Here is a 56,580-nt window from a genome sequence, read left to right on the forward strand (position 1 = left end):
TTCCGAAAGGACGGCCGGAGACAGTCCCTCGGAATCCCCGGATCCCAGCGTGGCGTTCGCGACGACGGACAGCATGTCGTCGGTGGGCTGTGCCCGTTTCGCCGCGATCAACTGCTGGCCGTAGGTGTACATCCTCGTACCGGCCTCTTCCGGCGTCATCTGCGCCAGCGAGGCCTTGCGTGAGTCACCGAAGTCGAACTGCGGCTCGATTGCCTCGAACAGCCAATGCCGTTCGGAATCGGGCACTCCCAACAGGATGCAGATCATCTGCATCGGAAGCTCCGCGGCCACGTCGACGAGAAAGTCGAACGACGATCCCGGCTCAACGGCGTCGAGCAGGCGGCGTGCGCGGGCACGCAGGTCGTCCTCGACGCGGTGGATCATCCGCGGCGTCAGGCCGGAGCTCACCAGTCGCCGGATCTGCGAATGCCGCGGGTCGTCCATCATGTTCAGTACCTGACCCGCGACAGCGAGATCCTGCAGGAGCGTGCCGCCGTATGGCCGGTCGCCACCGGTCACCGACGAGTACGTCTCCGGATCACGCAGCACCGCAAGCGTTTCGGCATAGGTGGCGACCGACCAGAAGCCCTCGCCGTCGGGGGTGTTTTCCGTCGGCTCGTGCCAGTACACCGGCGCCTCGCGGCGGTGTACCTCGAACAGGTCGTGGGGAAAGCCGGCGGCGAAGTTGTCCAGATCGGTGAAGTCGATCACCGACAACGAAGCCGCCGGTGTCACAGGATCGCGCCCGAGGTGTACTTGGCCGCCTCGGGGTAGCGGCTGATGAGTTCGTCGACGGCGGCGGCGACGGTGTCGACCTGACTGTCCGCCGCGCCGGTGAACGCCTGCTTGTCCGCCAATGCCGCATCCAGCGCGGCGCGGTCCAGCGGCAGCCGACGGTCGGCGGCGAGCCGGTCCAACAAGTCGGGCTCCGAACCCTTTTCGCGCATCGCCAACGCGACGGCGACCGCGTTCTCCTTGATCACCTCGTGTGCAGCCTCGCGGCCCATTCCCGCGCGCACTGCCGCGATGAGGATCCGCGTGGTGGCAAGGAATGGCAAATAGCGGTCGAGCTCGCGCTGGATCACCGCGGGGTATGCACCGAACTCGTCGAGCACGGTCAGAAACGTCTCGGTCTGCCCGTCGATCGCGAAGAATGCGTCGGGCAGCGCGACCCTGCGGACCACCGAGCAGAACACGTCGCCCTCATTCCATTGCGCGCCAGCTAGTTCAGCGGCCATCGACGCATACCCGCGCAGCACCACCTGCAGTCCGTTGACGCGCTCGCATGATCGCGTGTTCATCTTGTGCGGCATCGCCGACGAACCGACCTGGCCCGGCGCGAAACCCTCGGTCACCAGCTCGTGGCCCGCCATCAGCCGGATCGTGTGGGCCAGCGACGACGGCCCGGCGCCGACCTGCACCAGCGCGGATACGACGTCGTGGTCGAGCGACCGCGGGTAGACCTGCCCGACGCTGGTGAAGATTTCGGTGAAGCCGAGGAACTCCGCGGTCCGGCGTTCCAACTCGGCCAGCCTCGAGATGTCCCCGTCGAACAGGTCCAGCATGTCCTGAGCGGTGCCCATCGGGCCCTTGATGCCTCGCAGCGGATACCGGTCGATCAGCTCGCGCAGCCGGGACAGCGCGACGAGCATCTCCTCGGCGGCCGACGCGAACCGCTTCCCCAAGGTGGTCGCCTGCGCGGCGACGTTGTGACTGCGGCCGGCCATCACGAGGTCGCGGTAGCTGACGGCGCGCTCGGCCAGCCGCGCCACCACCGCGATGCCGTGTGAGAACACCAGCTCCAGCGAACGGCGGATCTGCAGCTGCTCAACGTTTTCGGTGAGATCGCGGCTTGTCATGCCCTTGTGCACGTGCTCGTGACCGGCCAGCGCGTTGAACTCTTCGATGCGCGCCTTGACGTCGTGGCGCAGCTGCCGCTCCCGCGATGCGATCGACGCCAGGTCCACCTGCTCGATGACCCGCTCATAGTCGTCGACGACACCGTCGGGGACATTGACCCCCATCTCGGCCTGCGCGCGCAGCACCGCAAGCCACAGCCGGCGTTCGCCGACGATCTTGGCCTCCGGTGACCAGATCGCCACCATCTCGTCGCTGGCGTACCTACTGGCCAGCACGTTGGGGATCGTCACAGTCTCACAGCTTACGGCCCGGATGGGGCAGGGTAGCTGCATGCACTTCGTTGGATTGGACCTCGCATGGGGCGAGAAGAAGCAGACCGGGGTCGCGGCCATCGACTCCGGCGGCCGCCTGCTCGACGTGGGAATCGCCGGAGACGACGCGAGCATCATCGACGCCATCGCCGCGTATGTCGGCGACGACTGCATCGTCGCCATCGATGGGCCCCTGATCGTCAAGAACCAAAGCGGTTATCGAACCGCGGAAACGATGTTCAACCGCGACTTCCAGAAGTTCGACGCGGGGGCCTATCCCGCGAACACCGGCAACCCGCTGTTCAATCGGCCGCGCGCCGCCGTGCTTGCCGAAGCGCTCGGCCTCAACATGGACCCCGCATCGGGCGCCCAGCGACGCGCCATCGAGGTCTATCCGCATCCGGCGAGCGTCGTGCTGTTCGAGCTCGAGAAGACCTTGAAGTACAAGAACAAGCAGGGCCGGACGTTCGACGAGCGGCAGCGCGAGCTGCTGAAGCTGATGACGCTGATCGAGGGGCTCGACCATGCGTCACCGCGACTTCGCGTCAACCACAACATGAACTGGGTGGCCTTGCGCAAGCGGGTCGAGGCCGCGACGCGGCCCGCACAGCTCGACCGCGACGAGGATCCGGTCGACGCGGTGCTGTGCGCCTATGTCGCGCTGTACTGGTATCACCGGCCCGACGACATCACCATCTACGGCGATTTCGACACCGGCTACATCGTCACCCCGAGCCTGCCGCCCGACCTCTCCCCTGCGCCGCGCAGGCGTGCGGTCCCGCCTCCGAATGACGAACTGCATGAACGGCTTTCACACCTCGAGGAGCTGCTCGCGCAGGCGCAGCTCGAGGCCAGGACCATTCGCGAGCAGCTGTACCGGATGTAGTCATCGCGGCGGTTCGCCCAGATGCGTCGGATCGGTGATACCCGCGTCGCGCACTCCGAGCTGACGGTTGATCAGCATGGTGACGAAGAACAGCACGATACCGATCACGATCAGGATCCCCGCGAGCACGTACTGCTGTCCGGGTCTGCCCGACAGCGGGGTCACCAGATACAGCGACGTGAGGAAGCCGACAATGGGTAGCACGGTCGGCGTCTTGAAGTTGCCGCCCGTCGCCTTCACGTCTCGACGCAGCACCAGGACCGCGACGTTGACGACCGCGAACACGGCGAGCAGCAGCAGCGATGTCGTCCCGCCGAGCAGCGAGATCGCCTTGCTGTTGGCGAATGCGGTGACGTAGAGAATCAGACCGAATGCGATCAGCGTGGTGAAGACGATCGCGATGTAGGGCGTGAGCCGACGGGGATGCACCCGGCCGAGCACCGGCGGCAGCACGTGCTGGCGCGCCATCCCGTAGATCAGGCGGCTGGCCATCAGCATGTTGATCAGCGCGGTGTTCGACACCGCGAACATCGAGATGAACGGCAGGATGTCCTCGATCGGCAGCCCGGGCGCGCCCGCCTTGACGACCTCGACGAGCGGCGTCTCGCTTTCTTCCAATACGCCGACGGGCACCAGCGCGACCGCGACGATGGCCACGATGACGTACACGATGCCCGCGATCGTCAGGCCGCTCAGCAGCACCTTGGGAAAGGTCTTGACCGGATCCTTCGTCTCCTCGGCCATGTTCACCGAGTCTTCGAAGCCGACCATCGCGAAGAACGCCAGCGAGGTCGCCGTGGTCACCGCCATGAACCAGTGCTTGTCGCTGGCGGTGTCGAACGCGACAACACGCGAGAAGTCGACGTCTCCCCCGCCGGTGAACGCATACAGGCCGACCGCGATGACGAGCATCAGCCCGGTGATCTCGATGATGGTCAGGACGACATTGAGCTTGACACTCTCACCGACCCCGCGCAGGTTGACCAGTCCCAGCAGAAACATGAAAAGCAATGCGACGACGACGATCCCGGCGGTGCCCCAGCTGATATGGAACGCCTCGAAGAAGTTCGCCGCGAAGAACCGGGACGCCGTTGATGCGGACGTTATGCCCGAACACATGACCACGAATGCGATCAGGAACGTCACGAACTGAACACCGAAAGCCTTGTGTGCGTATAGCGCTGCGCCCGCCGCCTGGGGATATTTGGTGACCAGTTCGAGGTAGCTGAAGGCGGTGATGGTCGCGATGAGGAAGGCGACGAGGAACGGAACCCATGCCGCACCACCGACTTCGGCGGCGACGTCGCCCGTGAGGGCATACACGCCGGTGCCCAGGATGTCACCGACGACGAACAACAACAGCAGTCCCGGGCCCATCACCCGGTTGAGTTCAGGCTGCTGCTCGACGGTATCCGCCTGCTGGCTCATGTGGTCTCCCTGTCGGCTTGCTGTGAGATTCCCATCATCGATCAGCATCAACCGCCCTGCACCCGCAATGGGGCAAAGCGCATGCGAACCGGGACTCGGAGTCAGCCTGCGGACGCGGTGAGCACGGGTGGCGAGATCGGCGCCGTGATCGGTGCCAGCACGTCGATTACGTCGATCAACGTGGCGCGCGCGGCGCTGCGGGGCCCGTTCCCGTCGTCGACGAGCGCCGCCACCACAGCTCCGTCGACAGCGCACACAAGCGCAGGCACGAGCTCCGCACGCACGGAGCGGCCGGACCGCTCGACGGCCTTGACGACCGCATCTGTGCGCTGCTGCAGGATTCGCCGCTGCACCTCTCGCAGCGCCGGCTGGCGCGCGCACGCGATGTAGCGCTCGTACCGCGAGATCAACTGCTCGTTCACCTGTGTATCGGGTTCGTGTCCGACCACGGAATCGTCGCCGACGAGCAGGTCGACCAACACGTCGACGGTCGCTTCCGCCGCGCGGCGCCGGTGGGACAAGCCGGCCACCCGCTCGCGCAACTGTTGCGCTTCGAGCGCACCGATGTGTTCGACGGCCTTGACGATCAGATCGTCGAGCGAGGAAAAGTAGTACGTCGTCGCCGCCAGTGGCAGTCCGGCACGACGCGCGACGGCCCGATGACGCACGGCATCGAAGCCGCCCTCACACAGCAGCTCCGCCGCGGCGGCGACGAGCACGTACTGCCTGCGTACGCCCTTCGGAGTCACCGCTGCCGTCATGGCATGCATGCTGCCAGCCGACCGGAGTCGAAATGGGTCTTTCGGCTAAAGCAAGGCCTTTACACAGGAACTCGGTCCGCCGACGCAATTGGATGCATTGCCGAAACACCGCCCGACCGCACGCCTACGGCCGATGGCATGATGGCCCGGATGCGAGGTAATCAGCTGAGCCGTCGGGCGATGATGCGCCTTGGTGTCAGCGCGGCGGCCGGTGCCGCAGGCGCCTTCACGCTCGGCACGCTGCGCGACACCGGTCCCTCGACTGCCGGTCCGCCCGTGCAGATGACGAGCGCCGGAACCCCACTGGCACCGTTGGCACCGCCCGCTCCGCTGGAACCCGCGCCCACTGCGGCGCCGACGTACACGGGAGGGTCGTTCGTGTCGGCCGCGCGCGGCGGCATCGACACTAATTGGGCGATCGCGCGGCCGCCGGGGCAGACGCAGCCGTTGCGACCGGTCATCGCCCTTCACGGCAAGGGCGCCGACGCGGCCCAGGTGATGGCCGGCGGCGTCGAGCAGGGCCTCGCGCAAGCGGTCGATGCGGGCCTGCCGCCCTTCGCGGTGGTGGCCGTGGACGGCGGCGGCGGTTACTGGCACAAGCGCGCTTCGGGTGACGACTCCGGTGCGATGGTGCTCGACGAGCTGATCCCGATGCTGGCCGCCCAGGGGCTCGACACCTCCCGCGTGGCGTTCCTCGGCTGGTCGATGGGCGGTTACGGGGCGCTGCTGCTCGGCGCCCGGCTCGGGCCTGCGCGCACGGCCGCGATCTGCGCGGTCAGCCCGGCGTTGTGGACGTCGTCGGGTGCGGCCGCACCCGGCGCCTTCGACGGCGCCGACGACTACGCGGCCAGCAGCGTGTGGGGGCTGCCCGCCCTCGGGTCGATTCCGATCAGAATCGACTGCGGCAACAGCGATCCCTTCTATTCGGCGACGCAGCAGTTCATCGCGCAGCTGCCGAGCCCGCCCGCGGGCGGCTTCTCCCCGGGTGGGCATGACGGCGGGTTCTGGAGCTCGCAGCTGCCCGCCGAGCTGGCGTGGATCGCGCCGCTGTTGACGACGTAGGGCTGACAACTAGACGCTGATCCGGCCCTCGGCCGCGGCGAGCCCGATATCACTGCGAAAGTGACTGCCGGGCAGCTTGATCGACTTGAGCAGGCGGTATGCGTCCTCGCGGGCGGCGGCCAGGTCGGATCCGGTGCCGACCACCGAGAGCACGCGCCCGCCAGAGGAGACGACGGCTCCGTCGTCGCGGCGCGCCGTACCCGCGTGGAGAACTCCCTCGACTTCGGCGCCGGTGATCACGTCACCGACCCTCGGCCTGCCCGGATAGTTCTCGGCGGCCAGTACGACGGTGACCGCAGCGCCGTCGCGCCAGCGCAGCGGCGGCTGCTCGGCAAGTCGTCCGGTCGCCGCCGCGCGCAGCAACTGGCCGAGCGGTGACCTGAGCAGGGCGAGCACCGACTGCGTCTCGGGATCGCCGAAACGGCAGTTGAATTCGACGACCGCGGGGCCCTGCGAGGTGATGGCCAGACCGGCGTAAAGCAGCCCGGAGAACGAGCTGTCACGCCTGACAAGCTCTGCGGCAACAGGTTTCACGATCTCGTCGACCATCTGCCTGGCCACTTCCTCGGGCAGCCACGCCAGCGGCGCATAAGCCCCCATGCCGCCGGTGTTCGGCCCGGTGTCGCCGTCACCGACCCGCTTGAAGTCCTGCGCCGCGAGTAGTGGTACCACGGTCTCGCCGTCGACAACGCAGAACAGCGACACCTCCGGCCCATCGAGGAACGACTCGAGCAGCACCGGATGGCCCGCGTCCAGCAGGCTGGCCGCGTGCGCCCTCGCGGCCTCCCTGTCGGTCGTCACGACCACGCCCTTGCCCGCTGCGAGTCCGTCGTCCTTCACCACCCATGCCGCCTGTCCGCTGCCCGGCCCGAACCGGTCCAGCGCCGCATCGAGGCGTGCGGGGTTGTCGACGATCTCGCTGGTGGCGGTTCGGACGCCGGCCGCCGACATCACGTCCTTGGCGAATGATTTCGAGCCCTCGATCCGAGCGGCCCCCTTGGTCGGCCCGAAGCAGGCGATGCCCGCGGCGCGAACGGCGTCCGCAACGCCGACAACCAACGGCACCTCAGGACCGACGATGACGAGGTCGGCGCCGATCTTCTGCGCGAGGGCCGTCACGGCGTCGCCGGAGGTGATGTCAACCTCGTAGGTGTCGGCGATCGCCGCGGTGCCGGCATTGCCCGGTGCGATGGCCAGCCCGTTCACCTCGGGATCGCTGCGCAGCGCAAGCAGCAACGCATGTTCACGGGCACCGGATCCGATCACCAGGACTCGCACAGTTGCCAACCCTAGTGCCTGGCAGGCCAAATCCTCGGCCATACACTTGACAGATTAATGTATGGTCAAGGCATGGCAACGACGCAGGCCTGCCCCTTCGGACAGGGATTCGATTTCACCAACCCCGACATCCTCGAACGGGGCATACCGGTCACCGAGTTCGCCGAGCTGCGCAAGACCGCGCCGGTGTGGTGGAACGAGCAGCCCGAGTCGATCTTCGACGACGGCGGCTACTGGGTCATCAGCCGCCACGAGGACATCAAGGCGATCTCCCGCGACGGCGACCTGTGGTCGACGAACCGCAAGGGCGTCGTGATGCGCATGCCCGAAGGAACCACGCCAGATCAGCTGGAGCTGACCAAGGCGATGCTCATCAACCACGACGCCCCAGAGCACACCCGGTTGCGCAAGCTGGTGTCGAGACTGTTCACTCCGCGCGCCGTCGCCGGGCTCGAGGAGAAGCTGGCTGACGCCGCCCGCGAGATCGTGGCCGACGCGAAGCAGAAGCGAAGCGGCAACTTCGTCGACGACATCGCGATGCGCCTGCCGCTCCTGGCGATCGCGGACATGCTCGGCGTGCCAGAGGGCGACCGCGAGAAGCTGTTCGGGTGGACGAACTCGATCATGAACACCGACGACCCCGACTTCGAGTCGGACTATGTCGCGGCCAACGCCGAGCTGATGGGTTACGCCTACACGATGGCCGAGGAACGCCGACGCTGTCCCGCCGATGACATCGTCACCAAGCTGGTGCAGGCCGACGTCGACGGCGAATGGATGGAAGACGCCGAATTCGCCTTCTTCGTCATCCTTCTCGCGGTGGCGGGCAACGAGACGACCCGCAACGCGATGACTCATGGGATGAACGCGTTCTTCGAGAACCCGCAGCAGTGGGAGCTATTCAAAAGTGAGCGCCCCGACACCGCCGCCGACGAGATCGTGCGCTGGGCCACGCCTGTGCACTGCTTCCAGCGCACGGCGATGGCGGACACCGAACTGGGCGGCGTGGCCATCAAGGAAGGCCAGCGCGTCGGCCTGTTCTACAGCTCGGCGAACTACGACGAGGCGGTCTTCGACCGGCCCTTCGAGTTCAACGTCCTGCGCGACCCCAACCCGCATCTCGGATTCGGCGGCAACGGCGCTCACTTCTGCATCGGGGCGAACCTTGCCAGGATGGAGATCAAACTGATCTTCAACGAGATCGCCGATCAGATTCCCGACCTTTCGAAACTCGCTGAGCCGCAACGGCTCCGGTCGGGTTGGCTGAACGGCGTCAAGGACCTGCAGGTTTCCTACCAGGGCTAGCAAGTAGTATTCGGCGCGTGCGAACCCACGGTTGGTCTGGCGCCGCGCCCGCCAGTGACGACGAGGCCGTCGCGCGCATCCTCGATGCGGCGAGCAAGGCCATCGACGCCCGCGGTGCGGAGTTCTCGATCGCCGACGTCGCCCGCACGCTCGGCGTGACGCGCCAGACGGTCTACCGGTACTTCCCCAGCACCGACGCACTGCTGGTGGCCGCCGCCGTGCACGCCGCGGACGACTTCGCCAACCGTGTCGAGGCGCACCTGCGTGGCATCACCGACCCCGTCGAAGCCGTCACCGAGGGCATCGCGACCGCACTCGAGTGGCTGCCCAAGGACAAGCATCTCGGCCTGCTCATCGTGCCCGGCAGGCCGAACCCACACACCGGGTCGGTCACCGGTGATGTCGCGCTCGACTTCGGCCACGCGATGGTGCGCCGGTTCGACGTCGACTGGGCGAGCCTCGGCTACACCGACAAGGACCTCGACGAGCTGGCCGAGCACCTGCTGCGCATCATCCAGTCGTTCGTCACCGATCCCGGTCGGCCGCCCCGCACCGGCGTGGAACTACGGGAATACCTCCGCCGCTGGGTCGGCTCAGCGGTTGCCGCGGGGCGCTAACACTTCGACGCCGGACGCGCGGTCGGGTGGGTCTAGACCACCGTCAGCGGGAGCGACTTGCGCGGGGCGAACACCCACGAGGCGCCGCCGCTGACACGTACGACCGACACCTCGACCAATTCCTCTGCGGCCGTGTCGGTCTCGATCACCCGAGCCGTCCACTCCGTATCGCTGCCGGCGATCTCCACGTCGAGGTGCGGGTCGACGGCGGCGACGGCAGCCTGCAGTGGCCGTGTCGATGACGGTCCCACAAGCGATATCCAGGCACCGTCCTCATGCGCGGAGGACCTGTGCACCTCGACGGCATCGGGCCCGAAATCCGCGGTTACGTACGCCGCCGGGTTGAACAGCGGGTGCAGTTGAAGGGTGCGTATCGCCCCCTCGATTCCGCCGGGAAGGCCGAGCGCACGGTGAATGCGTTCGGCGGCGATGCCCGCGATACCGGTCAGCTGATTGGTGCAGATCTTGTTGGCCAGTTCGGTGTCGGTGCCCGCGCGCTTGCCCACCGCGATGATGAACGACAGGTTCAGCAGGTGCATCTGCAGGCAGACTTCGTCGGCGATCCGCACCAGGGCCGAATGGGAGAACTTGCCGAAGTCGACATCGGACACCAAGTCACCCGAGTAGTCGGACTGCCCTTCGTCATCGGTGTCGATCGGATCGAGCTCTGTTGTGGCGGCACGGGTTCGACGCATGACGTCGGTCACCGGGTGGTCGTCGATCTCGGGATGCGACTCGTCGATGATCACCGTCCACGCGCAGTGCGGATGCCGGTCCGCAGGCGCCCGCGGCGGGCGGTGAATCGGGCGGATCTGCGCCCTGCGGTTGGTCGCGACCGCGGTGGCGTCGAACGTGGGGTCCTCGATGTCGTGGCACATGCCGCGGACGTAGTCCTCACCCATCGGTTCGACGTCCATCAAAGCGCCGCAGTGGTCGAGGTGGAACTCTCCGTGCCAGCGATCGTGCACCGTGTACCGGAAGTCCATGAACTGCGGCGGCGCACCGATGTCGAGCTGCAGGCCCTTGAAGATCGTGATGACGTCGACGCCTTCGTACTTGAGGGCCTTCTGCATGCGCCTGGTGTAGATCGGGCTTGCGCCCATCCACTCCTCGATGGCGATCTCGAGCATGCCGGGATGACCGAACGGCTTGATGCACCAGCCCATACCGGAGCGGTCGATCAGCTGACCGATGAGCAACAGCTCCGGCACCAGCGTGGCGAGCTGCTGACGTGACAGGCTCGCATATCGGCTAGTCATCGAGCTTCTTCCCGGTGTGCATGCGGACAGCGTCGTTGACGTTGGCCTTCTTGTCCACGCCCTCGCCGCGCTCGGCCGCCTTCTTGTGCTTGGCGACCACGCGGCCGACCACCCCGTTCAGGCCCGAACCCCTTGGGAAGCCGACGTACTGGGTGAGGAAGACGGCGACCTCTTTCAGCTCGTCCGCGGTGAACTCGCCGTTCTGCAGCGCGGCGTTCACCTGGATCTCGGCGAGGTCCTGCTCGCCGAGGGCGGTGACGATCGACAAGGTCATGAGGCGCTTCTCGCGCATGGAAAGCGCGGGCCGACTCCAGATGTCGCCGAAGAGGTGGTCGACGGTCAGGTCGAAGAAGGGATCGCCCTCGATGTCGGGCATCTCCCAGCCGTAGACCTCGTTCATCTTCTCGAGGCCACGCTTCCGCTGCTCGTCCATCACTACTCCTTCGCACTCTCTGCCGTATGCGGCACTCCGAGGCCTGCTGCCAGGTTCTTCCGCGCGATCTCCGCCAGCGGTAGGTCAACACCGACGGATTCGCCCAGCGCGAGCGCCAAGTTCAGATCCTTCTCGCCGAGGTTGCGGGCATGCGCGAGCGGGCCGTACAGAAAATCATCGGGTTGCAACGCATCCGAGTTCTCACGGACGACGACCGCACCCGGACCACCGCTCTGCAGGTCGGTGTGACGGATGACGCGGCCCAGTTGCTGGACGCTGATACCCGCCTTGTCGGCAAGGTTCATCGCCTCGCCCGCAGCCGCATAGGAGATGAAGGTCAACATATTGCGGGCCAGCTTCATCCGCGTCCCAGCGCCTGGTTCGCCGGCGTGTACGACGAGCGACGCGAACAGTTTGAAAGCGGGCTTGATGCGCTCATAGACCTCACGCTCGGCGCCGACCATCACGGCGAGCTCGCCCTTTTCGGCCGCGCCCTTCCCGCCGCTGATCGGTGCGTCGACGATGTGAATGCCTTCCGGCGTGAGCTGACGGGCGAGTTCCTCGGCGGTGGTTTCGCTGATCGTCGAATGGATGGCGATCACCGTGCCCGGTTTGACGAACCTGGCCAGCCCGTTCGCGCCCGCGATGACGGCGCGCACCTGCTCGTCGTTGAGGACGGTGACGCTGATGATGTCGGCCTTGGCTACGTCTTCGAGGCTGTCGGCCGGTGACGCGCCGGCCTCCGCCAGCGGGGTCATGGCGTCCCGGCGCAGGTCGTAGACCGTCAAACCGCCGGGCCAGTCGACGAGTCGCTTGGCCATCGGCGCACCCATGTCCCCGAGGCCGATGTAGCCGAGCTTCAGTTGCTCAGTCATGATCGCATGATCTGGCCGCCGTCGACATTGAAGATCTGACCGGTGATCCACTTTGCCTGATCCGAAAGCAGAAACAGACACATGCCCGCCAGATCGTCAGTCTCGCCCATGCGCGACAACGGAATTCGCTTCACGATGTCGTCGACGATTTCCTTCGGCGTGCTCGTGCGGTTGGCCTCGGTGTCGATCGGTCCCGGCGCGATCGCGTTGACCCGGATGTTCTGGCCGCCGAGCTCGGTCGCCAACTGCTGGGTCAGACCGTTCACGCCGACCTTGGCCAACCCGTAGAAGTTGGAGTACAGCCACGCCGCGGTGGATGACTGATTGATGATGGCGCCGCCGCCGCGCTTGGCCATCTTGCGATACACCGCCCTGGTGCACACCAGTGCGCCGTCCATGTTCACGCTCATGAACTTCTTGTAGTAGTCCCAGTCAACCGTGATCAAGAAGTCCAGCTTCATGCCGCCGAAGATTGCGGCGTTGTTGACCAGGTAGTCGATGCCGCCGAATTCGGACAGCGTCGTCGCGGCCATCTCCTTGGCGGAGTCCGGGTCGGCCACATCGACACGAACGGCGAGCGCATTGCCGCCTTCGCCCTTGATGCCATCGGCGACCTTCTGGGCGCCTTCGGTGTTGATGTCGGCGACGACGACTGCAGCGCCCTCGCGGGCCAGCGCCTCCGCGTACGCCTGGCCGATACCGCCGCCTGCGCCGGTGACGATGGCCACCTTCTCCTTGAACTGATCTCCGTAGAGGCCCACCTGTTCTCCTTAATTGACCGCTGTGGCAATCGCTTTGGTCTCGAGGTACTCCTCGAATCCAGCGAGCCCCATCTCCCGGCCGATGCCGGACTGCTTGTAGCCGCCGAAGGGCATGTCGGCGGAGTACCAGACGCCGCCGTTGACGTTGACGGTGCCGACGCGCATCCGCGCGGCGACGCCGGCGGCCCGGTCGGGGTCGGCACTGAACACGGTGCCCGAAAGGCCGTAGGGCGAGTCGTTGGCGATCGCCACGGCGTCGTCGTCGCCGTCGTGGGCGATCACCGTCAGCACCGGTCCGAAGATCTCCTCCCGCGCGACCTTGGCGTGGTTGTCGAGTCCGGCGATGACCGTCGGCTCGATGAAGAATCCGGTGTCCCGGTCGGCGGGACGCCCTCCGCCGCAGGCGAATGTGCCGCCCTCGGCCGTCGCGGAATCGAGGTACCCCTGGATGCGATCGCGCTGCCGAGCCGAAATCACCGGCCCGCAGATGGTGCCCGCGTCCGTCGGATCCCCTGGCTTGAGGCCGGCCATCGTCGCGGCCGCAGCCTCGACAGCCTCGTCATAGCGCGCTCGCGGGACCACGAGTCGGGTGGTGATGGCACAGCCCTGCCCGGCGTGCATCGAGGCGGTGAATGCCGACATCGAGCAGGCGCCCGCGAGAGCGGCGTCATCGAGCACGAGGAAGGCCGACTTGCCGCCGAGTTCCAGGAACACCTTCTTCAGCGTCGCAGCTCCGTCGGACATCACGGCACGACCTGTATTGGTTGACCCGGTGAACGAAACCATGTCCACGCGTGGGTCTTTGGACAGCAGCGCGCCGACCGCGTGGTCGCTGGAGGTGACGATGTTGATCACGCCAGGCGGAATGTCGGTGTGTTCGGCGATCAACTGGCCGACGACAGCGGCGCACCAGGGAGTGTCAGGTGCCGGCTTGAGCACCACGGTGTTGCCCGCCGCCAGCGCAGGCCCGATCTTGGCGAGGTTGATCTGGTGCGGGAAATTCCACGGCGTGATGGCGCCGACGACCCCGACCGCCTCCTTGGCAATGGTGCGGTGGGTCTTGATGCCCATCGGGGACGCGACGCCGGCATCGATGCTCCACTGGTACGACTCGGCGGTGTCGGCGCAGAAGCTGAGATCGGCGATCGGCCCCTCCAGTTGCGCGGCGGCCGTCAGCATCCGCGGTGCTCCGACTTCGGCGATGGTGATCTCACGCAGGTCCTCGACGTGCTGGGTCAGCACCTCCTGCAGCTGCCTGATGCTGCGCACGCGCAGTTCGGTGTTCGTGGACCAGTCGGTGTCGTCGAACGCACGGCGGGCGGCCTCGATGGCGCGGCCCATATCGTCGGGCGTTGCGTCGGCGGCGACGCCGAGCACCTCCTCTGTGGCGGGATTCACCGTGGGGAAGGTGCCGCCGCCACCCGCCTCGAGCTTCCCGTCGATGAGCAATTGGCTCTGGCGATCGGCCAGCAGACTCATACCGACTCCCTGTTTTTATTGCTGGACAACTGTCCGACTGAGTTCACTCAAACGATAGCCGCAGACCCACGCGAGAAGCAAGGACGGCTGCGCCCGCCAACCCGTCGATGTCACGAATCCGGCTTTGTACAGCATATTTGCAGTCCGCACTTGCTTGCCGCCGTCTGATTCCGATAACTTGGACATGTGTCCAGCGATGCCGTGGTCACGGTGACAGACCAGAGCGGCGAAACACCGCGCAACCGGCGGCAGGAAGAGACGTTCCGCAAGGTCCTCACCGCGGGTGTGGAGATGCTTCGGGAGTCCTCCTATGCCGATCTGACGGTGCGTGCGGTCGCCGCTCGCGCCAAGGTCGCGCCGGCGACCGCCTACACCTACTTCTCGTCGAAGAATCATCTGATCGCCGAGGTGTACCTGGACCTGATGCGTCAGGTGCCCTACTTCACAGATGTCAACGACAGCACGCCGACACGCGTCGAGGGGGCGCTGCGCGCCATGACGCTGATGATCGCCGACGAGCCGGAGGTCGCGGCTGCCTGCACGACGGCGTTGCTGTCCAGCAACGACCAGGCGGCGACCACCGTGCGCGACCGCATCGGCGCTGAGATCCACCGCCGCATCCGGTCGGCGATGGGCCCCGACGCCGACCCCCGCACCGTCTCAGCGCTCGAGATGACGTACTTCGGCGCACTCGTTCACGCGGGCAGCGGCTATGTCAGCTATCGCGAGATCGCCGACCGGCTGTCTTACGTCGTCGGCCTCGTCCTCGGAGAGGACAAATGAGCAGAAGCCTCGGAGATGACCGATGAGCCAAAACCTTGGAGACCCTCAGTGACTGCTTCGACCAGCGACGTGATCCTCGATCCGTACGACTACCACTTCCACGAGGATCCGTACCCGTACTACAAGCGGCTGCGCGAAGAAGCGCCGCTGTACCACAACGAAGAGCTCGGTTTCTGGGCGCTGTCGCGACACCAGGATGTGCGCGAGGGCTTTCGCAACAGCACCACGCTCTCCAATCGCGACGGTGTGTCACTCGACCCGATCTCGCGCGGCCCGCACGCCAGCAAGACCATGTCGTTCCTGGCGATGGACGACCCAGGGCATCTGCGCCTGCGCACTTTGGTGTCGAAAGGCTTCACTCCGCGACGCATCAGGGAACTCGAGCCGCGTGTCACCGAACTGGCCGTTGGTCATCTCGACACGATGTTGGAGCGGGCACGCTCCGGCGAAACAGTGGACTTCGTGGCGGAATTCGCGGGCAGGCTGCCGATGGACGTCATCTCCGAGCTGATGGGTGTGCCGCTGGAGGATCGCGACCGCATACGTGCCATGGCCGACGGCGTCATGCACCGCGAGGACGGTGTGAACGACGTGCCTGCGTCCGCGATCGAGGCGTCGATCAACCTGATGGTCTACTACCAGCAGATGATCGCTGACCGCCGAAAGCAGGCGGCCGACGACCTCACCACCGCACTGCTGGAGGCCGAGATCGACGGCGACCGGCTGACCGACGACGAGGTGCTGGGATTCCTGTTCCTTATGGTGATCGCCGGCAATGAGACGACCACCAAACTGCTTGCCAATGCCGCGTTCTGGGGGCACCGCAATCCGGACCAGTTGGCGCCGCTGTACGACGACCTCGACAGAATCCCGCTGTGGGTCGAGGAGACGTTGCGCTACGACACGTCCAGTCAGCTGCTGGCACGTGTGGTCGCAGGCGACCTGAACCTCTATGACACCGCGATTCCCGACGGCGACATCCTGCTGTTGCTGCCGGGTTCCGCGCATCGCGACGAGCGGGTTTTCGACAAACCCGACGACTACGTCATCGGCCGCGAGATCGGTTCCAATCTCCTGAGTTTCGGCAGCGGGGCCCACTTCTGCCTCGGCGCACACCTTGCACGCATGGAAGCGCGGGTCGCACTCGCCGAGATGTTCTCCCGAGTCCGCGGGTTCGAGGTGGACGAGGCCAACGCCGTCCGCGTTCACTCGAGCAGCGTCCGCGGGTTCGCCCATCTACCCATGACCGTGGAGGTCCGTTAAATGCCGCGCTTCGAACCCCTACCCGAACGGAGGCCCGCTCTCGTGGCGGGCGCATCGTCGGGCATCGGTGAAGCAACCGCAATCGAACTCGCCGCCCGCGGCTTCCCCGTCGCGCTCGGCGCACGTCGCGTGGAGAAGCTCACCGAACTCGTCGGCAAGATCCAGGCCGACGGTGGTGAAGCCGTCGGATTCCACCTTGACGTCACCGATCCCAATTCGGTGAAATCGTTTGTCTCACAGTCCATCGAGGCGCTCGGTGATATCGAGGTACTGGTGGCCGGGGCAGGCGACACGTTCTTCGGCAAGCTCGACGAGATCACCCCCGACGAGTTCAACTCGCAATTGCAGATCCATCTGGTCGGCGCCAACCGGCTGGCCGCGGCGGTGCTGCCGGGAATGATGGATCGTCAGCGCGGCGATCTCATCTTCGTCGGCTCCGACGTGTCGCTACGCCAACGCCCGCACATGGGCGCCTACGGCGCCGCCAAGGCCGGTCTCATCGCGATGGTGACCAACTATCAGATGGAACTCGAAGGCACCGGTGTTCGGGCGTCGATCGTGCATCCCGGTCCGACCAAGACCGGGATGGGCTGGAGCCTGCCCGCCGAGAAGATCGGTCCCGCCCTCGAGGACTGGGCCAAGTGGGGTCAGGCCCGCCACGACTACTTCCTGCGCCCATCAGATCTCGCACGCGCCATCGCGTTCGTGGCCGAGACGCCGCGCGGCGGCTACATCGCGAACATGGAGCTTCAGCCCGAAGCGCCGCTGACCACTGCACCCGCCGAACGCCAACAGCTGAGGCTGAACGAGGAGAATCTGAAATGACGACCGCCGTCGTGCCCCGCGTCTCGGGTGGCGAAGAGGAACACGGCCACCTCGAGGAGTTCCGCACCGACCCCATCGGCCTGATGAAGCGGGTTCGCGACGAATGCGGCGACGTCGGCTGGTTCCAGCTCGTCGACAAGCACGTGATACTGCTGTCGGGCGCCGAAGCCAACGAGTTCTTCTTCCGGTCCGCCGACGAGGATCTCGACCAGGCCGAGGCCTACCCCTTCATGACGCCGATCTTCGGCCAGGGCGTGGTGTTCGACGCCAGCCCCGAGCGTCGCAAGGAGATGCTGCACAACTCGGCGCTGCGCGGCGAGCAGATGAAGGGCCACGCCGCCACCATCGAGGCCGAGGTCAAGAAGATGATCGCCGACTGGGGTGACGAAGGCGAGATCGAGCTGCTCGACTTCTTCGCCGAGCTGACCATCTATACGTCGACCGCATGCCTGATCGGGCTGAAGTTCCGCAATGAACTCGACCACCGCTTCGCGGAGTACTACCACGACCTGGAGCGCGGCACCGATCCGCTGTGCTACGTGGACCCGTACCTGCCGATCGAGAGCTTCAAGCGCCGCGACGAGGCGCGCGTGAAACTCGTTGCGCTGGTGCAGGAGATCATGGACCAGCGGCTGGCCAATCCGCCGAAGGACAAGTCCGACCGCGACATGCTCGACGTGTTGGTGTCGATCCGTGACGAGGACGGCAAACCGCGGTTTTCGGCCGACGAGGTCACCGGCATGTTCATCTCGCTGATGTTCGCCGGGCACCACACCAGCTCCGGCACCTCGGCCTGGACACTGATCGAGCTGATCCGCCACCCGGAGATCTACGCCGAGGTGCGCAGTGAGCTCGACGAACTGTACGCCGACGGCCAGGAGGTGAGTTTCCATGCGCTACGTCAGATTCCGAAGCTCGACAACGTCGTCAAGGAAACCCTGCGGCTGCATCCACCACTGATCATCCTGATGCGGGTGGCTCAAGGTGAGTTTGAGGTCGAAGGCTTTCCGATCCACAAGGGCGACTTCGTCGCCGCCTCCCCCGCGATCAGCAACCGGATACCCGAGGACTTCCCCGACCCGGATGCGTTCAACCCGGATCGCTACAACAAACCCGAACAGGCCGACATCGTCAACCGGTGGACGTGGATCCCGTTCGGCGCGGGCAGGCACCGCTGCGTCGGCGCGGCCTTCGCCCAGATGCAGATCAAGGCGATCTTCTCGGTCCTTCTGCGCGAGTACGAGTTCGAAATGGCGCAGCCCGCCGATTCATACCGCAACGACCACACCAAGATGGTGGTTCAGCTGGCCCGTCCGGCCAAGGCGCGCTACCGCAGGCGGGTTTAGGAGCGACGGCATGGGCATCAGGATCCAGGTCGACACCGACCTCTGCCAGGGCCACGCCATGTGCGAGTTGGAGGCCCCCGATTACTTCAAGGTGCCCAAACGCGGGCAGGTCGAGATTCGCAAAGCCACGGCGCCGGAAGAGGACCGGACCGAGGTCGAACAAGCCGTGTGGGCGTGTCCCACACAAGCACTGTCCATCAAAGACGAGGACGAGAAAGGTCAAGCCGATGGCGACACGTGAACAGCTCGACAAGTGGGTCGAGGAATGGCTGGAAGCCAACCGCGTCTGTGAGCGCAACGGCGACTGGAAGCCGCTGGCCGAGTTCTACACCGACGACGCCACCTACGGCTGGAACATCGGGCCCAAGGAAGACGTCATGTGTGTCGGCAAGGCCGAAATCCGCGACGTCGCATTGGGCCTAGAGATGGAGGGCCTGGAGAACTGGAACTACGAGTACCAGAAGGTGCTCGTCGACGAGAAGCAGAGTGAGATCGTCGGTTTCTGGAAGCAGGTCGTCAACAAGTCCGACGGCACCCGCGACGAAATCTACGGCATCGGCGGAAGCTGGTTCCGATTGAATGACAACCTGTTGATCGAATGGCAGCGCGACTTCTTCGACTTCGGTCACGTGTCCCACATGTTCGGCAAGCTCATCGGCTCCGGCGACCTGTCCGCGGGCATGCAGAAGCGGATCGAACGCTCGATGGCAGGGGAGAAACTGCCTGGTTACTACCCATTGGGCGAGGCGCCGGCACCGATCTGGTGACCTCCCGGCCAAGCGGTTGCTTGGGGGTGCGCGTGACCCACTTAACTACTGGTTCTAGTCTGGCCTGAATGGCTCTAGCGGAAGGCACGTACGGATGAAGACAAAGGGCGCTCTCATCTGGGAGTTCAACCAGCCGTGGTCGATCGAGGAGATCGAGATCGGCGACCCCGTCAAGGACGAGGTCAAGATCCAGATGGAAGCGTCGGGCATGTGCCACTCCGACCACCACCTGGTCACCGGCGACATCCCGATGGCCGGCTTCCCGGTGCTCGGCGGCCACGAGGGCGCGGGCATCGTCACCGAGGTCGGCCCAGGGGTCGAGGACATCGCACCCGGCGACCATGTTGTGCTGTCCTTCATCCCGTCCTGCGGCAGGTGTCCATCCTGTCAGGCGGGGCTGCGCAACCTGTGCGACCTCGGCGCCGGCCTGCTCGGTGGCCAGGCCGTCTCCGACAACACGCACCGCATTCACGCCAAGGGCCAGCCGGTGTTCCCGATGACGCTGCTCGGAACCTTCAGCCCGTACATGGTGGTACACAAGAGTTCGGTCGTGAAGATCGATCCGTCGATCCCATTCGAGGTGGCGTGCCTCGTCGGCTGCGGCGTGACGACGGGCTACGGCTCGGCCGTCAAAGCGGGTGATATCCGCCCCGGTGACGACGTCCTGGTGATTGGTGTCGGTGGCGTCGGCATGTCGGCGGTGCAAGGTGCCGTGAACGCAGGTGCCCGCAACCTCTTCGTCATCGAGCCCGTCGAGTGGAAGCGCGACGCGGCACTCAAATTCGGAGCGACGCACGCCTATCCGGACACCGACGCCGCCTTCGCAGGTATCGCCGAGGTCACCCACGGCCTGATGGCGCAGCAGGTCATCGTGACAGTCGGCGCGCTCAAGGGTGCCGACGTCGACACCTACGTGAACCTCACCGCCAAGGGCGGCACCACCGTCCTCACCGCCATCGGCAGCCTGCTGGACACCAACGTCAACCTGAATCTGGCGATGCTCACGCTGATGCAGAAGCGTGTGCAGGGCACCATCTTCGGCGGCGGCAACCCACATTTCGACATCCCGCAGCTGCTGTCGATGTACAAGGCGGGCAAGCTCAACCTCGACGACATGGTCACCACCCAGTACAAGCTCGAGCAGATCAACGACGGCTACAAGGACATGCTCGAGGGCCGCAACATCCGTGGCGTCATCCGCTACACCGACGCCGACCGGTAACCGCGCATGACGCAGGAAACCGTGGAGCAGAGCCCCGCGTTGGCCGCGTCGCAGGCCTCATGGGCCGCCGTCCACGCCAAGGACAAGGCTGCCTGGCTCTCCCTGATGACCGACGATGTCGTCATCGAGGACCCGATCGGCCCCGCCTACACCAATCCCGACGGCACCGGTGTGCGCGGTAAGGACGGCGTCTCCTCGTTCTGGGACAACAGCATCGGGCTCGCTACGATCACGATCACATGTGAAGAGACCTTCCCGTCGAGTTCTCCCAACGAGATCGCTCACATCCTGAACCTGCGCTTCGCGTTCGACAACGGTTCGGCGAGCGCGGTGCGCGGAGTCTTCACCTACAAGGTCAACGACGCGGGCCTGCTGACCAACCTGCGCGGCTACTGGAACATGGGCATGATGAAGCCCGTGACGGACGGCGGCGATTAGCGCTTCTCTCTCCGGGCGCGGCGCCGTCGTCGTCGGCGGCTCGCGCGGTATCGGGTTTCAGGTCGCCGCACACCTCGCCGCCCAGGGCGCAGGCGTCGTCGTCAACGGTCGCGACGCCGATACCGCCGCCGAGGCGGCGGCACATATCGACCGTGCGGTCGCTCATCCCGGTTCGCCGGCCGATCCGGCGGTGGCCGACGCGCTGATCGACAGGTGCACAAGCGAATTCGGCCGCATCGACATCCTGGTGAACTGCGCGGGCACCGCCGGGTTGGCCAGTGAGTCGATCCTCGACGTCACCAGCGCGCAATTCCACGAGCTACTCGACGGCCATCTCGTCACCACGTTCGAGACGTGTCGGGCCGCGGCGCCGAAGATGGTCGAACAGGGCGGCGGCGCCATCATCAACACCAGTTCGTTCGCCTACCTCGGCGATTACGGCGGCACCGGCTACCCGGCGGGCAAGGGCGGCGTCAACGGCCTGACGATGGCGCTCGCGACCGAACTCAGGGAGCATGGCGTGCGCGCCAACGTGGTGTGCCCTGGCGCGAAGACGCGGCTGTCCACCGGGCCCGAGTACGAGGCGCATATCGCGGAGCTGAACCGCAGGGGCATGCTCGACGACGTCAGCACGCAGACCGCGCTCGAAGCCCCGCCTCCCGAGTACGCGGCGCCGATCTACGGCTACCTCGCAAGCGATCTAGCCGTGAACGTCACGGGCCGGATCTTCATTGCCGCAGGCGGTTTCGTCGGCGAGTTCGCACGACAGACGCCGGCGATCATCGGCTACCGAGACCATAACGACTCGCCGCCGTGGTCGGTCGACGAACTGGCGGAGCTGATCAAGTAGTCCGCCGGTGTCGGCAGGCCCATTCAACTGCCAGCTCATCGGCATAGAGAGTCCCCAGAATTGATCCGACACGGCCGGAACATCGCGCTCGATTGAATTCACGTCAGCACAAGCCCGGACCAACATGCTTCAATCGGAAAGCTCCCGACCAACCTTTACGGGTGATACAGGTTTTGTCACGGTGGAGATGGCAATCCTCTGTATGACTTGCGCAGCGGCCTCTAGGGAGGGCGGTCGCGCGTAAGTCGGGGATGGTCCTGGTCGGGGGCGGGCTTTAGGCGGCTTGATCCGGTGGGGCCATCCCCTCCCAGGACTGCCCGGGGGCGGTGACCGACAGCCATACGCCATACCTGCCGGCCACCAGACGCGGCATTTGTGCAACGCTCGCGCTTGATAGATGTACCCGGCGGGGCCGTGTCGCAACCCAATGATGGGACGTTTTTCCCAATTGTGGGAACGCTAGGGGTTGATGCCTCGTTGTTGACGTTCGCCCTTCGCGGGTCTGGAATGCTCGCGGGTATGGCTACCGTCTTCACCAAGATCATCAACGGGGAGATTCCCGGGCGCTTCGTCTACGAAGACGACGACATCGTCGCGTTCCTGACTATCGCGCCGATCACGCAGGGCCACACGTTGGTGGTGCCGCGCGCCGAGATCGACAATTGGCAGGATGTCGAACCGGCCTTTTTCAGCCGCGTCATGGAGGTCTGCCAGCTGATCGGCAAGGCGGTGTCGAGAGCCTTCGACGTCGAGCGGGCAGGGGTGATCATCGCCGGCCTCGAAGTGCCGCACCTGCACGTGCATGTCTTCCCGGCGCGCGAACTGTCGGACTTCGGCTTCGCCAATGCCGACCCCGATCCGTCTGCGGAGTCGCTGGACGAGGCGCAGACCAAAATCAAGGCTGCACTGGCAGCGCTGGCCTGACCACGGTGTGCTGGGTGTCGGCCCGCAGCCGCCGCAACACGCCGAAGCCGTCCATGCCGGGCATCATCACGTCGAGGATGACCGCGTCGGGACGTATCTCGCGGGCCTTGTCCAGCGCGGCCGGACCGTTGGAGGCGGTGTGGACTTCGAAGCCCTGAAACTTGAGGCTCACCGAGAGGAGTTCGACGATGTTGGTCTCATCGTCGACGACGAGTACTCGGGCCTCTGGGACAGATTCTGGGAGTGCAGCCATGGCCATCGCCCAAATGTCTCCCAATTTCCTGGCAATGAAGCCGTAGGGCAGCTGTCAACTTCCTCTGAGTCCTAGTGTGCTTCCTCAACTGGCACGGTGGTGCCGGATTGCTGCACCCATACACTGAGGTGATGAACCTGGCCAAGAACCTGGTCGACCTGGCCGTCGCGCCCGCCCGAATCGGGCTCGCTGCCGCGGAGGCCGGCCTTGACGTCGCCGCTGGCGCGGTTGGGCTCGCCCAGCGGGCCGTCGGTCAGGCGAACGCGGGAGCGAGAGCAGGATCGGGTTCGGTCGCGCACATGCTCGGCATCGACGAGGCCGTCGAGCGGGCGAACCGGCTGGCCAGGCTGATGGACGAGGACCAGCCGCTGGGCCGGGCGCTGACGCCGGGCGGCCCGATCGACCGGCTGCTGGCGCCCGGCGGCGTGGTCGACAAGGTGACGATGCCGGGCGGCGTACTGGACCGGCTGACGCAGGACGACGGCGGGCTGATGCGGGCCATCGAGCCCGGCGGCCTGGTCGACCAGCTGCTCGACGAGGACGGTCTGGTCGAGCGGTTGCTCGCCGAGGACGGTCTGGCCGACCGGCTGCTCGCCCCCGGCGGACTGGTCGACAAGCTGACCGCGAGGAACGGGCCGCTGGAGCAGTTGGCCGACGTCGCCGACACCCTCAACCGGCTCGCGCCGGGGCTCGAGGCGCTCGAGCCGACGATCGAGGCGTTGCGTGAAGCCGTCATCGTGCTGAGCCAGGTGGTCAACCCGCTGAGCAACATCGCCGACCGGATTCCCTTCCCCGGCCGGCGGCCGCGTCGGTCGTCGTCGACGCCGGTGCGCTCACAGCGGGTCATCGAAGCCGACGAGTAAACCGTTGGGCCGTCTTCGATAAGGTGGTGCCCGCAGGCCTCCTTAGCTCAGTGGTAGAGCGTTCGCCTTGTAAGCGGAATGTCATCGGTTCAATCCCGATAGGAGGCTCCGATTCGGGGGCGGCCACTTGTCAGTGGCCGATCGTAACGTCGGCGCATGAGGCAATGTCGCGGCTGTGGCACCGAACTCTCGAAGCGCAGCCAGAAAATCTACTGCGGCAACGCATGCCAGGCATCGGTCCGTCGCGACAACTCCATCAAACGCTGGCTCGAAACCGGCGACGCGTGGATCGGGACTCGCCAGGTTCATTACATCCGGCAGTACCTCTTCGACGCGCAATCGGGCTGCTGCGCGGTGTGCGGCGGAGCAAGCACATGGCTCGGCCTACCACTGGCCTTGGTGTTGGACCACATCGACGGCGACCCGACGAACAACCGACGGGAGAACCTGCGGCTGGTGTGTCCGAACTGCGACTCTCAGCTTCCGACGTTCAAGAGCCGTAACCGTGGGAATGGACGCCACTACCGTCGGCAGCGCTACGCCGGCGGCCAGTCGTACTGACGGCGTGGCTTCCCTGTCGGACAGGAAACCCTTCCCTTTCACGCCTGGAATATGGCTTCTCAGCGATTACAGAACCCCCACGTGATCACGATGATTTCCCTCATGGTCACGTACTCGGAGCTACCGCAACCCAACCGATTCCCGTTGGTGCGCGTATCCGATTCTGGCCCATGGCTTTTGGACCGCAGCCGTCGGGATAAGGAGTAGCCGAAATGGACGCGGAGCTGATGCAACAGTATCGAAGGCGCCGGCAACGGAGCGGCCGCGGAAGCGGATGGCAGCCCGGGCGCTACCGGGATGACCGCAGGACCACACAGGAAGGAAATGAGGACGTCATGATGCCACTCACACCGGGCGGACAGATCGATGAACTGCGCCGTCTACTAAAAGAGTCGGAGCAGCGTCGCCAGGCCGCCGAACTCAAGCTCGCCGATCGCGAACGCCAACTCGGCACCGCACGCCAATCGATCGCGACCCAGGATCACCGCATCGAGCGAATGACCGCCGAACTCGCGCGGCTGCGGGGTGCGGTAACGGCAACCGTGATCGACTCCTACGCGCTCGACTTCCCGAACTTCTTCAAGAGCACCAGCGAGCGCTGACGCCCGACGGCTTACCAAACCGACAGGAATATCTTCCCCCTCCGGAGTGGACTCTGGCTTCCCGGCGATTACGGAACCACTCCCCGATCACAACGATGGTGCTCATGACTACGTACTGCGAAGAGACGATCAGCCTTCGCCCCGGCCTGGCCGAAGAAACGGTCCGATTCGGCGCCATGCCACTCGCGCAGAGCGCCCGCACGGTGCGTACCCGCGTACTCGATCGCCCCGTGCACCGGCCAGACCCGCGGCACCACGCCCATCGGGCAGACCCGCGTCGACACGACCGCACCAAGGTGCTGCACGAGCCCACGAAGCGGCTGGCGCTACACGAGCACGTCACGAAGCGGCTGGCGCTACACGAGCCCACGGAGCGGCTGGAGCACAGCGATCGGACGGCGCCGGGCACCCCGAAGCCCGCCGAACAGGCCGCCGAAGCGCAAGGTCTGTTCTCCCCGCCGAGCGACAACGAGGTCTACTCCTACTTCGGGGCGCAGATGCGATGGGTGCAGCTCCTGCTGATGGGCGCTTACGTTCTCGCGGGATGGAGTCTGCTGCATTTTGCACTCGCGTCGATCGCCATTTTGTGGCCCATGCTGATCGTGCTGGGGCTCAATGCGATTGGCACCGTACTGTCATCGCTGACCAGCTTCAACACCAGGCGGTTATCGGCGAAGACACACCGCGCGCTTGTCGAGGGCTGGGCTCCGTCGGGCCCGGCACCGAGCATCGATGTCTTTCTTCCCACCTACGGAGAGGACGTGGCGGTCCTGCGCAACACGTACACCCATGTCAAGGCGATGGAGTGGGCGGGCAGGGTCGCAGTTCACGTCCTCGACGACGGCGATCGCAGCGAGGTCCGGGACCTGGCAGCACAGTTCGGATTCGACTACATCGTCCGCCCGAATCGTGGGCACCTGAAGAAGGCAGGCAACCTTCAGTACGCCTTCAGCCGCACGTCGGGCGACCACATCGTGATTCTGGACGCCGATTTCTGCCCGCGTCCCGATTTCCTGCGGCACTTGGTGCCGTACATGGATGACCCGACCGTCGGCATCGTGCAGAGCCCGCAATACTTCGACAGCGGCGAGAAAATGAACTGGATTCAGCGCACGGCCGGCTCGACTCAAGAGTTGTTCTACCGCTGGATCCTGCCGTCGCGGGACCGGTTCAACGCTGCGATCTGCGTCGGCACCTGCGCGCTGTATCGCCGCAAGGCCCTCGAGACCACCGGCGGATTCGCGCAGATCGAGCACAGCGAAGACATTCACACCGGGCTGCATTTGATGCAGGCCGGCTTCCAGACCCGCTACGTGCCCATCGTGGTCTCCCGCGGCCTGTGCCCGGAGGACATGGCGGGCTTCCTGAACCAGCAGTACCGGTGGTGCAACGGGTCGCTGGTGAAGCTGCACAACGCGAAGCTTGACGGCTCGCGCGTGAAAATGACCCTCCGGCAACGACTCTGCTTCTGGTCCGGCCTGTTTTACTACATCACCACCGCTGTCAACGTCGTCGCGCTCTACCTTCCGGGCATGATCATGGCCGCGTTTTTCCCGACCGAGGTCCAGCCCTCGCAGTTCGTGCCCTTCCTCGCCGGACTTTGGGTGTATCTGGTGGTGATTCCGGTGGTGTCCAAGAGCCGCTGGCGGTTTGAGGTCCTGCGCCTGCAGATGGCCTACAGCTACGCCCACCTCATCGCCATCGTGCACAAACTGCGGGGCCGCTCGGCGGGATGGGTTCCCACCGGCGCGATGAATCGCTCCAACCCCCTGGCCCGCAGCATCAGCCGCGTTGGCGCCGTTGCGATCATCCTGTCGCTCGTGCCGTTCTGGGGTGTGGTCGCCTACGACATCCACGTATATGGGGTGCGCCAATTCTGGCTGATGGCGATGTTCGTCGGCCTCTACACCTATCTCGCCCTGCCGTTGCTCGTCGAGTTCGTCAAGGTTCTCGTGCCATCACTCGGCAAGCGCCGCAAGTCCCGGACTGACGACGCCGCAGCACCGCCAGCCCAAGACGGCCCTGCGCCGAAGCGGCGCAATCCACATCGGATCTCCGCCTATGAGGCGGTGTGCTACACGCTAGCGCTGGGAATGGCCGCAGCCGTCGCGTCCGGGTGGTTCGATCTGATGATCCCGTGGAGCTCCTGAGTCCGACGGTCAGGGTATCCGCTGAACCGAACCTGTTGTAAAACAACAGGTTCGGTTGGCTGTCGAGGACCCGTTGGGGACCGGGCCTTACCCCGGGGATACGAAATCCTTCCCTTTCAGCAGTGGGATCTGGCTTGCCGGCGATTACGCCCGACCTGGGCGAAACGCGACGATGTCCTCATGACGAAGTACTGGGAAGAACCGACCGTGAGGTATCGCCCTGCGCCGAACAACGCGACGGCCGTCACCGAGAGGATGCGGCCGCTTCCGCGCATGTACCGTCCCGCCCCTGCCCCAGTACCGCCGCAACAGCGCATGGACGAACAACCGACCACCGTCGTCCCGACCCAACCGGACAAGTCGACGACTGAGATCAAGAAATCGGGAAACCAGTTCTTCAACGACGTCGAGGGCCTGCGAGGCATTGCGGTCGCGCTGGTCGTGCTGTTTCACGCCGGGGTGCCGCACATGGCCGGCGGCTTCGTGGGCGTCGACGTGTTCTTCGTCATCTCGGGGTTCCTGATCACCGGGCTGCTCCTGCGCGAGTTCGAGCGCAACGGCCGGGTGTCGTTCAGGGGCTTCTACGCGCGCCGCGCACGCCGCATCATTCCTCCGGCGGCCGTGACCATCATGGCGACAGCGATCGCCGTGTGGTTCCTGATGCCGATGCTCTCGGTCTTCCGCCAGGCACTCGATCTGCTGGCCGCAACGATGAACATCGCCAACTGGCGCTTCATTGCTGCGGGCAAGGACTACCTCGCCGGGGCGTCAGACGACAGCGTTGCCACGCACTTCTGGTCGCTTTCCATCGAGGAACAGTTCTACTTCATCTGGCCCGTACTCTTGGTCGCGCTGGCCGTGCTGGCCAAGCGCATGCGATGGTCCACCCGCATGGTCGTCGGCTGGGGAATCGCCGTGATCATCGCCGCCTCCATGCTGGCGTCGCTGCATTACACGGCCAGCGACCCCACCCTGTCCTACATGGCTACCCACACGCGCGCATGGCAATTCGGCGTCGGCGGAATCATCTCAGTCGTCGGCCCGCTGCTGACCGGCTTGATCACAAAATTGTGGGTACGAGTTGCGATGTGGGTGCTCGGTTGGGCCGGACTGGCGGCAGTGCTGTTATCGACGGTGGCCTACGACCACACCACGCCCTATCCGGGCGTCGCCGCGCTAGTGCCGACGGTCGGAGCCGCCGCGATCATTGTGGCCGGACAGGTGGCGTCCTCCAGCCGGCCGGCGATCGGATGGTTCCTCTCGGCGCGCCCCTTGCGGTGGCTCGGCAAGGTCTCCTACGGCTGGTATCTGTGGCACTGGCCCGCCCTGGTGCTGTTCAAGAGCTACACCCACAACAACAGCTGGCCGACGTTGGCGGGCGTGACCATGGTGGCGCTGGTGCTGGCATGGGCCTCCACCGCACTTCTGGAACGCCCGATCATGTCGTCGGGCGAACTGAAGCGAAACCTGCAGGCGTCGCTGTCGGTCGGTTTCACCGGCACCATCGCGGCAGCCGCGGTGACGATGACCCTCGGTGTCCTGGCGGTCAACCTCGCCAGCGGCGCGGCTTCATCCAATGCGTCGGTGAGCTTCGAATCGGTCTTCGGCGCCGACACCGGCGCGAAATCGGGACCTGTCACACCCAACCCGTTCAAGGCGTTCGACGATCGGCCCGAACGCGACGAGTGCCTGGTTCCGCTGGGCGAGCGCGCACAACCGAGCACCTGCGTGGATGGCCCAGCCGACGGTGTGCCTGCGGTGCTGTTCGGCGACAGCCATGCACAGCAGTGGCTGCCGGTGGTTCAGGTCATTGCCAAGGAAAACAATTGGCGGCTCAACCAATTCACCAAGGCGGCATGCCCGGTAGCCGCGCTGCAGCCCAGGGACGGCCGCACCGACCCGTTCACGAAGTCAGACTGCCTCGGCTGGCGCGATGACAGCATCAAGGCGATCATCGCGCTGAAACCCAAGTACATCGTGATCAGCTCACTGTCCACGTATGTGCCCGACTACCAGGAGTTCAAGACCGCCTGGGATCAGACGTTGAACCAATTGCGGTCCACGGGCGCGAAGTTGATCTACTTGCGGGACACGCCGTACCCGAACAAGAACATGCCTGAATGCATCTCGGGCGCCACCGACAACTGGTCCGCGTGCGACTTCGAGCTGAACAACACCCCGCGAACGGAACCCATTGTCACCGACCAGGTTCGAGGCCAGAACCTCGACATCCCGGTGCTCGACCTCAACGCATACCTGTGCGAGAGCAACAAATGCCGCGCGGTTCGCAACGGCACATTGCTCTACCGCGACGACTCCCACCTGACAGCAACCGCCGTCAAGGCACTGCTGCCCGCGGTCCAAGCGCAGATCCGTGATAAGGGAATCGACCTCAGCGGTCGCTGACTTCGGCGGGGTAAGCGCTCAGCCGTCCCGTAGGGTGTCTCTGCCGGAAAAACTTTGACGGTCGGAGGCGTCGTTGCCCAGCGAACAGGCGGCGAAGGTGTCGCGGCGCGGCCTGCTCGCATCGATCCCCCTGGCGGCACTCACCATGATGGGCGCGGGCGGATGCCAAGAATCCGAACCGAGCCAGCCAAGCCAACCTCGGCCGTCACGCCAGTTCGGGCTGGCGGCAACCGACCTTGACGACGGGTCGGTGCAGCGGTCCCAGGCCGCCGCGCAGCAATTGGGCAAGCACTTGGACACCCTGACCGTCTATGAGGCGTTCGTCTGGGAGAGGTCGCTGCCCACCCAGTTTCTGGACGCCGCCGCCGCCGCAGGCTGCATTCCGGAATTGACGTGGGAACCGTGGGATCCCCGCGCGGGCAAGCACCAGGCGGCCTATACGGCGGGACAGATCGCAGGTGGTCGATACGACACTTACGTGCAGGACTGGGCCGAGCAGGCGGCCGCCTACGACAAGCCGTTCCGGCTTCGGTTCGCCCACGAGATGAACGGAGACTGGTACCCCTGGGCGGTGGGATCACCGGGCGGATCGCCGCAGGACTACGTCGCGGCGTACCGCAGAGTCCGCGGCATATTCGACGACGCGGGCGCCGAGCACGTGGAGTGGGTGTGGTGCCCGAACGTCATCGTCAACGGCAATGCCGAGGCGATCTCATCGTGCTTTCCCGGCGTCGACTTCGTCGACATCGTCGGCGTCGACGGCTACAACTTCGGCGATCGGCCGGGCCACCAATGGACCGAGCCCGCTGAGCTTTTCGGCTCTACCTTGACCCTTGTCGCCCAACTCGGCCAGGGCAAACCGGTGTGGATCAACGAGGTCGGCTGCGGCGACCAAGGCGGCGACAAGGCCCGCTGGATCTCTGATTTCATCAGCTGGCTTGCCGGCACCGACCTCCACGGGCTGATCTGGTTCGAGGTCGACGGCAACCCCGATGCGCCCGACTGGCGGCTGACGAGTTCGGCCGCAACCACCGCTGCCGCAAAGGCCGCACTGGCATCCTGGTAGCGCGGGCCGCCGACGGCAATCGCACCAGCGAAAACCGCAGTGCTGCCGGCTAATTCGCCATATATCAACAGTTGCCGACAGCAGGGACGCCAGCGAAGCGGTCTGCGATCCATTGGCCCAACAGCGCGCCCGGATCCAGTTTGTGGCCCTGCCCTTCCATGCGGACCCGCAGAATGGTGTCGCCGCGGGCGCAGGCCCGGCCCATCGCGACCTCGGTCCATTCCGGGGGAACGGTCTGGTCGGATCCGCCATAGATCGCCAGCAGTGGAATTTTGGTTGGCTGCTGGGGCAGCGCATATGAGGTGAGCCGCTCCCGCAACCGGTCGGCCGCTGCCTGCGACGACGGCTTGGCGTCCGAGCCGGTGAACTTGCCGGCCAGGGCCTCCTTGCCTTGGGAAGCCGGCGGTCGGCAGGCGAGCAATGTCGACTTTTCGTCGCTGAGCACGCCGTGCAGGTAGTCCTTCGGATCGATCGTCTTGTCGACCGATGCCAGACCCTCGATCACATTCGGGTACAGGAACATCTGGTCATTGGTCAACGTCGAGGTTTCGGCACGCTGCACCAGCCCGGACATGTCCGCCGTGGGAACCAGCGCCGCGGCGCCGAGCAGATCGGTGCCCTGCCCGTAAGCCTCGAAATATTCGGCGGCCGCCCAGGAGGTCTCGCCGCCCTGCGACGATCCCAATGCCACCCAGCGCGACGACAGCTGCGGCACCACCGTGCGGGCGGCTCGCACCCCGTCGATGAGGTTGAACGCGGCCGACTTTGGCTCCAGGTACGCATGAGATGTCGCCGCATCCTCGCTTGACGCGGCGGACTCGCCCAGACCCGCATAGTCGGTGTATGCCACCGCGTAGCCGAGGTTGACCTGGATCGCCACCGCAGTGGTGTCGCCGAGCAGGCGGGAATCCGCGGTTGGCCCGCAGTCGGGGGTGACCCCAACGGTTCCATGGGCGTAGCCGATGACAGGCCATCCTCCGGGCGGCGGCTCGCCGGGTGGGGTGAACACCGCGCCGGACACCACGGTGGGCGAACCAGTGATACCGGATATCGAGCGGTAAACCATCGTGTGTGCCGTTGAGCCGGCAGGTAGCGCGCTCAAATCGAACGTCGTCTGGGCCGATGAGCTCACCACGGTGCCACGAGCAGCCAAATCACCGGCGGCGATGGTTGGCGTCTGCCGCGTGTAGTTCAGTTCCTCGGGCCCCGTGCTGGAAGGGGTGGCGGGTTGCGACGCGCCGCACGCGGCAACCACGGCACATGCGAGCACGCTGCCGAGCCGCTGCACGAACCTCAAGACCATGTGTGACCCCTCATCCTTGAGCACGAGGATGGCATAGGCGGCAGCCTTCAGAGGCTTTTCACGCGCTTGCATCTGCACGGGTCGGCCGGTGTTCGCCCTTGGTAGCCGCACCGCGACCGGTCGGCATTGCAGTAGCGGCGCTACTGCGCCGGTCGGGCCTCCGGCGAGTGACGATCACCAGCATGACACCGGTGCTGCGGTTCCGGGGGTCAGTAGGACGTACCGCAGGGGCGACGAACAGCTACCCGCGCTCGTCGACTTCGGTTTCACCCTTGACGCGGGTGATTTCGTCGTCGTCACCGGCCCCTCCGGGGCAGGTAAGTCGACCATGCTGCATGCGGACGCTCCGTTCCCCAACCCCTACGAGCGCATCGACTCGATGTTCGAGGATCTCGTGCGCGCGGTCGAACTGCCCGATCCGACAGCCCAAGCGAAAGCTCGGCGCCGACGGGATTCCACGCGGGCCGTTTCGAACATGCGCGAGGCAGGCAATACTGCCTGACACACGATCGACGGCACAGCCTCGCGAAGGGAAGACATGTCTCAGGCGGCGGAGTCAGGGCCCGAGGACCAGGCCAACGAGCCGGCTGAGCTCACGTTCGACGAACACCTGCACCCCGCGCGACCCGGCGCGCTGCGGTTTCGTCCGCGGGTCCGCACGCCGTTCACGCGCCGCTCCTTGAGCCAGGACGGAACTCCGACGGGCGACAACCCCGCCTACGTCTCATGGCTGCTGAGCCAGTCGATGCTCGCGGACGCGAACGAGATCAGCCAGCAGTTCTCCGGCCAGGGGTCGATGTGGCAGAACCCCTACGCCACGCCGAGCCCGCGCGGCGCGGTGGAGACCGCCTCGGTGTGGTTCACCGCGTATCCGCTGTCGTTGATCACCCGCGCAGATGAGTCGTTCCTGAAAGCGATGGCCGACGAAGACATGTGGAAGGCGTTCGCCGAAATCGGCATCGAGGCCATCCACACCGGACCCGTGAAGCGGGCGGGCGGGCTTTCCGGTTGGGAGCAGACACCGAGTGTCGACGGCCACTTCGATCGCATAAGCACACAGATCGACCCGGCGTTCGGGACCGAGGAGGAGTTCCGCAGCATGTGCGGCACCGCCGGTTGGTACGGCGGGACGATCATCGACGACATCGTGCCCGGACACACCGGCAAGGGTGCGGACTTCCGCCTCGCCGAGCTGAAGTACGCCGACTACCCCGGCATCTATCACATGATCGAGATCGATCCCCGCGACTGGGAACACCTGCCCGACGTGTCGCCTGGCGAGGATTCGGTGAACATCGACGCGGCGACCGAGGAGTGGCTCGACAAGGCCGGCTACATCATCGGCAAGCTGCAGCGCGTGATTTTCTACGCCGAAGGGGTCAAGGAGACCAACTGGAGTGTCACAAGGCCGGTCGTCGGCGTCGACGGGGTCGAACGCCGCTGGGTGTACCTGCACTACTTCAAGGACGGGCAACCGTCCATCAACTGGCTGGACCCGTCCTTCGCGGGCATGCGCCTCGTCATCGGCGACGCCCTGCACTCGCTGACCGACCTGGGCACCGGTGGACTTCGCTTGGACGCCAACGGTTTCCTCGGGGCGGAGAAGACAGCCGCAGAGGACAGTGCCGCGTGGTCGGAGGGCCATCCCTTGTCTGAGGCGGCCAACCATCTGATCGCCAGCATGGTGCGGAAAGTCGGCGGCTTCACCTTCCAGGAGCTCAATCTCACCATCGACGACATCCGCGAGATCGGCGAGGCCGGCGCGGACCTCTCCTACGACTTCATCAACCGCCCGGCGTACCACCATGCCCTGGCGACCGCGGATACCGAATTCCTGCGCCTGACGCTGCGCACCACACTCGAGCTCGGTGTCGACCCGGCCTCGCTGGTGCACGCACTGCAGAACCATGATGAGCTGACCTACGAGCTCGTGCACTGGTCCGCGGGCCATCGCGACGACGTCTACACCTACAAAGGCGAGGAACTCACCGGCGACGCCCTCGGTGACGTCATCCGCTCCGACCTGACGGAGCAGTTGACCGGTGAGAATGCCCCCTACAACCTCGTTTTCACGACGAACGGGATTGCGTGTACGACGGCGACGGTGATCGCCGCGACGCTCGGTGTCACCGATCTCGACGAGATCGGCGATGTCGACAGGATCCGGAGGGCTCACCTTCTCCTGGTGATGTTCAATGCGTTGCAACCGGGCGTCTTCGCATTGTCGGGCTGGGATCTGTGCGGGATGCTCACCCTGGATCCCTCAGATGTCGACGCACTGCTCCGAGGTGGCGACACCCGATGGATACACCGCGCCGCGCACGACCTCATGGGCGTGAACCCCTCAGCAACACAATCGTTGGCCGGAATGCCAAGGGGCCGAAGTCTCTACGGCTCCATTCCCGGACAGCTCTCCGATGACACGAGCTTTCTGCGTCAGCTCGGGGCGATTCTGAAGGTGCGCTCGCACTACGGGATCGCCACCAGCCGCCAGATCGACATTCCCGAGGTCTCGCATCGCGGGATGCTCGTGCTCGTCCATGAGTTGGCGGGCGAGGGCCGCTATCAGCTCACTGTGCTGAACTTCGCCGACGACGACGTCGCCGGAACAGTGCGCAGCAAGAAGCTTCCGCCGGGAAGCAGGGTCTCAGACATGTTCACCGGCAGGGAGTTCACGCATGTCGACGATCTGCACAGCTTTTCGGTTGAGATGCCCGCACACCACGGCATGTCGCTGTTGGTCGAAGCCAGTACGGAAGAAGACTCCGACGACGCCTGACGGGGGCGTTTACCGCCGCTCGTCAGAGATTGTGCGACACCATCGGGTGGTGCGCCTCGCAGGTGTCGTCTTCGCACAGCCAGATCGTGAGCTGTTCGGCCCCGCCGCGCCAGGTGTCGATCCACACCTCGGACTCTTTCGCCGGCCCGCCACATACTGGACATGCACACGCCGAACCATTGGTCGAATGCAGCATCAGGCTCTCCCCCTCTGAGCGGCATTTCAACGGGCGCACATTTTTTGACGCCTGAGTTATTCGAGCACCGCTTGTCGAGAAACCCGTTCGTAGCGGTGAACGCGCCGCTCGACATGTTTGCCCGCTCTCGAATATCGCAAACAAGAACCCGGCTGTCGTCACAATTGGCAAAGTCGACACGAAATTCTTTCAAGGCGGGCTGACGCGCTACAGACCAAAGAGTTTCAGCCGCGGCGTCACTTCACCTCTGACTCGAACTCCCCGTTGCGACATCGCGGTCTTATGCCATGACCACAGCTGCTCTACCGGCAGGGACCCCGCTCACCATCTCGCGGGCGACCCGCATGGTGCCACGGGTGGCCGTTCAAACGGAGTCATCATGAGTGATCGAATAGCGGCATTATTCCCATCCGCGCGCCGACGTCGACGGCGTCAGTATTGACGCCCAAGAGATGAACGTCGCATTCCAGCGTCCTTTTGCTGCCTGGTCCGCTTTTCACGGCCTCCCAACTCCATTCCCTACTGGAGTTCTCCATTCCGTCGGTCGTGATCAGGCATCTGACGCGGCAGGGCGGCGGCGAGGGAGCCAAGTGCAGTAGGTCGCTACTGCGCCCTCCGCGGGATAGGCGGGTGACGATCGATCGGTGACAATCTCGATGAGCAGGCCGAGCGTGGAGCCGGTGTTGCAGCTCGCGGAAGTCAACAAGACATACCTTCTGGGCGATGCGCAGACGAACGTGCTCGCCGACTTCGATTTCGCTCTGGCCGCAGGGGAATTCGTCGTCGTCACGGGGCCGTCGGGGGCGGGCAAGTCGACCCTGCTGCACATCGCAGGCGGATTGGATGCACCGGACAGCGGCACTGTGTCGGTGAACGGTCGGAACGTGTGGTCGATGAGCGCCGGTGCCCGAGCCGCGTTCCGGCGGCGGAACCTCGGGTTCGTGTTCCAGTTCTTCAACCTGGTGCCGATGCTGACCGCGGTGCAGAACGTATCGTTGCCGCTCGTCCTGGACGGCATGGCCGCACGGGCGGCGGACGCGCGCGCCCATGAGCTGCTCGGGCGGGTCGGGCTGGGCAACCGCGCGGGGCACCGGCCCGCCGAACTGTCGGGCGGGCAGATGCAGCGCGTGGCGGTGGCGCGCGCGTTGGTGGCGCGGCCCTCGCTCATCCTCGCCGACGAACCGACCGGGAACCTTGACAGCCATTCGTCGGCCGAGGTCTTGGGCCTTCTGCGGTCGTTGTCGGACGAGGACGGCGCTGCCGTCGTCATGGTGACCCACGACCGGACCGCGGCGCGCTACGGCTCCCGCGAATTGCATCTCGTCGACGGGCACGCATTCACAGGCGACGTCGCCGCGCCCGCAGGTGAGCGGTGAAGCGCAGAGGGCGCGCCGGATTCACAACCTTCTGGCGCATTCACCTCGCCGCGTTGATCGCCGACTGGCGCCGCACGCTGCTCACCGTCATCGGTGTCGCGCTCGGAGTGACGGTTGTCCTCGGAGTACTCGTTCTCAAATCCGAGCTGACCCGCCCGTTCGACTCATTCGGTCCGTCGCTCGCGCACGCCGCCGATGCCGGAGTCATCGAAGTCACTCCGAACATCAGCGGCCGATTGCCGACCGGGACCGTCGACCGACTGCGCGCCGAGGTGCCGGGAGCCGAGGCGGTCATTCCGGTGGTGGCCGGTTTGACGCCCGTGGACGTCGCGGGCGGGTCTCACGGGTTCTTCCTGCTCGGCGGTTCGTGCCAGATCGAGCTGCTGGTCGGCTCATTCGACTGCGAGCAGCGCGCCCGCGCCGTCACGCCCGCCGACGGGCCCGGTGTACCGCTGCAGATACCGGCGGCCATCGCCGCGAAGCACGGCTTGGCACTCGGCGACGAGTTGAGTATCCCGGGGCTGCCCGAGGGCTCGGCCCACCTCGGCTGGACGTTCGAGGAGTTCGACCGCGTCGAGGGCATCAACGACGGCTATGTGCTGTTGGCCCCATCCATCGATGTCGCCGCAAACATGCTCGGCTCTCCCGGCTACGCAACGGCTGCGTTCGTCCTGCCTCGTCACGGAGCTGACATCGTCGCAGCGGTCGACCGCGTTATCGCGAGCGTCGCAACAGCTGGGCCGCCTCGCCCACGTCAACCCGCCGTGTTCGAGAACGCAACGCAGAGCTTCAACCTGAATTTGTTGTCCGGCATTCTGATCGGCTTCCTCATCTCTCTGAACACCGTGCTGTTGGCCGTCGAGGACCGTCGTGCGGTGATGGGAACCATCGGTGCCATCGGTGCCAGGCCGATCGGGCTGCTCGGCGGGATGCTCGGCGAGGGCGCGGCGGTGGGTGTACTCGGCGGACTATTAGGGGTGCCGAGCGGATTCCTCCTCGGTAAGTACCTGGTGGAACGCTTCGGACAAGCCATGCTGGCAGGCTCCGGCGGCAGCGTCGCCACGCATTTCTCACCGAGTCTGATAGTGGTCGGGGCGGCGGCGGGCATGGTCGCTGGGGTCCTCGCGATGACCGGACCTGCCTTTCGATTGTTCCGTGAGGGACCGCTCGCGTCGATGGGGAGCGTCGGCGGAGTGCGGCGTGCGAGGAGGATCCCGGCGTGGCCGTTGTTCGTTGGGGTGGCTGCGCTGGTGGGAGCTGTCATCTTGTTGCGAGTCTTCGAGCACGGGTCGCTGCCGCTTAACGCAGGGATCAACGGAATGGCGTTGGGGTTGTGCGGGGTTGTGTTGGTGACTGCATGGGCCGCTCCGCGGGCGGCCGCGCTCGCGACCGCGTTGCTGACCGCCGTGCGCCCTGCGATCGGTCGCCCCCTTGGGGCCGACGTCCGGCGCTATGCGCTGCTGTTCGCACTTTCAGCCGCACTGCTCACCGAGGGCACCAGCGGCGCCATCGGATCGCACAGTATGCAGCTGCTCGGTACCGCGCAGATGGCCGCGCAGAAGGCCGACCGACTACCCACCGCGCTGTTGGTCGCCTCGCAATCGGTACTCGACCAGCGCGACGGCTGGCTCTCCGACGTCACGTTCGGCATGGTCGCCGACGCCGCCGAGGGCCGGAGCGTGTCGTCGCGTTGGCGATCCACGATCTCCTCGGGCACCTTGTCGCGCATCGTCGCCGGTGTCACGCCGGGCGATTGGTACAGCCGGGCGCTGTACGAGCCGACCGATGTTCCTGACACGTTCTGGCGGGGTTTGCACGAGGGCGGCATCGGGCTGAGCGAGATCGCTGCAGGCCGGCTGGGTGTTTCCGCGGGCGACACCGTCGAGTTGCCAACTGTGTTCGGGCCGAAGCGGTTTGAGGTGGCGGGGATCTTCCAGCCACGAATGATCAACGACGCCGCGGTCGGAGACATCGTCCTGGCATCCGACAGTCTGGCTCGTTCTGAGTGGGCTGCGGTCCGCGACCAGATCGCGGTGAATTATTCGTCGTCCGTCGACGCATCCGAGCACCGCTCGCAACTGCTCGACGTCGGCCCTGGCTTGACCGTGTACGACAACGCGCAGTGGCGCACTGAGGCAACCGCTGGAATCGCCCGGTTCCTCGAACCGTTCTCGATCGCCGGCTACGTGGTGATGGTGGCCGCCGGCTTGAGCCTGTTGAACGTGTTCTTGCTGGGTCTCGTGCAACGCAAGCGTGAACGAGCCGCGTTGCGCGCTATCGGAATGACAGCCGGGCAGGAACAGTGCGTCATCCTCGCGAATGCGGGCATGCTCGGCATATTGGTCGCTGGACTCGCCATGCTCGGAGGACTGGGCGTCACCTATCTCTGGTCACTAGGTTCACCGGTGTTCTACGGCATCAAAATCGAGTGGGCCGCGCTGCCCGTGGCGCTCCGCACAGGGGTGGCAGCCGTTTTCCTTCTCGTCCTGTTGGCAGCGGTCTATCCCGTCATCCACGCGCGACGACTGGAAGCGGTCGACGTGCTGCGAAGCAGTTGATCAGCAGCGACGAGCTAGACGTGCACTTCGCGGTGCAGCTGCGGAATGTCGTCGTCCGCGTGCCGGAACTTGCGCAGGTGCTCCTGAATCTCGCGACTCGCCATCGCGTCGAACTCTCTGCGCGGCAGCGTGACCCGAAAGACCAGCCCCTTGCCGTCCATCCCTTCGATGAGCACCCCGTACCCTGCAACCGGCACGCTCAGCACCGCGCAATGGGTGACGGGCGTGCCCTCGAAGCAGATGCGATGCACGCCGAAGCCGCTCACGTTCGTGATGAGCGGATTCCACCGGGTCGGATTGAAGCCGCTGGCCACGCAGCGCGCGCCACGCCAGTTGCCCACGGACTCCAGAAACGTCTGATTGATGCGCATGTCGCAGTGTTCGTCGGCGAAGTGGTTCAGGCCGTTGCGGATGCTTTCGGCTATCGAACGCCCCGTCTCACCTTGCGTCATGTCGACGTTCAGCGCCGAAAGGATGTTTCCGACGAGCATCGGATCCAGGCCACACCGACTCCGCGTGTTCACCGGTATGGCGACGGTGCGACGCCGCACCGTCGGATCGGCGCTCATCAGCGCCTCGCATACGTGCCCGCAGACGGTGTCGTTGGCCGACAACCACATTCGGCTTCGGTAGGCGTCACGCATCCGGGTGATTTCGGCGTCGCCGAAGTACAGGCTCAGCGTCCGCAGCCTTCGCCCGTCCACGGCCAGGTGCAGCAGGCTGCGGGCAGCTTCGAGCAGCCCGAGGCAACGCACGCCCGGCTTCCCGGCCCCACCGGCGGGAAGATGCTCGTCGAGGTATGCAGCGCGGTCTTCGACGATCACCGGCTCGCGGATCGGCTCGCCCGAAACGGCGGCCGACCACGCATTCATCAACATCATCAAGGTAGCCATGTCGCCGATGGCATGGTGAAACGACACACCGATCGCGGTCGCACCGTCAGCGAGATGCGTGATTCGTACCTTGCACAGTGCGCCGAAGCCCCACCGTGCAACGGCGCCGTTCACTGGGTCGACGAGCCAGTCGCCGGTGTCCTCCGTCACCGATCGGATCGCCTCGTTAAGCCCGCGATCGGACGACGCTGACGTGAACGGCACGCCCTGGCCGCTGCACCGGATGTATAAAGCGCCGCGGACCAGGGTCAGCCGCCCTGCGAAGAGCGGGAGATTCGTCAGTGCTTGCCCGAACGCATCCGCCAGCACCCTTTCATCGAGCCGTCGCCGAAAGAAGAACACCAGGTGATTCGCGACGTTCGAGAGCACGATATCGGTGACATTGCAACGGATGTCGAGCCTTCGCACGTGCGTCGGCTTGATCGTCTGAGTCGACATGGTGAGCTACTTTCGGCGGGTGACTGTTACGAGGGCACCGCGTTTCGGGTAGAAGGTGACTCCCCGGAAATGCGCCTTCTCAGGGGCGGACGAATCGGTGTGGAGCTCGAAGTTCTGAAGCACAGTCCGCAGTACGATGTCGATTTCGTTCTGCGCGAAATCAGCGCCCATGCACCGGCGGGCTCCGTTTCCGAATGCCAGCCAAGCAAGCGCGGGCTGCTTGGTGCGCAGGAAGCGGGTCGGGTCGAATCTTTCGGGGTGGGGAAAGAGCTCCGGATTCTCGTGTAGATCGGCAAGGCTCACGAAGACGTTGTGGCCTCGCGGGATGCGCCACACGCCGAGATCGAAATGCGGAGCACTGACCCGGCGACCGGGAAGGTCAATGACGGGTCGTACCCGCAATACCTCCCATATCGTCGCTCGGCGCAGCTCCCTGCCGCCCTCGTCGACTTCCCTTATGAGCTCGGCTAGCGCGTTCGGGTGGCGCCGAAGCCTTTCGAACGTCCAGCTCAAGGCCGATGTCGTGGTCTCGTGGCCCGCACCGATGAGGGTCACCAGTTCGTCGCATATGTCTTGCCGGGACATGCCGGTTCCGTCTGCGGGCCTGCTGCGGAGCAGCAGCGCAAGAACGTCGGTTCGCTCGTCGAACCTCTGATCCGTTTCGGCCTTGTCGATCAGCGTCTCGATGACATCGTCGAAAGCCCTCCGAACCCTGTCCATCCGGCTCCACGGACTGAAGCGGCGAGACCGCAGTTTCGGCACCGGCATGAATTTCACCATCGCCGATCCGAATTTCGCATACCGCGGCACGATCTCACGCAGCGCAATGAGTTCGTCCCCTTCGGCGCCGAATATGGTTCGCAGGATCACGTTCAACGTGATCCTCTTCATCGGCTCGAGGATGCGAAACTCCGCGTTTTGGGGCCAATTCGCGGTTTCAGCCAGTGTCTCGTCGACAATGGTCGACTCGTGGAGGATGAGTGCCCGACCGTGAAAAGCGGATGCCAGAAGTCGACGGCGGTCGTGGTGGCCATCGCCGTCGAGCGCGAATATCGAACCGGGGCCGAAGAATCTGCTGAGGTTCGGCTGGTAGTTGGTCAGCACCTCGCTGCTCGCAGTGCATACCGACCTCACCAGGGCCGGGTCGGAAACCGCCACGCAACGGCCGAAGAAGGGCACGTAAAACTCGAAGACTTGTCCGTACTGCCTGAACCAGTACCGCATCGCTCCGCGGCGAAACAACGTCAGACCGACGCCCTGTAGCACCTTGGGTAAGCGCACTCGTGGTGGGTCCAGCATCGTCACCTTTTCGCACGGCTCGACCGTGACCTGATCGGTCATGCGAGGAATCGTCGCGCGCGTGCGGTGAGGTGCGCTCAGTAGTGCACTACTGCAATCCGTCCCGCGTCCATCCCGCCGCGGTCATGATGGCTTCGGGGGCTGGGTCGAGCGGAGGGAAGCATTGATGGGCAGACTGCATGCCGACGACCCGCGATACCGCCTCGCCGAGGTGCAGGACGCGCTGCTGCGCGATGTCCGTTTCATCGTCGGCATCAAGATGCACACCCAGGGCATGACGGTCGAGCAGGCGCAGGACATGTTCGCCCGTGATGCCTACCAACCCGCGCCGGTCGCCGAATCGGAGGCCAAACGCGGGACCTCGGATGCCACCTACGGCTACTACACGATGGGCAAGCTCATGATCCTCAAGTTGCGCGACGACTACGAGGAGAAGACGGGCGACTCGTACTCGCTGAAGGGCTTCCACGACGAGTTCATCCGGCTCGGGCCACTGCCCTTACCGCTGATCCGCAAGGCGATGCTGGGTGACATCGGCGATCCGTTCTAAAAGCGGGCGACCGATTGTTCCGAGTCGACGGCGGGTACAAGCTGAACAGCCGACTGACACCAGGGGGCGCGACGAATGGCACCGCACAAATCCGGGAGCTCTGAAGGCAGGCAGACGATCGTCCTCATCGTCGGACTGATCGCGGCCGTCGCGGTGATCGCGATCTTGACATCGCTGTTCATCATCAAGCCGTGGCAGAGCGACGACTACAAGGAATGCGTCGCGACGCTCGAGCAACTCAACGGCGGCGAGGATGTCCCCGACCCGATCATCGACACCGAGTGCAGTCGGTACGAGTAGCCGGCTGCCCGACTTGTCTCGACCAGTCGAAGCGAGGGGGTTTACGGGCTGGAGCTGATGGTCGAGCGGGGAATGGGCTGCGGGCCCATCGACTGCTGCTCCTCGGACAACCCGATGCACGCCCCGCTGTCATGCCCGGTGCACGGGACACCGTCGATCTCCGGGATGTCGGGATTGGCCGCGTTGGTGGTTAATCCGCTGTCATCGGGTGAGTTGGGCACCATGAAAGGGACGCACGTCGTGGTGTAGACGTCCTCTTCCTCGCCACCTGTGCACGCCGCGAGCGGCGTCGAGCCGCCCGCCATCGCAAGCGCAGCGACCGCCGGGCCACCGACGACCGCCAGGCCGATGCCTGCAGCGAGGATGAGCCGTCGAACCTGAAGCTGTACTACGGCCATGGGTACCGTCCTCATCTCGCGCTTCGATGATGCTCACCGCATTCTATGGAGCCGCATCCCGCGTCTCGGGATGAATCTCCGAACAGCCCATCCGTTCTGGGCGGCAAAGGAGATCCCTGATTCGGGAGAAAAATCGGGCGCAGGAGGTGCCATGCCGTGTCGCAAGGTTTAGGGTTTTGGGTGACAGAACCGTTGGGTACGCCGAGAAGGCGGAGTGCATAGCGGCCCCGCCTGGCGTCAAATATTCAATCTAGGGCGGTGGGGTCGAGTTGTTCATCGGCAGTCGAGTGTTCGCAGCTTCAGCAGTAATCGCATCCGCGGTCTTCGGTCCGTTCATCGGGGTTCCCGCAGCCTCGGCGGCGCCGTGCCCCGACGTCGAACTGGTCTTCGCGCGCGGGACGTTCGAGCCGGCCGGCGTCGGTGGAACCGGACAGGCGTTCGTTGACTCCCTGCGTGCCAAACTCGGCGACAAGTCACTCGACGTGTATCCGGTGAACTATCCGGCTTCGCTCGACTTCCAGACTGCGGCCGACGGTGTCATCGATGCCGGCAACAGGGTTCAGGCCACGGCGGCGGAGTGTCCGAACACCAAGATCGTTCTCGCCGGCTTCTCCCAGGGTGCCGCGGTCGCCGGATACCTGACCGCTGACTCGGTACCCAGCGGCTTCCAGATGCCCGCGGGCCTCACCGGACCGATGCCGCCCGCTGTCGCCGACCACGTCGCCGCAGTCGCGCTCTTCGGCAAGCCGTCGAGCGGCTTCCTGCAGATGATCGCCAACACCGCGCCGCCGATCACTGTCGGACACCTCTACTCGGCGAAGACCGCCGATCTGTGCATTCCCGATGATCCGATCTGCTCGCCCGCGGGCGGCGACAGCAATGCGCACAATCTGTACCCGGCCAACGGCCTGACAGATCAGGCCGCGGACTTCGTCGTGCAGAAGGTGTCGTCTGCGCCGAAGACCGAGGAAACCGCTAGGTAGGGTTGCCGCGCTCGTCGCAAGGCGCCTGCCGCGGCGACGCACCAGCTGACTTCACGAAACGGTGACCTCAGCCGCAGAGCGTCTCGGACAGTTCCCACAGCCGGTGCGCGCGGTCTGCATCGACCGCATACGCCACGACCGTGTCGCGGATTCTGCAGTCCGCCAGATACACCCCTCCGACGCCGTTCAGATCCGCGGCCACCGCCCCCCACACCTGTGTTGCCGCGCCCTGTTCGGGCGTCAGCACCTCCATCTTCGAAACATCGGTCTCTTCGGTTATCTCGCGTTGTTCGGGCATTGCGGTGATCGCGGCCACGTCCTCGCGTGACATGTGGCGCGCCAGGTTCGTCGCGACCATCCCGGGATGCACCGCATATGCGCGAACCCCGAAGTCGCACATACGCCCGTCGAGTTCGACGGCGTGCAGGATGTTGGCCGTCTTCGACGCTCCGTACGCGCGGAACTTGTTGTACTCACGGTGGTACCAGTTGGGGTCTTCGAGGTCGACGTCGGCGAGTTTGTGGCCGTCCGACGACAGGTTGACGATGCGGGCACCGTCGGCGGCCGCGAGCTTCGTCTCGAGCCGACGGGTCAGCTCGAAGTGGCCGAGATGGTTGGTGCCGAATTGCAATTCGAAGCCGTCGGAGGTGTGGCCGAACGGCGTGAACATCACGCCGGCGTTGTTCATCAGGATGTGGATGGCAGGCACCGCGTCGGCGATTGCCTGTGCGGCATCGCGCACGCCCGCCAACGATGTCAGGTCGACCGCCACCGTCGTGAGGCGCGCATCGCCGACGGCGTCTTGAATCCACCGCTCGGCACCGGTCAGTCCGGCATGGCTGCGACCGGTCAGTACGACGTGCGCCCCGACAGAGGCCAACGCCCGCGCCGATTCCCTGCCGAGGCCGGAGGTCGCGCCGGTGATCACGCACACCTTGCCCGTGAGGTCGGTCCCGTCGACGACGTCCATCGCCGTGGGCCGGTGCGACTCTTCGTTCAACCGCACTTCCCTTCGACGATCACGTCCGCCGGGCAAAAGGGCGGCGCGGTGAAGCTAGAGGAAGCGGCGGGTCGATCTGGCGACCGTGTAACCCGCTGAGAAGGTTTTCTCGATCACCTGACACTTGTTGTCGTGCAGGCACTCCAGTTCGAGAACGACGCCGCCGCCTGCCAGCGGTCTGCTCTCCAGGACTTTGTAATGCTGGCAACCGCCGTCGGCGTCATAGATGGGGTCACCGCAACGGACGTTCTCGATGGGCACTCGGTCCCCGACCTCGGAACTTGAAGACATATCCCCGAGGGTAGGCCGAGGGCCGGACGCCGAACGCGAAAACACGGCGAAACCGCCCGGAAAACTCGCGAGAGACGCAACCCTCACTGAGTGACCGGATGGAGTGTCGGCTGTCGGTCGACGCGCGCATACTCGGCTCATGGCCAAGCACAAACTGTTCTGCGTACCGGGAACCTGGGAGGCGGTGGCGGCGGCCGACGGCAATCCCGGCGGAATCACCCCCGGCGCCGAAATCGGTATGTTGCGAGGAATCACCGATCTCCTCAACCGCAACGTGTTCGACATCGTCTATGTGAATTATCCGGCCAGCTTCGGCCCGATCCCCGGCGGCGGGGAGGACCTGCTGACCGCACTCGGCAACCCGTCCTATCTGAAGTCACGCGATATGGGCGTCGCCGAGGTGAAGCGCCTCATCGGTGAACATCGGGGTTCGTTCGGCCTGCTGGGCTACAGCCAGGGCGGAGCCGTGGTCTCGCTCGTCGGGCGCGAACTGGTTTCGGGGTCGCTGACGGCGAGGCAGCGCGACTGCCGGTGGCTGCACGCCATCGCCTCGCCGCACCGCGGCCGGGGACGGACCTTCCACCTCGGAAACCGGCTGGCATACGAGGGCATCTCGGGGGACAACATCGTCAACTCCGGGACCATCGACTGGTTCGACTACTGCCTGCCAGGAGACATCTACGGCAACGCGGACATCCGCGGCACGTATCTGAAGCAGGGCTACGACCTCGTCACGCCGCTCTCGCTGATGGATCCGTTCGAGATGATCGCGCAGATCGCCGCGAATCTCGTTGGCTGGCTGGAGTCGGGCGAACTGGGACCGCTGTCCATCTTCCGGGCCGTGAAGACGGGTTTCGACCTCGGTATCTTCCTGCGCGACTTCCCGCACGACAAGTACGGCGTGTGGGACATCATCCCGGGGTGGACGGCGCTGAGGCACTCCGCGAACCACCTGAACTTCTGGGGTCCTCGCATCCCCGCCGCGATCAACGTATAGCCGCGCGGATGAGGGTCGGTTTCGTCGGGCTCGGGAACATGGGGTCGGCCATGGCCGCGAATCTGGCCAAAGCGGGCCACGAGGTCACCGTCTACAACCGGACGCGACCGAAGGTCGATGCGCTCGCCGCCCAGGGCGCACTGCCCGCATGGGAGGCGGGCGGTAGCGATCCGACGGACCGCTAGGTCACGACTCCGCGCAGTCCGTCGGCGCCGAAGATCGGCTCCAGCATCGCCGAGTAGTCCGGTCCACGGCGCACCAATACACCACCGTCGACGTTGATGACCTGACCCGTGATGTAGCTGGCGGCGTCACTGAGCAGAAAGAGCGCTGCATTGGCGATGTCGGAGACCTCACCGGGCCTCGGCAACGGGGTGCAGGCCGCGTAGTCTGCGCTCAACTCCGGCGAATCCAGCACCGGTGCAACAAGTTCGGTGCGAATGAGGCCCGGACGGATGGAGTTCACACGTACCCACGAAGGGCCCAGCTCGTCGGCGGCCAACTGCATGAGGTGGTCGATGCCCGCCTTCGACACCCCGTAGGCGCCGAACCACCTGTGGGTGTTGCTGGCGGCGATCGACGAGATCCCGATGAACGAGCCGCCGCCGCCGCGCACCATCTCGCGTGCCGAGTGCTTGAGCACATACATAGTGCCGTTGATGTTCAGGTCGACCGTGCGCCGCCACAGCTCCGAATCGATCTGGGTGACGGGCCCGATCGTCTCGCTGCCGCCCGCGCAGTGCACGACGCCATACAGCGCGCCCGTCCATGCCGTCGCCGCCTCGACGACGCGGCTGACCTCGTCTTCATTGGTGACGTCGGCGGGCTCGTAGAGCACCGCGCCGCCATCGTCGGCGTGGGGCCTGATCTCCTCGGCGGCGGCGGCCAGCTTGTCGGCGTTGCGGCCGACCAGCATCACCTTTGCGCCTGCAGCGGCAGCCGCCGTGGCCACTCCCTTGCCGATTCCGCTGCCACCGCCGGTCACCAGGACCGTCTTCTCCGCCAACGAGAGCTGCACCGCTACTCCTCACGCAAAACTGGAACAGGTTCTCGTTATGGAACCATGCACGTCAAGGCGTGTCACGACGCGACGGCGTCGGGACACCCAGCGTGCGCCAGTCCGGCACGTCCGGCGGCAGGCCAACGGGATAGCGGTTGTCGTTGGCCGCCGCCCAGTGCGCGTGCCCGAGCTCGTGAATGTGGAACGCGTGCCTCAGCGCCTCGGTGAAGCCCATGGCGTCGGCGGCCGCGTTCACCGAGTCCTTGACCAGCAGAGCGGCCATCGTCGGCCGCTCCGCGATACGGCGTGCGAAATCGAGGGTTTTGTCCTCCAGCTCGGCGCGGGGAAAGACCTTCGACACCATGCCGAGCCGATACGCCTCATCCGCGTCAATCGAATCACCGGTCAACAGAAGCTCTTTGGCCTTGCGCGCGCCGAATTCCCATGGGTGGGCGTAATACTCGACGCCTGGCATTCCCATCCGCACTGCGACGACATCGCTGAACTTCGCGTCGTCGGCGGCCACGATCAGGTCGCACGCCCAGATCAGCATGAGGCCCGCCGATATGGCGTTTCCCTGCACCTGCGCGATCGTGATCTTGCGCAGATCTCGCCACCGTCGGGTGTTCTCGAAGAAGAAGTGCCACTCCTGAAGATACGTTCTCTCCGCAATGCTGCTCATGTTCGAGCCGTGCGAACGGAACGTCGGATGCTGGGCCGGGCCCGGTTTGCGCTCGAGAAGCGCCGCCTCCGAACCGAGATCGTGGCCCGCGGAGAAGTTCTTCCCGCGACCGGCCAGGATGACCACCCGCACGTTGTCGTCGGCTTCCGCGCGGGCGAACGCTTCGTCCAACTGCACGAGCAAGGTACGCGACTGCGCGTTCTGAGCCTCGGGACGGTCGAGCCAGATGCGGGCGATCCGCCCGTCGTTCAACGTCTCGTAGGTCACCTGAGGGGCCGGATCGTGGCGATCCGCTTCAGCGTTGGTCAGGTCCGGGCTAGCCACCGTACACACCTCGTTACGTTCGAAGCTTCAGATGTAATGCACCCTACTTCGCTTGCCGCGGCCGGGAGCCAGCGGGATCTTCGACCAGCCCCTGTGGGGCAGGCCGGCTGCTTCCAGGCTCGGCACAGCAACCTGACAGACGGCTCACAGTTACAGCACGATCGAACCGCGTCCGCCCGCTATCAGCCGGTGCATTCCTCTGGACGAGAGTAGTCTTTCGCTAGCAGATGCCCAGTCCTGCTACAACTTCAGACGAGGCATAGGCAGGGTGCCCGACATCGTGCCGAATTCACCCGAATTCTCCAGTACGGCTCCTGTCGGCGGCCTTCCCGAGATCGGTGGCATTCCCTGCACCGGCCACAACTCCGGCGAGTGCATCGGCCTCGAAGAGGAGCAGAACGCGGCAGGCCCGATCGCGGTGCCGCACTTAGAGGTCAGCGCCAGCCCGTAGCGGCGGCGCAGTTCCGAACGAAGCCGGCAGGGCCGGACCCGTTTCTCGGGTCCGGCCCTGGGTTCTTTGGTCTTGATTTGCCCGCTTGGCCTGCAGAAATCGTGGCCGCGATATTGACAGGAAACTTTGCGAACTCATGCAGATTCCTTCCAGCTTCCATACAATCGCCCCGACGAGACCTTTCAGGTGGACTACAGAAAGCGTGACGATGGCGATCATGAAGTTCCCAGCACGACGACTGATCATTGCCGGTGGATTCGCCGTCGCGGTTGCGGCAGCCCCGGCGATCGCCTTCGTCGCGGCACCCACGCCCGCGGCCACCCCGCTCGCCCAATGCCCCGGCGGCGAGGAGCACGACCTCTACACCTCCCTCTGCGTCCCCCACCTTGTGCCCAATGCCGGCTCGCGCTACTCGACCATCGGCGGTAATCCCGACCTTCCCGCGGTGAACCTTCCCGGTGGTGGCGGCTCGATCCCCTGCACCGGCCACAACTCGGGGCAATGCATCGGCTTGGCGGAGGAACAGCAGGTGCCCATGGTGACGCCCCAATCGACGTTCGGCAGCAGCCCGACGGTCACCGGTTCCACCGGGTCCATCGGCTGATACCAGCGTCGCGCCTCAGCGCATATATGGTGGTGTGATGGCTGCCAAATCTGATCCCGCCGAGCTCGGCGACGTCGAACCGCTGGCCGACAGCACCGCAAGGCAGGCCCGTCGAGTTGTCGCCGCCTACGCGACCGACGCCGACGAGTGCCGGATCTTCCTCTCGATGCTCGGCATTGGACCGGCGAAGCTCGAGGCGTAGGTGAGTGCGGGGGGCGGCCAGGAAGTCGGCTCCGGCAACTCTGACTTCGTCGTCGTAGCCAACCGGCTGCCGATCGACATGGAACGGCTGCCCGACGGCACGACCACGTGGAAGCGCAGTCCGGGCGGGCTTGTCACCGCCCTCGAGCCGCTGCTGCGCAGGCGCAAAGGCGCGTGGATCGGCTGGCCGGGCATCCCCGACAGCGACGAAGAGCCGATGGCCGAGGACGACCTTCGGCTGTACCCGGTGGCCCTGTCCGCCGAAGACGTTGCGATGTACTACGAGGGCTTCTCCAACGCCACCCTCTGGCCGCTCTACCACGACGTCATCGTCAAGCCGATCTACCACCGCGAGTGGTGGGACCGCTACGTAGAGGTCAATCGTCGCTTCGCCGAAGCCACGGCGCGCGCCGCCGCCGAAGGCGCCACGGTTTGGGTCCAGGACTACCAGCTGCAGCTGGTCCCGAAGATGCTGCGGATGCTGCGGCCCGATCTCACGATCGGTTTCTTCCTGCACATTCCGTTTCCACCGGTCGAGCTGTTCATGCAGATGCCGTGGCGAACGGAGATCATCGAAGGCCTCCTCGGCGCAGACCTCGTCGGCTTCCATCTGCCCGGTGGCGCGCAGAACTTTCTCATTCTGTCGCGCCGATTGGTGGGCGCCAACACCTCACGCGCCTCGGTCGGTGTTCGTTCGCGCTTCGGCGAGGTCCACATCGGTTTTCGCACAGTCAGAGTCGGCGCGTTCCCGATCTCCATCGATTCTGGGGACCTCGACGCCAAGGCAAGAGACAAAAGCGTTCGTCAGCGGGCGCGTGAGCTGCGCAACGAACTCGGTAATCCGCGCAAGATTCTTCTCGGCGTAGACCGACTGGACTACACCAAGGGCATCGACGTTCGCCTCAAAGCGTTTTCCGAACTCCTGGCCGAAGGCAGGGTCAAGCGGGACGACACCGCGCTCGTCCAGCTGGCCACGCCGAGCCGTGAACGCGTCGAGAGCTACAAGGTGATGCGCGAGGACATCGAGCGGCAGGTCGGCCACATAAACGGCGAGTTCGGGGAGGTCGGCCACCCCATCGTGCACTACATTCACCGGCCGGTCCCCCGTGAGGAGCTCATCGCGTTCTTCGTCGCGTCCGACGTCATGCTGGTCACGCCGCTGCGGGACGGCATGAACCTGGTGGCCAAGGAGTACGTCGCCTGCCGCAGCGATCTCGGCGGCGCCCTCGTGCTCAGCGAATTCACCGGTGCCGCAGCGGAACTCCGACAGGCCTACCTCGCCAACCCGCACCACCTCGACGGCGTCAAGGACGCGATCGAGGGGGCGCTGAATCAGACGCCGGAGGAGGGCAGGCGCAGGATGCGCGCGCTGCGCAGGCAGGTGCTCGCCCATGACGTCGACCGCTGGGCGCGGTCGTTCCTCGATGCACTCGCTTCGACACCGTCCGCGGAGCGGACAATTCAATCCGAGCCGGCGGACTCCTTTAAATCGGAGTGATGTAGTTGATCAGCCACTGGCCGTCGACCTTGACGTAGTCCACCTTCAGCCGGCTGCCGTCATACACCGGGTTTTTGGACTTGTCGGTCACCGTACGGTTCAGGTACACCATCACAGAGCCCGAGTTGCGTTGTGCGTCCAAGACTCCCACTCCCACGGTGTTGGCCTGACTGACCAGCTGCCGTTCCCGCGCCTGCGGAATGATGTCCTTGTTCGCACGATCCCTGAACTCTTGGCGATAGCCGGGCGTCAGAAGTGGATAGACATCGTTGAGGCTGCGCTCGACCGTCTGGTAGTCGTAGCCGAACACCTTGGGGATCTGTTCGGCCGCTTTGTCGGCGAGGACGGCTCGCGCATCCTTCTCGCCCTGGATCTCGACTCCGGACCAGTAATACCAACCGCCGACGCCGGCCAGCGCGACGAAACCGACACCCAGCGCAACGGCGAGGGCCCCGACGAGTCTGGCGAGCCTCACCCTTTTGTCCTCCTCGCGTGCGGGGCCGACATCAATTGCCCCCGTCGGGGTACTTGAGGTCGTAGAACGACATGTGGCCGTTGTCGTCTTGCGCCACGGTGACCCGAAGCCGGTAGGGCTTGGACGGCTGGTTGTTGCCGTCGAGGTCGGTGACGGTGACCCGCGTCGCCACCAGGACATCGGCCCTGTTGGCGAGGTCGTCGAACTTCTCCAGCGCCGCCCCGTTGATCATGGCTTCGGCACTGGCGTTGGTATCCCGGAAGAGCAGTTTGAGATTCTCTGCGTTCTTGCCCTGGCTCATCATGTCGCGCAGCGGTCCGCTGGTGCTGTTGACGAACCGGTCGACGTCAGCATCGATCGTCTCCTGGGTGTAGCTGAACATGTTCACCACGTACTGGGACGCGGTGTCCACGAACGACTGCAGGCGCGCCGCTTCGGCTTCCTCGCTGTCCTGATGCTTCACCGTGAGGACCACCGCAACCCCGAGCGCGATGACAACGACGAGCGTCGTCGCAAGCGATACCAGGGCGACCAGCGACCTGTGCGGCTGCCGCCGGGCCGGGGGGCCCACCGGCTTGGACAGCCGGACCCGCACGGGCTTGGGCGCGTCGACGGCCACACTCGTCGAGGTCGCGTCCCCGCTGGCAGGCCCCGCTGCCCTTGACGCGCGACGCCTTCCCGCCGGCTTCGCCGATTCCGTCGAAGCCGTCTCTTGTGCCATCTACGCCTGCCTTGGAGCCAACATCAGATCAACCCAGTTTTCCGCGGGCGCCAGTGTGTCAGTTCCACCCGCGAACACGCCAGTTCCCCCGGCTGGGTCGATGAACTTGCCGTTCTGGTCATAGGTCGCGCTGGCCATCGGCGGTGCTTCCGCCGGTAGCGGCGGGGCGTCCGGGGCCGGCGGCTGGCCTGGCGGTGGCATCGCAGGCGGGGGTGGCGGGGTTCTGCCGTACGGGGGCACCACCTGATCGGGCGGCGCGAAGAACGGCAGCGGAGGCGGCAGCGGCCCCGGCTCGTTCGGGGGCACCGGCAGCGGGAACGGCCCGTGCGGAGCAGGCCCAGGCCCCGGCTGGACACCCGGCGGCAACGCCACCACCGGCGGCCCTGGATCCGGGTCGACCTGCGACGGAATGAAGGGAAACTTATTCTGCGGCAGAATCATCCGCGGATCGGTGATCGGCTCGCTGCCGTACGGAATCGGCGGGCCGCGCCAAGGGTTGCTGCCGATCGGCACGTAGCCCTTGGGGTCGCGGCAGAGCTGGATGGTCGGCGCGCGCTTACCCGGGAACTCCTGGCAGGGGTAGTTGCGCGCACCGCGCACCACGGAGGGATCGTTCTGCGCGGTCTTGCAGTACAGTTCCGGCGGAATGTCACGCAGCGTCGTGTCGGCAGGTGAGCGGATCTGGGTGGCCGGGATGAAGCCGACGTTGCAGGGCGGCGGATCCTGCAGGTGGATCTTGAAGTCGAGCTTGCCGCCCTCGTCGGAGGGCACGCCACCGGCGACGGTGCCCAGGGCGGCGATGAGGGCGGGGAAGATCACCAGCGCCTGCTCAAGTGACTTGCTGTAGATCACGCCGATCCGGCCGAAGTTGGCGAGGTTGGCTGCGAGCACCGGGAATGACGGCCGAATGCCGGAGAACGTCTCGTTCGCCGCCTCGGCCGCGCCCGGCACGGTCTGCAGGGTCGAGCGCAGCTGCGGGTCGGCGTTCGCCACTTCGCCGGTGAGCCGGGCCAGCCCCTCGGCCAGTGACTTGATGTCGTCGCCGCCCCGGATCTGTGCGTCGAGGAACGGGCCCGCTTGGTCGATCAGCGCTGTGGTCTGCCCGTAGTTGTTGTTGGCCTCGTCGACGAGAAGCCGGGACGACTCGATCAACCGGGCCAGTTCGGGCCCGGAGCCGTTGAAGGCCTTGAAGGTTTCGCGCAGCAGGTCCTGCAGCCGGGTGTCACCGATGCTGGCGACGAGCCGCTCCGACTCCTCGAGCAGACCGGAGATGTCCTGGCCGATCGCCGTGCGGTCCTGGGGAATGTCCGCGCCGTTGCGCAACTTCTCCGACGAGGCATCCTCCGGCGGCACCAGATCGATGTACTGCTCGCCGACGGCCGAGACGCTCTTCACGGTCGCGGTGACATTCTCGGGTACCGGCGTGCCGCTGTTGAGCCGCATGTGCGCGACGACGCCGTCGTTCGTCAGCCCGACCGACTCCACCCGGCCCACCGTCACGCCGCGGTATGTCACGTTGGCGTTCTCGTAGATTCCGCCGCCGGCAGCGAAATTCGCGTCCACCTTGTAGGCGCCGATACCGACCGCGGCGGGCAGGTGCAGGTAGAAGATCGTGATGGCGCCGACGGTGAGCACCGTGACGATCGCAAAGATCATCAACTGAATGCGAGTCAACCGGTCCAGCATCAGGGTCCCTCGCCGTGTTGTGTCGCGCTACCCGGCGGGATCTCGAACGGGTCAGCCGCCTGCCCCGACAGGTTGGCGAGGGCACCGGTGAGGAAGTCCGGCGGGTTGATGACCTCGCTCATGTGCGCCATGTTCGTGTCCAGCCCCCACGAGGTGGTGAAGACGGACTCCCCCAGGCGGCGCAATGTCAGGTCGAACGTGGTGTAGACGTTCAGGTAGTCGCCTCGCACGGCCCGCTTCAGGTACTTGTAGTGGAACGGGAACGTCGGCAGGAACTCGAGGTCCTTGATCAGATAGTCGACGTTGTCGTTCAGCGACTTGATGACGGGGAACAGGTCCTTGAAGTCAGCGGCGAAGTCGTCCTTAGTCTGCGCCAGGATGTTCGACGCGATACCCGCGAACCGCTGCAGTGCGCCGAAGGCGTCGACGATGGTGCCGCGGTTCTTGTTCAGCACGTCAAGCGCTGCGGGCAGCGTGTCGAGGGTACGGCCCAGGCTGTCCTTGCTGCGCGCCAGGATCCCGGCGAAGCGGTTCAGCCCTTCGGCCGCCGCGATGATGTCACCTGTCTGCTGATCCAGCGATGTGGTCAGTTCGGCAAGCCGGGGCACCAGATCGGTGAAGCTGCCCTGGCGGCTCGCGACGGCGTTGTACGCCTCGTCGGTGATGTCCTGCAGCGCACCGAGATTGCCCTTGTTCACCACGACACCGAGGGATGACAGCACTTCCTCGGTGGTCGGGTACCGGCCGGTGCGGTCGAGCGGAATCTGTGAGCCGTTCTTGAGCCGGCCGACGCCCTTCTCGTCGCCCGGCGCGGCCAGCTCCACGTGCTGAGAGCCGAGCAGTGAGGTCTGCGCCACCCGTGCGGTCGCGTTCTCCGGCAGTTTGACGTTCTTGTCCAACGACAGCTCGACTGCTGCGTAGAACGTGCCGTCCGAGCGTTGCACCGCATCGATGCCTGACACGCTGCCGACCGTGACGTCGTCGACCATCACCGGCGAGTTCTGCGGCAGAGTGGCGACGTCGGGCAGTTGCACGACGAGCTTGTAGGCGCCGGACCCATGCCCCGAGGTCCCCGGCATGTCGAGTGAGTTCAGCCCGCCGAACGAGCAGCCCGCAAGCAACGTTGCGCCCGCCGAGATGGCGACCGTGCGAATGATTGTGCGAGAAACCTTGTCACGCAGGGGATTGCGCATCAGCCACCTCCTCCCCCGGTCGGCGGCGGTTCGGCAGGCGGCCGCGCAGACGGATCCACCGGGGCGCTCGGATCCACCGGTCCCGGCGCAGGCGCCGCCTCGGGACCGCCTGCGTGCGAGGTCGACTGTGCGGGCGGCACCATGAGGGAACTGAGATCGGTCGCGGCCGACGGCTTCGGCGGGTTCACCCCGGGCGCAGGCTGCCATTGCAGATACGGCACCGGCGTCTGCGCCTTGGCCTCCGTCTCGGGGGTGTCGTAGATGATCTGACCCTTGTAGGCGGTGATGCTGTTGATCGGGTGGAACAGCAACGGCGGGAAGTTCATGGTGATGCGCCGCAGCACGGGACCCATGCGCTGCCTGCAGATCTCGGCTCGCTTATAGTTGTCGGTCGAGGTGCCTGCGTCGAATACGCCGCCGCAGATGAACTGCACCGGGTTGGCGAAGTTGGGCAGGGTCAGCAGGCCGCCGACGGTGCCCTGTGCGGGGTTGTAGATGTTGTAGAAGTTCGCGAGACCGTTGGGCGTGATGTGCAGGATCTGCTCGATGTCGTCGCTGTGCTCGGTCAAGATGGAAGTGAAGTCCGTCAGCTTGTTGACCTGCTTGATCAACGCGTCGTTGCTGTCGTCGAGGAACCCGCGGACGTCACCGAGGGCCTGATTCAGGGTGCCCAGCGTGTTGTCGAGATCGGCTGAGCTGTCGGCGAGCACCTGCGATACGGATGCGACGTGGTTGGTGAACTGCACGATCTGTTCGTTGCTGTTCGACAGTGCGTTGACGAGCACCTGCAGATTGCGGACAGTGCCGAACAGGTCGGTCCGCGAGTCGCCCAGTCGGCCTGCGGTCTGGGAAAGCTCGCGAAGCGCCTGCCGGAACGAATCGCCGTTGCCGTCGAAGGTGTCGGCGGCCTGGTTGACGAAATTGCTCAGTGGGCCCTGCATCGAGCCCTGCTGCGGCCCGAGTTCGCGGCTCAGCGCCGTCAGTTGTTCCTTGACCTCGTCCCATTCGACCGGCACGGCGGTGCGGTCCAGCCCGATGCTGGCGTCGTCGGCCAGCGCGGGGCCACCTGTGTATGCGGGAGCCAGCTGAACGAACCGTGACGACACCAGGTTCGGCGAGATGATCAGCGCCTTGGCGTCGTTGGCCACCTTGACCCCGTCATCGATGGTCATGGTGACCTTCACATCGCCTGCACGAGGTTCGATCGAGTCGATCTTCCCGACCGGGACGCCGACGATGCGAACGTCGTCGCCGGGATACAGGCCGACCGTCGAGGTGAAGTACGCCGTGACCCTCTCGCCGGTCCGTGACGGCCACACCAGAAACGCACCGACGGCGAGCATCGAGACGAGCGCGGCGGCAAGCGCAATCCGCAGCCAGCGGCCGCGGTCGGGAGACGGGTTCGCGTTGGTCATGGTGATTTCGGCCTGATGATCAGTCGCTCGGAGATGTAGCCCTTGAGCAGGTCGGAGAGGCTGTCAGGCAGCTTGCCGGGCTGGAAGTACGTGTCGAACAGCACTTCGGCGATCGGGGCCGGCGGTAGACCGTACAGGTTGATCTGGAAGCCGGGGCCAGAGCCGACCACCTCGCCGAGCGCCGTGGCATAGGGCGGCAGGCGCTTGAGCGCCTCACCGATGTGCTCACGCCGCTCGAGGAGGTTGTCGAGCACGAGGTTCAGCTTCTCCAGGGCGGGCTTGAACTCCTTACGGTTGTCGGCGACGAAACCCGAGAGCTGCTCGCTGACATCGTC

Annotated in this window: 57 protein-coding genes, 1 tRNA gene and 1 pseudogene (2 of these 59 running past the window's edge); 34 read left to right on the forward strand and 25 right to left on the reverse strand. The window is 65.4% G+C overall.

Annotated elements, in window-relative coordinates:
• Positions 1-735: the 5' portion of a cytochrome P450 gene (locus C6A82_RS23215; protein ID WP_105343901.1), read on the reverse strand. It extends 522 nt beyond the left edge of the window; the window shows 735 of its 1,257 coding nt (coding positions 1-735); its start codon is at positions 733-735; its stop codon lies off the left edge, out of view.
• The gene (gene purB / locus C6A82_RS23220) at positions 732-2,150 is read right to left on the reverse strand and encodes an adenylosuccinate lyase (RefSeq protein ID WP_105343899.1); all 1,419 of its coding nucleotides are present in this window, start codon (positions 2,148-2,150) and stop codon (positions 732-734) included. Before purB ends, C6A82_RS23215 begins: the two co-directional genes overlap by 4 nt.
• 40 nt (positions 2,151-2,190) lie before the next feature.
• On the opposite strand from purB, the gene C6A82_RS23225 reads away from it, so the two are divergent.
• The gene (locus tag C6A82_RS23225) at positions 2,191-3,057 is read left to right on the forward strand and encodes a DUF429 domain-containing protein (RefSeq protein ID WP_311101498.1); all 867 of its coding nucleotides are present in this window, start codon (positions 2,191-2,193) and stop codon (positions 3,055-3,057) included.
• On the opposite strand, the gene C6A82_RS23230 is transcribed toward C6A82_RS23225, so the two are convergent.
• On the reverse strand, positions 3,058-4,485 hold the full coding sequence (locus tag C6A82_RS23230) for an APC family permease (protein WP_105341324.1): 1,428 nt from the start codon (positions 4,483-4,485) through the stop codon (positions 3,058-3,060).
• Between the two features lie 101 nt (positions 4,486-4,586).
• A complete protein-coding gene (locus C6A82_RS23235) occupies positions 4,587-5,255 on the reverse strand; it encodes a TetR family transcriptional regulator (protein WP_311101499.1) in 669 nt (222 codons plus the stop codon).
• 129 nt (positions 5,256-5,384) lie between these two features.
• On the opposite strand from C6A82_RS23235, the gene C6A82_RS23240 reads away from it, so the two are divergent.
• Positions 5,385-6,308: an alpha/beta hydrolase family protein gene (locus C6A82_RS23240; protein WP_199193793.1), complete on the forward strand. Its 924-nt coding sequence runs from the start codon at positions 5,385-5,387 to the stop codon at positions 6,306-6,308.
• Between the two features lie 9 nt (positions 6,309-6,317).
• Here the strand turns inward: C6A82_RS23240 and purD are convergent, their stop codons facing one another.
• Positions 6,318-7,586, reverse strand: coding sequence for a phosphoribosylamine--glycine ligase (gene purD / locus C6A82_RS23245; RefSeq protein WP_105345646.1), 1,269 nt, complete (start codon positions 7,584-7,586; stop codon positions 6,318-6,320).
• 72 nt (positions 7,587-7,658) lie between these two features.
• Here purD and C6A82_RS23250 point away from each other — a divergent pair, with 72 nt between their 5' ends.
• Together C6A82_RS23250 and C6A82_RS23255 are read left to right on the forward strand one after the other, a co-directional pair.
• Positions 7,659-8,891, forward strand: coding sequence for a cytochrome P450 (locus C6A82_RS23250; protein WP_105345647.1), 1,233 nt, complete (start codon positions 7,659-7,661; stop codon positions 8,889-8,891).
• A gap of 17 nt (positions 8,892-8,908) precedes the next feature.
• A complete protein-coding gene (locus tag C6A82_RS23255) occupies positions 8,909-9,508 on the forward strand; it encodes a TetR/AcrR family transcriptional regulator (protein ID WP_105345649.1) in 600 nt (199 codons plus the stop codon).
• A gap of 32 nt (positions 9,509-9,540) precedes the next feature.
• Here C6A82_RS23255 and C6A82_RS23260 read toward each other — a convergent pair whose 3' ends face one another.
• From C6A82_RS23260 to C6A82_RS23280, 5 genes are read right to left on the reverse strand one after another with little or no spacing between them, the layout of a single operon-like run.
• Positions 9,541-10,767, reverse strand: a complete 1,227-nt coding sequence (locus tag C6A82_RS23260) for a hypothetical protein (protein WP_105345651.1) — start codon at positions 10,765-10,767, stop codon at positions 9,541-9,543.
• A complete protein-coding gene (locus tag C6A82_RS23265; protein WP_105345653.1) occupies positions 10,760-11,200 on the reverse strand; it encodes a carboxymuconolactone decarboxylase family protein in 441 nt (146 codons plus the stop codon). Before C6A82_RS23265 ends, C6A82_RS23260 begins: the two co-directional genes overlap by 8 nt.
• Positions 11,201-11,202: 2 nt before the next feature.
• Positions 11,203-12,075: an NAD(P)-dependent oxidoreductase gene (locus tag C6A82_RS23270; protein WP_105345654.1), complete on the reverse strand. Its 873-nt coding sequence runs from the start codon at positions 12,073-12,075 to the stop codon at positions 11,203-11,205.
• Positions 12,072-12,836, reverse strand: a complete 765-nt coding sequence (locus C6A82_RS23275) for an SDR family oxidoreductase (protein ID WP_105345656.1) — start codon at positions 12,834-12,836, stop codon at positions 12,072-12,074. Before C6A82_RS23275 ends, C6A82_RS23270 begins: the two co-directional genes overlap by 4 nt.
• Before the next feature lie 9 nt (positions 12,837-12,845).
• On the reverse strand, positions 12,846-14,315 hold the full coding sequence (locus C6A82_RS23280) for an aldehyde dehydrogenase (protein WP_105345658.1): 1,470 nt from the start codon (positions 14,313-14,315) through the stop codon (positions 12,846-12,848).
• Positions 14,316-14,501: 186 nt separating this feature from the next.
• On the opposite strand from C6A82_RS23280, the gene C6A82_RS23285 reads away from it, so the two are divergent.
• The 10 genes from C6A82_RS23285 to C6A82_RS23330 all read left to right on the forward strand — a co-directional run bounded on the left by C6A82_RS23285 (position 14,502) and on the right by C6A82_RS23330 (position 22,733).
• The gene (locus C6A82_RS23285) at positions 14,502-15,098 is read left to right on the forward strand and encodes a TetR/AcrR family transcriptional regulator (RefSeq protein ID WP_105345659.1); all 597 of its coding nucleotides are present in this window, start codon (positions 14,502-14,504) and stop codon (positions 15,096-15,098) included.
• 48 nt (positions 15,099-15,146) lie between these two features.
• Complete coding sequence (locus tag C6A82_RS23290; RefSeq protein ID WP_233216949.1) at positions 15,147-16,361, forward strand: cytochrome P450; 1,215 nt, start codon at positions 15,147-15,149, stop codon at positions 16,359-16,361.
• Entirely contained in the window at positions 16,362-17,186 is an 825-nt protein-coding gene (locus C6A82_RS23295; protein WP_105345662.1) for an SDR family oxidoreductase, read from the forward strand. It begins immediately after the preceding gene.
• Entirely contained in the window at positions 17,183-18,532 is a 1,350-nt protein-coding gene (locus C6A82_RS23300) for a cytochrome P450 (RefSeq protein WP_105345664.1), read from the forward strand. The genes C6A82_RS23295 and C6A82_RS23300 overlap by 4 nt, the downstream gene beginning before the upstream one ends.
• Positions 18,533-18,542: 10 nt before the next feature.
• Entirely contained in the window at positions 18,543-18,773 is a 231-nt protein-coding gene (locus C6A82_RS23305; protein WP_105345666.1) for a ferredoxin, read from the forward strand.
• Entirely contained in the window at positions 18,760-19,299 is a 540-nt protein-coding gene (locus tag C6A82_RS23310; RefSeq protein WP_105345667.1) for a nuclear transport factor 2 family protein, read from the forward strand. The genes C6A82_RS23305 and C6A82_RS23310 overlap by 14 nt, the downstream gene beginning before the upstream one ends.
• Positions 19,300-19,393: 94 nt before the next feature.
• Positions 19,394-20,521 carry an NDMA-dependent alcohol dehydrogenase gene (locus C6A82_RS23315; RefSeq protein WP_105345669.1) on the forward strand — a complete coding sequence of 376 codons (1,128 nt, stop codon included), beginning with the start codon at positions 19,394-19,396 and terminating at the stop codon, positions 20,519-20,521.
• A 6-nt stretch (positions 20,522-20,527) separates the two neighbouring features.
• Positions 20,528-20,959, forward strand: coding sequence for a nuclear transport factor 2 family protein (locus C6A82_RS23320; protein WP_105345671.1), 432 nt, complete (start codon positions 20,528-20,530; stop codon positions 20,957-20,959).
• Complete coding sequence (locus C6A82_RS23325) at positions 20,955-21,809, forward strand: SDR family NAD(P)-dependent oxidoreductase (RefSeq protein WP_105345672.1); 855 nt, start codon at positions 20,955-20,957, stop codon at positions 21,807-21,809. The genes C6A82_RS23320 and C6A82_RS23325 overlap by 5 nt, the downstream gene beginning before the upstream one ends.
• A gap of 519 nt (positions 21,810-22,328) precedes the next feature.
• Positions 22,329-22,733: an HIT family protein gene (locus tag C6A82_RS23330; RefSeq protein ID WP_199193794.1), complete on the forward strand. Its 405-nt coding sequence runs from the start codon at positions 22,329-22,331 to the stop codon at positions 22,731-22,733.
• On the opposite strand, the gene C6A82_RS23335 is transcribed toward C6A82_RS23330, so the two are convergent.
• The gene (locus tag C6A82_RS23335) at positions 22,705-22,992 is read right to left on the reverse strand and encodes a response regulator (protein WP_255419245.1); all 288 of its coding nucleotides are present in this window, start codon (positions 22,990-22,992) and stop codon (positions 22,705-22,707) included. The genes C6A82_RS23330 and C6A82_RS23335 overlap by 29 nt on opposite strands.
• 125 nt (positions 22,993-23,117) lie before the next feature.
• Here C6A82_RS23335 and C6A82_RS23340 point away from each other — a divergent pair, with 125 nt between their 5' ends.
• The 7 genes from C6A82_RS23340 (at position 23,118) to C6A82_RS23370 (ending at position 30,634) form a co-directional block, all read left to right on the forward strand.
• Positions 23,118-23,849 carry a hypothetical protein gene (locus tag C6A82_RS23340; RefSeq protein WP_105345680.1) on the forward strand — a complete coding sequence of 244 codons (732 nt, stop codon included), beginning with the start codon at positions 23,118-23,120 and terminating at the stop codon, positions 23,847-23,849.
• A 36-nt stretch (positions 23,850-23,885) separates the two neighbouring features.
• Positions 23,886-23,957 (forward strand) — tRNA-Thr (locus C6A82_RS23345).
• Between the two features lie 48 nt (positions 23,958-24,005).
• Positions 24,006-24,410: an HNH endonuclease gene (locus C6A82_RS23350; protein ID WP_105345675.1), complete on the forward strand. Its 405-nt coding sequence runs from the start codon at positions 24,006-24,008 to the stop codon at positions 24,408-24,410.
• A gap of 335 nt (positions 24,411-24,745) precedes the next feature.
• Complete coding sequence (locus C6A82_RS23355) at positions 24,746-25,012, forward strand: hypothetical protein (protein ID WP_142405971.1); 267 nt, start codon at positions 24,746-24,748, stop codon at positions 25,010-25,012.
• A gap of 104 nt (positions 25,013-25,116) precedes the next feature.
• On the forward strand, positions 25,117-27,162 hold the full coding sequence (locus tag C6A82_RS23360; protein WP_311101502.1) for a cellulose synthase catalytic subunit: 2,046 nt from the start codon (positions 25,117-25,119) through the stop codon (positions 27,160-27,162).
• Between the two features lie 180 nt (positions 27,163-27,342).
• Positions 27,343-29,568, forward strand: coding sequence for an acyltransferase family protein (locus tag C6A82_RS23365; protein WP_233217000.1), 2,226 nt, complete (start codon positions 27,343-27,345; stop codon positions 29,566-29,568).
• 73 nt (positions 29,569-29,641) lie between these two features.
• Entirely contained in the window at positions 29,642-30,634 is a 993-nt protein-coding gene (locus tag C6A82_RS23370; protein ID WP_105346480.1) for a glycoside hydrolase family 26 protein, read from the forward strand.
• A gap of 64 nt (positions 30,635-30,698) precedes the next feature.
• On the opposite strand, the gene C6A82_RS23375 is transcribed toward C6A82_RS23370, so the two are convergent.
• A complete protein-coding gene (locus C6A82_RS23375) occupies positions 30,699-31,937 on the reverse strand; it encodes a lipase family protein (protein ID WP_142405990.1) in 1,239 nt (412 codons plus the stop codon).
• A gap of 88 nt (positions 31,938-32,025) precedes the next feature.
• Between C6A82_RS23375 and C6A82_RS23380 the strand changes: the two genes are divergently transcribed.
• The 4 genes from C6A82_RS23380 to C6A82_RS23395 all read left to right on the forward strand — a co-directional run bounded on the left by C6A82_RS23380 (position 32,026) and on the right by C6A82_RS23395 (position 38,846).
• A complete protein-coding gene (locus C6A82_RS23380) occupies positions 32,026-32,439 on the forward strand; it encodes a hypothetical protein (RefSeq protein ID WP_233217001.1) in 414 nt (137 codons plus the stop codon).
• A 36-nt stretch (positions 32,440-32,475) separates the two neighbouring features.
• A complete protein-coding gene (treS, locus tag C6A82_RS23385) occupies positions 32,476-34,716 on the forward strand; it encodes a maltose alpha-D-glucosyltransferase (RefSeq protein ID WP_105346481.1) in 2,241 nt (746 codons plus the stop codon).
• An 840-nt stretch (positions 34,717-35,556) separates the two neighbouring features.
• Positions 35,557-36,288: an ABC transporter ATP-binding protein gene (locus tag C6A82_RS23390; RefSeq protein WP_233217002.1), complete on the forward strand. Its 732-nt coding sequence runs from the start codon at positions 35,557-35,559 to the stop codon at positions 36,286-36,288.
• Positions 36,285-38,846, forward strand: coding sequence for an FtsX-like permease family protein (locus C6A82_RS23395; RefSeq protein ID WP_105346484.1), 2,562 nt, complete (start codon positions 36,285-36,287; stop codon positions 38,844-38,846). Before C6A82_RS23390 ends, C6A82_RS23395 begins: the two co-directional genes overlap by 4 nt.
• 14 nt (positions 38,847-38,860) lie before the next feature.
• Here the strand turns inward: C6A82_RS23395 and C6A82_RS23400 are convergent, their stop codons facing one another.
• Complete coding sequence (locus tag C6A82_RS23400) at positions 38,861-40,177, reverse strand: acyltransferase (protein ID WP_105346486.1); 1,317 nt, start codon at positions 40,175-40,177, stop codon at positions 38,861-38,863.
• 6 nt (positions 40,178-40,183) lie between these two features.
• Positions 40,184-41,518, reverse strand: a complete 1,335-nt coding sequence (locus tag C6A82_RS23405) for a cytochrome P450 (protein WP_105346488.1) — start codon at positions 41,516-41,518, stop codon at positions 40,184-40,186.
• Between the two features lie 49 nt (positions 41,519-41,567).
• On the opposite strand from C6A82_RS23405, the gene C6A82_RS23410 reads away from it, so the two are divergent.
• Positions 41,568-42,026, forward strand: a complete 459-nt coding sequence (locus C6A82_RS23410) for a DUF885 family protein (RefSeq protein WP_396836834.1) — start codon at positions 41,568-41,570, stop codon at positions 42,024-42,026.
• A 75-nt stretch (positions 42,027-42,101) separates the two neighbouring features.
• Positions 42,102-42,326, forward strand: a complete 225-nt coding sequence (locus tag C6A82_RS23415) for a hypothetical protein (protein ID WP_105346491.1) — start codon at positions 42,102-42,104, stop codon at positions 42,324-42,326.
• 41 nt (positions 42,327-42,367) lie between these two features.
• On the opposite strand, the gene C6A82_RS23420 is transcribed toward C6A82_RS23415, so the two are convergent.
• Positions 42,368-42,724 carry an intersectin-EH binding protein Ibp1 gene (locus C6A82_RS23420; protein WP_105346493.1) on the reverse strand — a complete coding sequence of 119 codons (357 nt, stop codon included), beginning with the start codon at positions 42,722-42,724 and terminating at the stop codon, positions 42,368-42,370.
• Between the two features lie 287 nt (positions 42,725-43,011).
• On the opposite strand from C6A82_RS23420, the gene C6A82_RS23425 reads away from it, so the two are divergent.
• Positions 43,012-43,707 carry a cutinase family protein gene (locus C6A82_RS23425; RefSeq protein ID WP_233217004.1) on the forward strand — a complete coding sequence of 232 codons (696 nt, stop codon included), beginning with the start codon at positions 43,012-43,014 and terminating at the stop codon, positions 43,705-43,707.
• Between the two features lie 67 nt (positions 43,708-43,774).
• Here C6A82_RS23425 and C6A82_RS23430 read toward each other — a convergent pair whose 3' ends face one another.
• Both C6A82_RS23430 and C6A82_RS23435 read right to left on the reverse strand, forming a co-directional pair.
• Positions 43,775-44,677 (reverse strand): SDR family NAD(P)-dependent oxidoreductase, encoded by a 903-nt coding sequence (locus tag C6A82_RS23430; RefSeq protein ID WP_105346512.1) that lies wholly within the window; start codon positions 44,675-44,677, stop codon positions 43,775-43,777.
• Positions 44,678-44,761: 84 nt separating this feature from the next.
• Positions 44,762-44,998 (reverse strand): hypothetical protein, encoded by a 237-nt coding sequence (locus C6A82_RS23435; RefSeq protein ID WP_105346496.1) that lies wholly within the window; start codon positions 44,996-44,998, stop codon positions 44,762-44,764.
• Positions 44,999-45,137: 139 nt separating this feature from the next.
• Here C6A82_RS23435 and C6A82_RS23440 point away from each other — a divergent pair, with 139 nt between their 5' ends.
• Positions 45,138-45,995: a hypothetical protein gene (locus C6A82_RS23440; RefSeq protein WP_105346497.1), complete on the forward strand. Its 858-nt coding sequence runs from the start codon at positions 45,138-45,140 to the stop codon at positions 45,993-45,995.
• Positions 45,996-46,003: 8 nt separating this feature from the next.
• Positions 46,004-46,144, forward strand: a pseudogene (locus C6A82_RS23445) (NAD(P)-binding domain-containing protein); the annotation flags it as partial.
• Between the two features lie 32 nt (positions 46,145-46,176).
• Here C6A82_RS23445 and C6A82_RS23450 read toward each other — a convergent pair.
• Entirely contained in the window at positions 46,177-47,013 is an 837-nt protein-coding gene (locus tag C6A82_RS23450; RefSeq protein ID WP_105346501.1) for an SDR family oxidoreductase, read from the reverse strand.
• Between the two features lie 52 nt (positions 47,014-47,065).
• Positions 47,066-48,001, reverse strand: a complete 936-nt coding sequence (locus C6A82_RS23455; RefSeq protein WP_105346502.1) for an enoyl-CoA hydratase — start codon at positions 47,999-48,001, stop codon at positions 47,066-47,068.
• A 268-nt stretch (positions 48,002-48,269) separates the two neighbouring features.
• On the opposite strand from C6A82_RS23455, the gene C6A82_RS23460 reads away from it, so the two are divergent.
• The 4 genes from C6A82_RS23460 (at position 48,270) to C6A82_RS23475 (ending at position 50,755) form a co-directional block, all read left to right on the forward strand.
• Positions 48,270-48,452, forward strand: coding sequence for a hypothetical protein (locus C6A82_RS23460; protein ID WP_233217006.1), 183 nt, complete (start codon positions 48,270-48,272; stop codon positions 48,450-48,452).
• Between the two features lie 208 nt (positions 48,453-48,660).
• Complete coding sequence (locus tag C6A82_RS23465) at positions 48,661-49,056, forward strand: intersectin-EH binding protein Ibp1 (RefSeq protein WP_105346514.1); 396 nt, start codon at positions 48,661-48,663, stop codon at positions 49,054-49,056.
• A 37-nt stretch (positions 49,057-49,093) separates the two neighbouring features.
• Positions 49,094-49,258, forward strand: a complete 165-nt coding sequence (locus C6A82_RS23470) for a hypothetical protein (RefSeq protein WP_199193831.1) — start codon at positions 49,094-49,096, stop codon at positions 49,256-49,258.
• Complete coding sequence (locus tag C6A82_RS23475) at positions 49,259-50,755, forward strand: trehalose-6-phosphate synthase (protein WP_105346505.1); 1,497 nt, start codon at positions 49,259-49,261, stop codon at positions 50,753-50,755. It begins immediately after the preceding gene.
• On the opposite strand, the gene C6A82_RS23480 is transcribed toward C6A82_RS23475, so the two are convergent.
• The 6 genes in view from C6A82_RS23480 to C6A82_RS23505 are tightly spaced (at most 31 nt apart) and all read right to left on the reverse strand, a layout consistent with a single transcriptional unit that may run on beyond the window.
• The gene (locus tag C6A82_RS23480) at positions 50,742-51,230 is read right to left on the reverse strand and encodes a mammalian cell entry protein (protein WP_105346507.1); all 489 of its coding nucleotides are present in this window, start codon (positions 51,228-51,230) and stop codon (positions 50,742-50,744) included. The genes C6A82_RS23475 and C6A82_RS23480 overlap by 14 nt on opposite strands.
• 31 nt (positions 51,231-51,261) lie before the next feature.
• Complete coding sequence (locus tag C6A82_RS23485; RefSeq protein WP_105346509.1) at positions 51,262-51,951, reverse strand: mammalian cell entry protein; 690 nt, start codon at positions 51,949-51,951, stop codon at positions 51,262-51,264.
• Positions 51,952-53,637 carry a virulence factor Mce family protein gene (locus C6A82_RS23490; RefSeq protein WP_311101503.1) on the reverse strand — a complete coding sequence of 562 codons (1,686 nt, stop codon included), beginning with the start codon at positions 53,635-53,637 and terminating at the stop codon, positions 51,952-51,954.
• Complete coding sequence (locus C6A82_RS23495) at positions 53,637-54,830, reverse strand: MCE family protein (RefSeq protein WP_199193729.1); 1,194 nt, start codon at positions 54,828-54,830, stop codon at positions 53,637-53,639. Before C6A82_RS23495 ends, C6A82_RS23490 begins: the two co-directional genes overlap by 1 nt.
• Entirely contained in the window at positions 54,830-56,245 is a 1,416-nt protein-coding gene (locus C6A82_RS23500) for an MCE family protein (RefSeq protein ID WP_105344640.1), read from the reverse strand. Before C6A82_RS23500 ends, C6A82_RS23495 begins: the two co-directional genes overlap by 1 nt.
• On the reverse strand, positions 56,242-56,580 hold the 3' portion of the coding sequence (locus tag C6A82_RS23505; RefSeq protein WP_105344642.1) for a virulence factor Mce family protein. It continues 720 nt past the right edge of the window; 339 of the gene's 1,059 nt are visible here — the last part of the coding sequence; its start codon lies off the right edge, out of view — the gene reads right to left on this strand; its stop codon occupies positions 56,242-56,244. The genes C6A82_RS23500 and C6A82_RS23505 overlap by 4 nt, the downstream gene beginning before the upstream one ends.

The sequence above is a fragment of the Mycobacterium sp. ITM-2016-00318 genome, assembly GCF_002968285.2.
Classification (GTDB): domain Bacteria; phylum Actinomycetota; class Actinomycetes; order Mycobacteriales; family Mycobacteriaceae; genus Mycobacterium.

Bases quoted from the DNA above. Each gene is read 5' to 3' on its own strand.
- C6A82_RS23340 (WP_105345680.1), top strand. From the start codon at position 23,118: ATGAACCTGGCCAAGAACCTGGTCGACCTGGCCGTCGCGCCCGCCCGA.
- C6A82_RS23235 (WP_311101499.1), bottom strand. From the start codon at position 5,255: ATGCATGCCATGACGGCAGCGGTGACTCCGAAGGGCGTACGCAGGCAG.
- C6A82_RS23310 (WP_105345667.1), top strand. From the start codon at position 18,760: ATGGCGACACGTGAACAGCTCGACAAGTGGGTCGAGGAATGGCTGGAA.
- C6A82_RS23330 (WP_199193794.1), top strand. From the start codon at position 22,329: ATGGCTACCGTCTTCACCAAGATCATCAACGGGGAGATTCCCGGGCGC.
- C6A82_RS23365 (WP_233217000.1), top strand. From the start codon at position 27,343: ATGACGAAGTACTGGGAAGAACCGACCGTGAGGTATCGCCCTGCGCCG.
- C6A82_RS23420 (WP_105346493.1), bottom strand. From the start codon at position 42,724: ATGGCCGTAGTACAGCTTCAGGTTCGACGGCTCATCCTCGCTGCAGGC.
- C6A82_RS23485 (WP_105346509.1), bottom strand. From the start codon at position 51,951: ATGGCACAAGAGACGGCTTCGACGGAATCGGCGAAGCCGGCGGGAAGG.
- C6A82_RS23495 (WP_199193729.1), bottom strand. From the start codon at position 54,830: ATGCGCAATCCCCTGCGTGACAAGGTTTCTCGCACAATCATTCGCACG.
- C6A82_RS23415 (WP_105346491.1), top strand. From the start codon at position 42,102: ATGGCACCGCACAAATCCGGGAGCTCTGAAGGCAGGCAGACGATCGTC.
- C6A82_RS23335 (WP_255419245.1), bottom strand. From the start codon at position 22,992: ATGGCCATGGCTGCACTCCCAGAATCTGTCCCAGAGGCCCGAGTACTC.
- C6A82_RS23250 (WP_105345647.1), top strand. From the start codon at position 7,659: ATGGCAACGACGCAGGCCTGCCCCTTCGGACAGGGATTCGATTTCACC.
- C6A82_RS23375 (WP_142405990.1), bottom strand. From the start codon at position 31,937: ATGGTCTTGAGGTTCGTGCAGCGGCTCGGCAGCGTGCTCGCATGTGCC.
- C6A82_RS23405 (WP_105346488.1), bottom strand. From the start codon at position 41,518: ATGACCGATCAGGTCACGGTCGAGCCGTGCGAAAAGGTGACGATGCTG.
- C6A82_RS23435 (WP_105346496.1), bottom strand. From the start codon at position 44,998: ATGTCTTCAAGTTCCGAGGTCGGGGACCGAGTGCCCATCGAGAACGTC.
- C6A82_RS23320 (WP_105345671.1), top strand. From the start codon at position 20,528: ATGACGCAGGAAACCGTGGAGCAGAGCCCCGCGTTGGCCGCGTCGCAG.
- C6A82_RS23470 (WP_199193831.1), top strand. From the start codon at position 49,094: ATGGCTGCCAAATCTGATCCCGCCGAGCTCGGCGACGTCGAACCGCTG.
- C6A82_RS23280 (WP_105345658.1), bottom strand. From the start codon at position 14,315: ATGAGTCTGCTGGCCGATCGCCAGAGCCAATTGCTCATCGACGGGAAG.
- C6A82_RS23490 (WP_311101503.1), bottom strand. From the start codon at position 53,637: ATGCTGGACCGGTTGACTCGCATTCAGTTGATGATCTTTGCGATCGTC.
- C6A82_RS23360 (WP_311101502.1), top strand. From the start codon at position 25,117: ATGACTACGTACTGCGAAGAGACGATCAGCCTTCGCCCCGGCCTGGCC.
- C6A82_RS23500 (WP_105344640.1), bottom strand. From the start codon at position 56,245: ATGACCAACGCGAACCCGTCTCCCGACCGCGGCCGCTGGCTGCGGATT.
- C6A82_RS23440 (WP_105346497.1), top strand. From the start codon at position 45,138: ATGGCCAAGCACAAACTGTTCTGCGTACCGGGAACCTGGGAGGCGGTG.
- C6A82_RS23305 (WP_105345666.1), top strand. From the start codon at position 18,543: ATGGGCATCAGGATCCAGGTCGACACCGACCTCTGCCAGGGCCACGCC.
- C6A82_RS23315 (WP_105345669.1), top strand. From the start codon at position 19,394: ATGAAGACAAAGGGCGCTCTCATCTGGGAGTTCAACCAGCCGTGGTCG.
- C6A82_RS23265 (WP_105345653.1), bottom strand. From the start codon at position 11,200: ATGGACGAGCAGCGGAAGCGTGGCCTCGAGAAGATGAACGAGGTCTAC.
- treS (WP_105346481.1), top strand. From the start codon at position 32,476: ATGTCTCAGGCGGCGGAGTCAGGGCCCGAGGACCAGGCCAACGAGCCG.
- C6A82_RS23230 (WP_105341324.1), bottom strand. From the start codon at position 4,485: ATGAGCCAGCAGGCGGATACCGTCGAGCAGCAGCCTGAACTCAACCGG.
- C6A82_RS23260 (WP_105345651.1), bottom strand. From the start codon at position 10,767: ATGACTAGCCGATATGCGAGCCTGTCACGTCAGCAGCTCGCCACGCTG.
- C6A82_RS23225 (WP_311101498.1), top strand. From the start codon at position 2,191: ATGCACTTCGTTGGATTGGACCTCGCATGGGGCGAGAAGAAGCAGACC.
- C6A82_RS23300 (WP_105345664.1), top strand. From the start codon at position 17,183: ATGACGACCGCCGTCGTGCCCCGCGTCTCGGGTGGCGAAGAGGAACAC.
- C6A82_RS23270 (WP_105345654.1), bottom strand. From the start codon at position 12,075: ATGACTGAGCAACTGAAGCTCGGCTACATCGGCCTCGGGGACATGGGT.
- C6A82_RS23430 (WP_105346512.1), bottom strand. From the start codon at position 44,677: ATGGACGTCGTCGACGGGACCGACCTCACGGGCAAGGTGTGCGTGATC.
- C6A82_RS23295 (WP_105345662.1), top strand. From the start codon at position 16,362: ATGCCGCGCTTCGAACCCCTACCCGAACGGAGGCCCGCTCTCGTGGCG.
- C6A82_RS23240 (WP_199193793.1), top strand. From the start codon at position 5,385: ATGATGGCCCGGATGCGAGGTAATCAGCTGAGCCGTCGGGCGATGATG.
- C6A82_RS23465 (WP_105346514.1), top strand. From the start codon at position 48,661: ATGGCGATCATGAAGTTCCCAGCACGACGACTGATCATTGCCGGTGGA.
- C6A82_RS23400 (WP_105346486.1), bottom strand. From the start codon at position 40,177: ATGTCGACTCAGACGATCAAGCCGACGCACGTGCGAAGGCTCGACATC.
- C6A82_RS23355 (WP_142405971.1), top strand. From the start codon at position 24,746: ATGATGCCACTCACACCGGGCGGACAGATCGATGAACTGCGCCGTCTA.
- C6A82_RS23350 (WP_105345675.1), top strand. From the start codon at position 24,006: ATGAGGCAATGTCGCGGCTGTGGCACCGAACTCTCGAAGCGCAGCCAG.